General features: G+C 42.7%; 46 protein-coding genes and 1 tRNA gene. 26 read left to right on the top strand and 21 right to left on the bottom strand.

Going from position 1 to position 57671, the window contains the following annotated elements; all coding sequences use genetic code 11:
• Window positions 1-246 precede the first annotated feature (246 nt).
• From DK188_RS16620 to DK188_RS16590, 6 genes are all read right to left on the bottom strand, one after another.
• A complete protein-coding gene (locus DK188_RS16620) occupies window positions 247-1254 on the bottom strand; it encodes a hypothetical protein (RefSeq protein ID WP_111671967.1) in 1008 nt (335 codons plus the stop codon).
• Window positions 1255-1849: 595 nt separating this feature from the next.
• Complete coding sequence (locus DK188_RS21730) at window positions 1850-2137, bottom strand: transposase (protein WP_232825756.1); 288 nt, start codon at window positions 2135-2137, stop codon at window positions 1850-1852.
• A gap of 656 nt (window positions 2138-2793) precedes the next feature.
• Window positions 2794-3171, bottom strand: coding sequence for a hypothetical protein (locus DK188_RS16610; protein ID WP_111671966.1), 378 nt, complete (start codon window positions 3169-3171; stop codon window positions 2794-2796).
• A 152-nt stretch (window positions 3172-3323) separates the two neighbouring features.
• Window positions 3324-4334, bottom strand: a complete 1011-nt coding sequence (locus DK188_RS16605; RefSeq protein WP_157963263.1) for a leucine-rich repeat domain-containing protein — start codon at window positions 4332-4334, stop codon at window positions 3324-3326.
• A 74-nt stretch (window positions 4335-4408) separates the two neighbouring features.
• Window positions 4409-5056 carry a hypothetical protein gene (locus tag DK188_RS16600; RefSeq protein WP_157963262.1) on the bottom strand — a complete coding sequence of 216 codons (648 nt, stop codon included), beginning with the start codon at window positions 5054-5056 and terminating at the stop codon, window positions 4409-4411.
• A 176-nt stretch (window positions 5057-5232) separates the two neighbouring features.
• A complete protein-coding gene (locus DK188_RS16590) occupies window positions 5233-5787 on the bottom strand; it encodes a hypothetical protein (protein WP_111671963.1) in 555 nt (184 codons plus the stop codon).
• Between the two features lie 584 nt (window positions 5788-6371).
• On the opposite strand from DK188_RS16590, the gene DK188_RS16580 reads away from it, so the two are divergent.
• On the top strand, window positions 6372-7784 hold the full coding sequence (locus tag DK188_RS16580) for a DUF1593 domain-containing protein (protein ID WP_111671961.1): 1413 nt from the start codon (window positions 6372-6374) through the stop codon (window positions 7782-7784).
• 418 nt (window positions 7785-8202) lie between these two features.
• Here DK188_RS16580 and DK188_RS16575 read toward each other — a convergent pair whose 3' ends face one another.
• The 3 genes from DK188_RS16575 to DK188_RS16565 form a co-directional block, all read right to left on the bottom strand.
• Entirely contained in the window at window positions 8203-8559 is a 357-nt protein-coding gene (locus tag DK188_RS16575) for a DUF2200 domain-containing protein (protein ID WP_111671960.1), read from the bottom strand.
• Between the two features lie 82 nt (window positions 8560-8641).
• Complete coding sequence (locus DK188_RS16570) at window positions 8642-9715, bottom strand: serine hydrolase domain-containing protein (protein ID WP_198673036.1); 1074 nt, start codon at window positions 9713-9715, stop codon at window positions 8642-8644.
• A gap of 223 nt (window positions 9716-9938) precedes the next feature.
• A complete protein-coding gene (locus tag DK188_RS16565; RefSeq protein WP_111671959.1) occupies window positions 9939-11261 on the bottom strand; it encodes a DUF2254 domain-containing protein in 1323 nt (440 codons plus the stop codon).
• A gap of 244 nt (window positions 11262-11505) precedes the next feature.
• Here DK188_RS16565 and DK188_RS16560 point away from each other — a divergent pair, with 244 nt between their 5' ends.
• A complete protein-coding gene (locus tag DK188_RS16560; protein ID WP_111671958.1) occupies window positions 11506-12693 on the top strand; it encodes a hypothetical protein in 1188 nt (395 codons plus the stop codon).
• A 15-nt stretch (window positions 12694-12708) separates the two neighbouring features.
• Here DK188_RS16560 and DK188_RS16555 read toward each other — a convergent pair whose 3' ends face one another.
• The 7 genes from DK188_RS16555 to DK188_RS16525 form a co-directional block, all read right to left on the bottom strand.
• A complete protein-coding gene (locus tag DK188_RS16555) occupies window positions 12709-13680 on the bottom strand; it encodes a tetratricopeptide repeat protein (protein ID WP_111671957.1) in 972 nt (323 codons plus the stop codon).
• Window positions 13681-13731: 51 nt separating this feature from the next.
• Complete coding sequence (locus tag DK188_RS16550) at window positions 13732-14637, bottom strand: NAD-dependent epimerase/dehydratase family protein (RefSeq protein ID WP_111671956.1); 906 nt, start codon at window positions 14635-14637, stop codon at window positions 13732-13734.
• Window positions 14638-14729: 92 nt separating this feature from the next.
• A complete protein-coding gene (locus DK188_RS16545) occupies window positions 14730-15182 on the bottom strand; it encodes a nuclear transport factor 2 family protein (RefSeq protein ID WP_111671955.1) in 453 nt (150 codons plus the stop codon).
• A 182-nt stretch (window positions 15183-15364) separates the two neighbouring features.
• Window positions 15365-16306 carry a mechanosensitive ion channel family protein gene (locus DK188_RS16540; protein WP_111671954.1) on the bottom strand — a complete coding sequence of 314 codons (942 nt, stop codon included), beginning with the start codon at window positions 16304-16306 and terminating at the stop codon, window positions 15365-15367.
• 295 nt (window positions 16307-16601) lie between these two features.
• The gene (locus DK188_RS16535) at window positions 16602-17045 is read right to left on the bottom strand and encodes a hypothetical protein (RefSeq protein ID WP_198673035.1); all 444 of its coding nucleotides are present in this window, start codon (window positions 17043-17045) and stop codon (window positions 16602-16604) included.
• A gap of 70 nt (window positions 17046-17115) precedes the next feature.
• A complete protein-coding gene (locus DK188_RS16530) occupies window positions 17116-17643 on the bottom strand; it encodes a TetR/AcrR family transcriptional regulator (RefSeq protein WP_198673034.1) in 528 nt (175 codons plus the stop codon).
• Between the two features lie 38 nt (window positions 17644-17681).
• The gene (locus DK188_RS16525; RefSeq protein ID WP_111671953.1) at window positions 17682-18410 is read right to left on the bottom strand and encodes an RDD family protein; all 729 of its coding nucleotides are present in this window, start codon (window positions 18408-18410) and stop codon (window positions 17682-17684) included.
• Between the two features lie 104 nt (window positions 18411-18514).
• Here DK188_RS16525 and DK188_RS16520 point away from each other — a divergent pair, with 104 nt between their 5' ends.
• The 7 genes from DK188_RS16520 (at window position 18515) to DK188_RS16490 (ending at window position 25866) form a co-directional block, all read left to right on the top strand.
• A complete protein-coding gene (locus DK188_RS16520; RefSeq protein WP_111671952.1) occupies window positions 18515-19495 on the top strand; it encodes a stage II sporulation protein M in 981 nt (326 codons plus the stop codon).
• Entirely contained in the window at window positions 19471-20301 is an 831-nt protein-coding gene (locus DK188_RS16515; RefSeq protein WP_111671951.1) for a hypothetical protein, read from the top strand. The genes DK188_RS16520 and DK188_RS16515 overlap by 25 nt, the downstream gene beginning before the upstream one ends.
• Window positions 20294-21043, top strand: coding sequence for a DUF4129 domain-containing protein (locus tag DK188_RS16510; protein ID WP_111671950.1), 750 nt, complete (start codon window positions 20294-20296; stop codon window positions 21041-21043). Before DK188_RS16515 ends, DK188_RS16510 begins: the two co-directional genes overlap by 8 nt.
• On the top strand, window positions 21040-22266 hold the full coding sequence (locus DK188_RS16505) for a DUF4350 domain-containing protein (protein ID WP_111671949.1): 1227 nt from the start codon (window positions 21040-21042) through the stop codon (window positions 22264-22266). Before DK188_RS16510 ends, DK188_RS16505 begins: the two co-directional genes overlap by 4 nt.
• Entirely contained in the window at window positions 22238-23227 is a 990-nt protein-coding gene (locus DK188_RS16500; RefSeq protein ID WP_111671948.1) for an AAA family ATPase, read from the top strand. The genes DK188_RS16505 and DK188_RS16500 overlap by 29 nt, the downstream gene beginning before the upstream one ends.
• Before the next feature lies 1 nt (window position 23228).
• Complete coding sequence (locus DK188_RS16495; protein WP_111671947.1) at window positions 23229-24563, top strand: DUF58 domain-containing protein; 1335 nt, start codon at window positions 23229-23231, stop codon at window positions 24561-24563.
• Window positions 24564-24672: 109 nt separating this feature from the next.
• Entirely contained in the window at window positions 24673-25866 is a 1194-nt protein-coding gene (locus DK188_RS16490) for an ATP-binding protein (protein WP_111671946.1), read from the top strand.
• 132 nt (window positions 25867-25998) lie between these two features.
• Here DK188_RS16490 and leuS read toward each other — a convergent pair whose 3' ends face one another.
• The gene (gene leuS / locus DK188_RS16485; RefSeq protein WP_111671945.1) at window positions 25999-28773 is read right to left on the bottom strand and encodes a leucine--tRNA ligase; all 2775 of its coding nucleotides are present in this window, start codon (window positions 28771-28773) and stop codon (window positions 25999-26001) included.
• 316 nt (window positions 28774-29089) lie between these two features.
• Here leuS and DK188_RS16480 point away from each other — a divergent pair, with 316 nt between their 5' ends.
• From DK188_RS16480 to lpxB, 11 genes are all read left to right on the top strand, one after another.
• Complete coding sequence (locus DK188_RS16480) at window positions 29090-30679, top strand: amidohydrolase (protein WP_111671944.1); 1590 nt, start codon at window positions 29090-29092, stop codon at window positions 30677-30679.
• 159 nt (window positions 30680-30838) lie between these two features.
• Window positions 30839-31291 carry a GNAT family N-acetyltransferase gene (locus tag DK188_RS16475; protein WP_111671943.1) on the top strand — a complete coding sequence of 151 codons (453 nt, stop codon included), beginning with the start codon at window positions 30839-30841 and terminating at the stop codon, window positions 31289-31291.
• 185 nt (window positions 31292-31476) lie between these two features.
• Complete coding sequence (locus tag DK188_RS16470; protein ID WP_111672084.1) at window positions 31477-32127, top strand: 7-carboxy-7-deazaguanine synthase QueE; 651 nt, start codon at window positions 31477-31479, stop codon at window positions 32125-32127.
• Between the two features lie 4 nt (window positions 32128-32131).
• Entirely contained in the window at window positions 32132-34054 is a 1923-nt protein-coding gene (locus tag DK188_RS16465; RefSeq protein ID WP_111671942.1) for an OmpA family protein, read from the top strand.
• A 472-nt stretch (window positions 34055-34526) separates the two neighbouring features.
• Window positions 34527-37508: a SusC/RagA family TonB-linked outer membrane protein gene (locus DK188_RS16460; protein WP_111671941.1), complete on the top strand. Its 2982-nt coding sequence runs from the start codon at window positions 34527-34529 to the stop codon at window positions 37506-37508.
• Window positions 37509-37523: 15 nt separating this feature from the next.
• Complete coding sequence (locus DK188_RS16455; protein ID WP_111671940.1) at window positions 37524-38957, top strand: RagB/SusD family nutrient uptake outer membrane protein; 1434 nt, start codon at window positions 37524-37526, stop codon at window positions 38955-38957.
• 14 nt (window positions 38958-38971) lie between these two features.
• Window positions 38972-39793: a hypothetical protein gene (locus tag DK188_RS16450; protein ID WP_157963261.1), complete on the top strand. Its 822-nt coding sequence runs from the start codon at window positions 38972-38974 to the stop codon at window positions 39791-39793.
• Between the two features lie 154 nt (window positions 39794-39947).
• Complete coding sequence (locus DK188_RS16445) at window positions 39948-43415, top strand: S8 family serine peptidase (protein WP_198673033.1); 3468 nt, start codon at window positions 39948-39950, stop codon at window positions 43413-43415.
• Window positions 43416-44117 (top strand): hypothetical protein, encoded by a 702-nt coding sequence (locus DK188_RS16440; protein ID WP_111671937.1) that lies wholly within the window; start codon window positions 43416-43418, stop codon window positions 44115-44117. It abuts the gene before it with no gap.
• 106 nt (window positions 44118-44223) lie between these two features.
• On the top strand, window positions 44224-44649 hold the full coding sequence (locus DK188_RS16435) for a 6-pyruvoyl trahydropterin synthase family protein (protein ID WP_111671936.1): 426 nt from the start codon (window positions 44224-44226) through the stop codon (window positions 44647-44649).
• Between the two features lie 80 nt (window positions 44650-44729).
• A complete protein-coding gene (lpxB, locus tag DK188_RS16430; RefSeq protein ID WP_111671935.1) occupies window positions 44730-45839 on the top strand; it encodes a lipid-A-disaccharide synthase in 1110 nt (369 codons plus the stop codon).
• A 29-nt stretch (window positions 45840-45868) separates the two neighbouring features.
• Here lpxB and clpX read toward each other — a convergent pair whose 3' ends face one another.
• The 4 genes from clpX to DK188_RS16410 all read right to left on the bottom strand — a co-directional run bounded on the left by clpX (window position 45869) and on the right by DK188_RS16410 (window position 49350).
• On the bottom strand, window positions 45869-47098 hold the full coding sequence (gene clpX, locus DK188_RS16425; RefSeq protein ID WP_111671934.1) for an ATP-dependent Clp protease ATP-binding subunit ClpX: 1230 nt from the start codon (window positions 47096-47098) through the stop codon (window positions 45869-45871).
• Between the two features lie 4 nt (window positions 47099-47102).
• Window positions 47103-47771, bottom strand: a complete 669-nt coding sequence (locus DK188_RS16420) for a ClpP family protease (protein WP_111671933.1) — start codon at window positions 47769-47771, stop codon at window positions 47103-47105.
• Between the two features lie 77 nt (window positions 47772-47848).
• A complete protein-coding gene (gene tig, locus DK188_RS16415) occupies window positions 47849-49177 on the bottom strand; it encodes a trigger factor (protein ID WP_111671932.1) in 1329 nt (442 codons plus the stop codon).
• A gap of 91 nt (window positions 49178-49268) precedes the next feature.
• Window positions 49269-49350 (bottom strand) — tRNA-Leu (locus DK188_RS16410).
• Between the two features lie 166 nt (window positions 49351-49516).
• On the opposite strand from DK188_RS16410, the gene DK188_RS16405 reads away from it, so the two are divergent.
• From DK188_RS16405 to DK188_RS16380, 6 genes are all read left to right on the top strand, one after another.
• Complete coding sequence (locus DK188_RS16405; protein WP_111671931.1) at window positions 49517-51733, top strand: RelA/SpoT family protein; 2217 nt, start codon at window positions 49517-49519, stop codon at window positions 51731-51733.
• 50 nt (window positions 51734-51783) lie between these two features.
• Window positions 51784-52251, top strand: coding sequence for a Fur family transcriptional regulator (locus DK188_RS16400; RefSeq protein ID WP_111671930.1), 468 nt, complete (start codon window positions 51784-51786; stop codon window positions 52249-52251).
• Window positions 52252-52348: 97 nt separating this feature from the next.
• Window positions 52349-52690, top strand: coding sequence for an STAS domain-containing protein (locus tag DK188_RS16395; protein ID WP_111671929.1), 342 nt, complete (start codon window positions 52349-52351; stop codon window positions 52688-52690).
• A gap of 141 nt (window positions 52691-52831) precedes the next feature.
• Window positions 52832-54103, top strand: a complete 1272-nt coding sequence (locus DK188_RS16390) for an adenylosuccinate synthase (RefSeq protein ID WP_111671928.1) — start codon at window positions 52832-52834, stop codon at window positions 54101-54103.
• 91 nt (window positions 54104-54194) lie between these two features.
• Complete coding sequence (locus DK188_RS16385; protein ID WP_111671927.1) at window positions 54195-56537, top strand: PKD domain-containing protein; 2343 nt, start codon at window positions 54195-54197, stop codon at window positions 56535-56537.
• Window positions 56534-57553 carry a PorP/SprF family type IX secretion system membrane protein gene (locus tag DK188_RS16380; RefSeq protein WP_111671926.1) on the top strand — a complete coding sequence of 340 codons (1020 nt, stop codon included), beginning with the start codon at window positions 56534-56536 and terminating at the stop codon, window positions 57551-57553. The genes DK188_RS16385 and DK188_RS16380 overlap by 4 nt, the downstream gene beginning before the upstream one ends.
• The last annotated feature ends 118 nt before the right edge of the window (window positions 57554-57671 follow it).

Genomic DNA, 57671 nt, shown 5'->3' with positions numbered 1-57671 from the left:
GCAAAAAAGCCTCGTTTCGGAAGAGACGAGGCTTTTGGTTTTTTTGGGTATTTCTAGGCTCCTATAGCCCTGCACTGAGTTGGATAGATGGGTAAGGTTTAAATCCATCCCCCGACGCTGGGTGTTGTTTGCTGGATGTCCAAGGCGGTGCTCTTTTGTTTACAGATCGAGAAAACCTAGACTAAGCAGGTGGGGAATTAGATCAAAAGTTGGAAAAGCTGTATTTAGGATGAAAAAAGTATGGTGTTACCTATAGTATTTTCTTCCAAGCACTACCACGTCAAATAATCGTAAAAACATTGGAAAAGTAAAAAGTACTAACCATATCATAGTATGCCTTGGCAGAATTTCGTATTGGTAATTTAGTCCATAAAAAGTTCCGGTATAAAGAATACAGAGTATGGAATGCCCTGTGAAAACTTGTTCGTCGGAAAACCTATCGATGTGGACCTTATTATTTTCTTTTAGGTCATTTAAGTAATTGCCATTTTTACTGGGAATAAATGCGGCAAGAAGCATATAGTTTTGCATGATGTAGACCGCTGAAACCCCTAATAAGAAAAATTGAAGTCCTATATACAATCCGTCATAGAGGTATGTGCTTTCAATATCTGGATTGTTAAATACCATGATAATATTGTCAATGGCGAAGGCAAACAGTATAACGGTGCTCCATATACTCAAAGTCAACCGTGTTGTTCTTGATAAGTGTATGTCTGTCAATGCATTAATTGTTGAAAAAATGGTCAGTGCGAGTGCGATTGCCAGCAAGGTATATACCAACCAATTATGGTAGTTTGTAAAACCATAGTCGATAGTCCAGTACACCAATGAAAGTGACAGTAGGAGTGTAACACCTTCTGTAAGTTTTGCAGTTACTCTGTCTTTGTACGCAATTCCAAAAATTAAAGCGAAAAATATAATGAAGAAATAGGGCCACATCTCAATGTGGTTTTCAAAATTATAAACTTGTTCACTTTTTCCGGGCAGGAAGGCCATTAAACTGCATAGGTAGGATCCTGCAAAAATTCCTGCGACAGTTTTCCAACTGTTCGAAACCCTAATACTTTCAAAAAGTAATCCAGCAAAAAGTGCCACTAGACTTACAGAGAACAATCTCCTATCACTTATTGAAGCACGATAGCCAATGTAAAGTGTGATCAAAAGCCCGATTCCTCCGATCACTTGAACAAGTGGCGTAAGTCTAAATCCTGTAGATTTTTTTCTTGTCTTATTTTTTCTGTTAAAAGTCAATGAATTTTACTTTGTATGGATGTATTAAAATTACAGGCAACGCGATTCAGCTTGGAGACGGCGGGCATTCGGAGCTAGGTTTAATACCTCAAACTTGATTCAATGGAGTCAAACAGTGGTTTGAACTTCTCGAAATTCGCTGAAGTCTTCACTATTGTCAGAATAAATATCTCCGGTACGCTGAGAGTAGTTTGAAACTACACCCCTAATATCCTGACCAATTTTCAATTGGCTTTTGACTAAATATCACCAATAATCCACATCAATTAATCCTTTCAAACCCGAGTAATTCCTTGCGCTAGAATAAAGATAATCTTCAGGCTTTTCTACCATTTCAGCTCTAACTGGATTTTCATGAATATAAGTCATTCGACTTTCAATCATTTCTGTTTTGAATAGTTCTATTGCATGATTTTTATGAGTCCAAAACTGTAAATCACCTGATCGCTTATTGAATTCAGCATGATATTCAAAGATCATCTTTAGCCATTCTTTTCTGCTTTCATGTGTTTATATTTTTTCTTTAAGGCCACATGGAATCTCGCATGGATTATTATCATTTCTCGATTTGTTACAATGGGCCATGATCGATTTCCTATGGATTTTCTAGGATCAATTTCAACAAATTCTTGCTAGTAAACTTCTTGAAATCCCGTACCCAATCCGATAATTTTCCATCCTTTTGCTGAACTACCAAATGCATGTGGTTACTCATGATCACATAGCCATACAGATACAAACCTTTCTCTTTTCGGGAAAAAGTAAGGTTTTCAAGAATGAAATCACGATAGGTTTTTCTTGTAAAAACATCAGCCCAACCAACGACTTGAAAAGTCAAAAAATAAGGCATTTCTTGATCTCTGATCTGGTATGCTTCGCCCATAAAAGAAATTTACGTTTTGATCATCAAATTGCAAAGACCACTATTGGCTTTTACTTTGAAATTCCTCGAGACGCTGGGTGTAGTTTGCAACTACACCCAAATATTCTGACCAATTTGAAATTGGCTTAATTTTCTTTGATTATTGATTGTAGGCGAATTACAAATTCGTTTTGATAGTCGAGCGTAGTTGCAAACTACGCTCAGGCCGACGTCAAACTACACTCAGGTGGGGGGCACAAATCGAGAAAAGGTAGACTACGCTCAGTTGGGCAATTGCTTTGAAGGTCCTCGGGACGCTGGGTGTAGTTTGCAATTACACTCTAATATTCTAACCAATTTTCAATTGGCTAAATCTGATCCAATTGATTATTTTTCGCGAATTACAAATTCGTTTTGATATGAAGGCGTAGTTACAAACTACGCCTAGGCAAGCGCTCATTAGGTCACAGATCGAGAAAAGGTAAATTACGCTTAGTTGGGGGACTTTTTCAGCCATCAGGTCCTACAAATCCAACTGAAATTCCGATTCAATCCCCATAAGAACCTCACCGGTTCCGTGCAACAGCACTTTCATTGTTCGTGCTCCGCACGCAACGAAAGCTTAGTTGTTGTGTGTAGTTATTTTTGCTGTTAAATGAACTCTTCGATGTTAACCTTCAATCTACCATTGTTTTGTCAGTTTTAAGTTGTTCTTGTTTTTCTTTCTTTTTATTTGACCAGCTTAATAAAATTAATCCCCAACTTAATCCCAATAAAATCAACCAAAAATGCTCAGCAATTTTTAAATTCGGCTCCAACCTATCTATCATATATTCTTCGTACTCAATTTTCTGGTTTAGGTTTTCAAGTGTTTTCTGGTTTAATTCAATACCATATACTTCTAAAATGTCGTTTTTTAATTTTTTCAAATCTGTATAATTCTCTTTTTTCTGGATATAAAATTTAGTTATCTCATTGTATTGGATTAATATATAAACGAATCCAAAGATCATCACAATTAATAATGCTGATTTAATTATGTTCAAAACGTTCATTTATGTGGGTTTTTAAAATTACACACAAAGGCTCTGGCGATGGCAAGTGCGGGATTTGAAACCGAATCTTTGTCCCCTGACCGAATGTTATTTAGTTGCAATATCTTCATTTTTAAGCAATCAGCCTGCATTTGCTATAGCCGATGTTGGGCTTAGTATTTATGTTTTATTCCAGTTTCTTTTCTAATTTCTGATAATTTTTCTTTTTCTAATTTTCCATTTTTTAGATAGAAATGAGAAGTTTCCAAAAATTCGAACTCTCTTAATTCTTCCATTAATTCATTTACAGAATTGCTCTGTATCGAAAGGTGTTTCAAGTTCTTCATTTTTTTAAGGCAGTCTGGAAATTCATCTATTTGTCCACCAATTCTAAGCTCTTTCAAGTTTTTGCACTCGCAAATTGATACAGGTATTTCTGATATGTTATTGTTCAAAAGATTAAGGACTTCAAGATGTTCCAATTTACTTAATCCGTCTGGAATTTTTGAAATTCTCTGTTCATTTAGGTCAATTATCTTAACGTTTGGCAATTCCATTATTTCCAATGGAAAACTTGTTAGTATAGTCTGATATGGGTTGATTTTAATTATCTCTACTGACTCAGAATTCTTTAAAGCTCTACTGATTGAGCTAAATTCTCCTGTTGTTTCCAATTCTTTGGTTTTTTGAAGGTCTTTATTAGCATAGAGTACATAAATAAATACAATAGGCAGTATAAAAGACGCAATAGTCGAGGGAATGATATATTTTATGTTGTTTTCCGAAATCTTGTTCCTTTTTGCCTTTTTAACAATGAGAAATGAAATAACGATGAAAGAAATAATTGAAACACCAACAATCGGAAAACCAATGCTATCTAAGGTTTCACTTTCGACACCCAAAGTCTGACCTAAAACAGAATAGCTTCTTGAATCGTCAAAGTCAGATTGGAACAAGAAGATTCCGAGAAATGAAAGATGGGATAAAATAATCAGTAATAAACTCTTGTTCCCGCTTTTCGCCAAGGAGTTCATAGAGTAGAAATGAACTATTAAATGACTTATTCCGAAAATCAATGCACTCCCTATTCCTAGAAAGAAAAGCCAGCCCAAAATAGATAGTCTTGCACCGATTCCAATCGATACAACCAATGTCAATAATATGATCTGTGTCGTTTTATTCATATTAAGCCCAACGGTTAGGCTATGCGCAGTGTCCCGAAGGGCATTGCGTATATGTGTTGTTGTGGTGTTGTTTTTTATTTTTCTCCAAGCCAAACATCTCCCTTTCTAAATGAATATGATTCTGTGGCATCTCCAATCGGTTCTTTAAATTTTGTTTTCCTGTGTGGTTTTTTTAGCATTTTTTCAAACCACCTTTTATCTTCTTCATAGTCCGCTAATGTTGCATATAATTCTGGGTCGCCAGGTTCACTATTGTCAAAGTGGTCTTCGTCAAGGCTATATTCCCAATTAAAATTTTCAATTTCATCCTTTAACTGTCCATATTTCGCGGGGTTAAACTTCTTCGACTGGTCTGGTTTGAAAAATGTGCTTTCATAAAAGTCCAAATAGTCTCCAATTGCACATACAACTTGAGAACTCGCAAACCTTGGTTCAAACAGCCATATTTTCAAATAATAGTTTTCTCCAAGTTTGTCCAATTCCCTTTTCCAAGTATCATAAATTTCAATAAGTCCACTTAGAATTTTGGTCTTTGTTTGTCCTTTTGGTTCTGGTGTTTGGCTATTAGTCAAAGAAATTCCGCTCCAAGGATGAACTCGAATTTTCACATAATCTCTTTGGTATTCTTTTAAATAGTCTAAGTCGAGATTCTTATGAGTTTCAACCCATTGGTCAATGTCATTCCATCTTCTTCTATGTCCGCGGATTTTCTTTGTTTTCACGGTTTCTTTTTAATGCACCACAACGTTTTGCAGCTACCCGAAGGGCGGGACTTTTACCACAAAACTTGATTTGAAAAACTAATGCTTGATTACACACAAAACTGTCTTTGGAACACGAAAACTCCGCCTTTTGGGTAGGTGCTGTTACCACCAGTGCTTCTTATTTTCATAGTTTTTCAGTCTTTATAAATTGCAAGTCTTATTTGTCTGTATCCGTTGTTGTCGTCCCCAAACATAAATAAATACGCATTCATTCCGTCCGCTCGTTTAAATTTTAAGTCATCTCTGAATGTCTCGTCCTTGATTTTTCCCTGTTCAATATTTTTTGAGATAGGTTCTCCAAATTCTTTTGTCAGTTTAGAAGTCAAATTGTTAAACTTGGTCTGAAATGCTTTGAATTTTTTTGTATGGTTTTCTTCTTCAAAAAAGTCAGTGTCAGTTTTTTGCAAGTAGTCCCATTGATAAAGAATTACTTTTACTAAACTGTCATTTACGGCATAAAAATATTCGGTTTCAAGTTTGAAATTTGGTTTCTCTTTGATTTCAAAAGTTTTCGGTGTCGCTAAAATATAATTGTTCTTGTTGGGGTAAATCCCTTCTCCAATTCCAATTAAATGGTCAGGTGTAATGTCTTTTGACTGCTTTTGTCTTTCTAATTGTATTAACGTTTTAATGTCAAGTTTGCCAAATTCGTTAAACTCTTTGCTTTCAAAAATTAGTCTGTTTGTCACACAGGAACTTAATGCGAACAAGGTCAATATAACTATGTATTTTGTGTATTTCATTCTTTACGTTGTCGTCTTAGCATTGGTGGTAACTCATTTATAGTAGCCATTTTATGGCGCTTAGTACTCTAATCTGGGTAGATAGTCGCCATAAATGCTGGTATTTATGAGGGTTTATTTTTTCGATTTTCTTCCAAAGATTCACATTTTCCTTTCCTCTAGTTCTAAGCAAGCATTTCCCATGAGTTCTTATCGTTTCCTCGCCGCTTAGAATAGGAACGTACATGATTAGTTGACTTTGGTTTCGATTTCGGTGAAAATTTGGGCTATAAAAGCACTTTCTATTTCCTCGAAAAATCAGATTCTGAGCACCTTTCCCTTGAAAACTTTTTCAAAATACCTCCCTAATCACACTCCCGCAAGCCTAAGGGATCATTTTGAATAATTAATTTCTCCCTTTCTAAAACGGGCTTTGATGAGTGCTTTACCCAATGGGTTTCTAGCATTCATTTTCACTTGAATTTCCTCTCCGGATAGCTCCGATTTCGTCCGGAAATCCTATCTTAAATCCTGAAATAACCCAAAACCTTATGCGTAATCTCCTAACCTTTCTTTTTTGGATACCAACCTTTATCGCTGTAGCACAGACCTCCCTGACCTTTACCGAGCCAATCAAGCAGCGGGTTTTTGTACTGACAGATATGACCAATGAGCCCGACGATCAGCAGTCTATGGTGAGGTTTCTGGTCTATGCCAATGAATATGACATCGAAGGGATCGTGGCTACGACATCTACCCACCTCAGAAATCAGGTGAGGCAGGATAAAATCGAAGAACTCATCGGCAACTACGGCAAAGTAAAGTCTACCCTCGACATACATGCCCTTGGATTTCCCTCATCCGAGCAACTTCTCCGTGTGACTTCCCAGCATTTGCCCAGCTACAGCATGGAAGGTGTAGGTGAGGGCAAAGATTCTCCGGGTTCGGACTTGCTGATCAGGGCCGTGGATAAAGCTGATGATCGGCCGCTTTGGGTTTCTGTTTGGGGAGGGGCTAATTGTCTTGCGCAGGCACTTTGGAAAGTGAAAAATACCAGGTCAGAAGAGGAGGTCAGTAAGTTTGTGGCCAAACTCCGCATCTACTCGATTTCGGATCAGGATTTTGCAGGGGCATGGATTCGGCATACTTTCCCGGGAATCTTCTATATCGTAGATGCCAGCGCCGGAGACAACTGGCGGGAATACTACAAAGCCACTTGGACAGGAATCAGCGGAGATCGTTGGTACAAAAACGCACCGATGTATCAGTTTGAGCTGGTGGACAATCCTTGGCTGATGGCCAATATCCGAGACGGCCATGGTCCTTTGGGCGCCAATTACATTCCACTTGAATACATCATGGAAGGCGATACGCCTTCTTTTATCGGGTTGATCCAAAATGGACTCGCCTGGGACCAAAGCCCCGCTTGGGGAGGTTGGGCTGGGAGGTACGAGCTCTGGAAATCCTACGGTGAAGTGGACAAAATCTGGACTTCCTCGATCAATACCCAAGATGAAGTGACGCTTCCGGATGGGCGGAAAGAAGCCTCAAATCAAGCGACGATTTGGAGATTTCGGGATGCTTTTCAGTATGATTTCGCAGCAAGAATGGACTGGAACGTGGCGGATTCCTATGAAAAGGCCAATCATAATCCGATCGTTGTCCTGAATGGAAACGAAGGAAAAGCCTGGGCCAGCGCAGCAGTAAAGGAAGGGGAGGAAGTGGTGCTTTCGGCCAAAGGAAGTAAGGATCCCGATGGAGATCAGATTCAGGTGAAGTGGTGGGTGTATCGGGAAGCCGGAAGTTTTACCGGAAATCTGGAGCTTTTTAATCCCTATGGAGAAGAAGTCAAATTTCAGATGCCGAAGCTGGGAGAGGGACAATCCCTTCATGTGATTTTGGAGGTTCGGGATTCTGGTTCTCCCAACTTGACGAGTTACAGAAGGGTAGTGTTGACTAATTGAGATTGAGGAGTTTGTAATTTGATTTTGCAGGTATTTTTATGGCGCTGTCTCAAAAGTGGCGAATGTCACATTGAGTATTAAATATACTTTGAATAGACAAAATGGAAATGACAGGGTTTTGAATACCAAATAAGTCAATAAATGTAAAACCACGTTTGATTTATCCTGCGTAAACAAAACATCGATCGGAAGGGCGCGGTGGGAGGATTTGCCAGCGAGCCAGCGTTCGGCCTTGTGCGGTGGGAGCTTTGGCAAATCTTGACCTTTTGGTTCTTTTGGGTTAAGCCAAAAGAACGAAGAAAAAGAAAAACCTAACCTAAACTTAAAGCCAGAATTAACTGGTTCATAGCGAGAAATCACACTTTATGAAGTCGGGGAGAAATCTGTGCATCTGTGGCAATCTTAGTTTCAATCGAATTCAAGCAGATCTTATAATCTTCTCCATCTTTTTTCCTTTGGCCAGTTCATCGACGAGCTTATCCAAGTACCTTACTTTTTGTGTCAGCGGGTTTTCGATTTCTTTCACCCGGTAGCCGCAGATCAATCCTGTGATGAGATTTGCATTCGGGTTTAGGGTGGATTTTTGAAAAAATTCGGCAAAAGTTACTTTCTCCTGAATCAGCTTTTGCAGTTCAGCGTCGGAGAATCCTGTCAGCCAAGTGATCACTTCATGCAGTTCTTCGACTGTTCTGCCTTTTCGATTCACTTTGGTGACATAGTGTGGGTAAACTGAGGAAAAAGTCATGCTGGCAATCCGTTCGTGATGATCCTTCATGGGCTGGTCTTTTTGGGAATAAGATTTCTCGAATTTAAAGATTCTCTTGAAAATGATTCTTCAAAATCCCTCCAATTGTCCATCACTCGATCACGGCATTGATTTTTTCCCAAAGGGCCTGATCAAATCCCGAAAGAGCAAAGTTTGGATTGGATGGGTCGGAAGCATTGCCCATTCGCACGATGACCATGTTCTTGCTGGGGATCACATAGATTCGCTGGTCCTCAGCTCCCATAGCGGCGTACATGTCTGCAGGAGCTGCGGGTACCAGGGTGCCAGGATAAATCGTCTGTCCGCCCGGGAGCATATAGTTTGCTTTGCCATTGAGCCACCACAGGTAGCCGTAAGAAGGATTGAGAGACTGAGAGGTAGTGGTGCTTTCTTTGAAAAAATCGGCTTCCAAGATTTGCTCATTTTCCCATTTGCCGAGGTTCAGAGCTAGCAGTCCAAATCTAGCCATGCTGCGGGTGGTGCTGTGATAAATTGTGAAAATCACCCCTTCGTTCCAGAATCCTTCCATTCCTATTTTTGACTCCAGCCGCGCATCAAAATAGGATTCAAAATCCTGTCCACTGGCGGCAGCCACTACATCCATGAGTTTCTGGAAGACATTGTGATAGGACCAGCGCGTACCCGCGTCGGCGAGATAAGTAAGGTTGCGAGGGATCACGAGTTGGCTTTCGTCGTTGATTCCCGAGGTCATGGTCAGTAGGTGCCGAATGGTGATGAGGTTTTCTTTTGGCAGAGGTTCACTGGTCCATCCGATACCCAAGTGGTCCGAAACTTTGGAATTAATATCGATCAGGCCTTCCTCTTGGGCCAACCCTGTAGTGGCTGTTGCCAATGTTTTTCCGGCACTGTTCCATTGCCAGGTGTCAGCAGCAGTATGCCCGTCAAAATACTCCTCCATTACGATTCTTCCATTGACCAGGATCATGAAGGATTTGGAGTTTTTGGTTTCTAAAAAATCAAGAAGTGCAGGAACTTGGCTTTCATTCCAACCCAAGTTTGAAATTGAAGTTTTCTCCCAAGCTCCTCCAGTCAAAGGGGGAAAATACATGCTTCCATCAGTGGGATTCGGGATTTCCTCATCTTTTGGATCACAGGCAGTCCCGCCAAGGAGCACCAAAATCAGGAAGTAATAAAAGTTTTTCATAAGAGTGCACTTTGTTAACCAACAACTCAAAACCTGAAGTGAGACAGGCAGGACTCGGCAAGGTTTAATCACTGGTGAAAAATACATGGCTTAAAAGAAAAATCCTTCCAAAATGGAAAATCTGATGGAGAAAGTGAATTGCAGGAGCCACTTTACCGCTGTAAAATCATTAAAAAAATTGGGGTAACAGGATCACAGGTTTTTCTAAAACTTAAAATTGATTTTAGCCAAGTTGATCCGTTCCGAGGATTTTCTCTGCTCTTTTGCGGAGGTCTTCCAAGTCGTTTTTTTCTGTGATGGTCTCTTTCCCCAGCCTGAATATCATCTCTGCGTGCCGGACTAGGGCGTCGTGATGGTTTTGCTCTTTTGCGAAGGTTCGGATCGTAATCAACGCCTCCATCAAACGGATGATCACTGACGGACTGGCCCCGGCAAACTGCCTGATCTGGTTGAAAGCAGCATCCAGCACCCCTTTGAAGTCCAGCGTGTCAGCGACGATTCGAAGGTTTCCTTCAGCATCGTGGCGGAATTTGGAGGGGAATTTCGATTTGACGAGGTAGGACAGGGTCGCTGAGAGATTGTCAATGCAGGCAATCGCCGTAAATGGGTCATTGACTCCCGGTGAAAGCGCCCTAGCGGCTATTTCCACCATCTGATGGATGGAAAATTCCAAATCCTGCTGGGAGGTTTTTATCTCTCCGATGACAAATTGGTCGGCTATCTTTTCCACTAGCTCATCTTCAAGCTCTTGGTTGGAGTAGATCCAGCCGATTTCCATTCCTTTGACTAGAAAGGCTCCCGGTCTGAATTGAAGATCAAACAATACCTTGGCCTCAGCTACGACATGCATCAGTGATGCTCCATCAATGTACTGAAGGTAGCCTCCCTTTGGGGATCGGAAAGAAGTGCGCTTGGTGTATTGAGAAGCTTCACTGGTGAAATCCACCTCACCCTCACTCTCTTTTTCTTCTCCAATACGCTCAGGAAATAGATTTTCTGCCTGATTTGAGATAAAGTTGGAAATGTCCGCCACCACCTTGTCTGCCTGTATACTGATCGCAATCTGATGAATGAATACTATCAACAGGATGATATTGACAATGGCTGCAAAAATGGCAACAAGAATCGATACAGAAGGAATAAAAGTGTAATCCTCACTTCCTTTGATCGCTATCAAAACGATCAGACAATAGAGGTAGGTTGAGATATAAGAACCCAGCACGATTTGATTGAGCCGGACGTACATGAATTTCTTGATGAGTCTGGGGCCGAATTGGGAGGAAGCCAGAGTCAGTGCGACTAGGGTTACCGAGAAGACTGTGCCCGCTACACCGATCATAGCCCCAGAAATCGTGGAAAGGATAGTCCGGGCTGAATCGGCACTGTTTACAATGAAAAATCGGAACCAGCCCTCCTGCGATATACTCATGGTGTTGTCGATATAGACAGTTCCCATCGCCAGAGCAACAGAGGCAACCAGGATCGATACAGGCAAAAACCAAAAGGTAGCGAGCAGTTCTTTCCAGAAAAATAGCAGCTTTTTCATTCGTTGGATAGTTGATCGAATAGATAGGAAAAGAATGAAGAGTAAAGAGAATTACCCGAGGATCAGTTGAAGGTACTTGCTATATACCGAAAAGCCAATTCCAAAGGGGATAGGATCAGGTCAATTGGTGATTTTTAGGCAGGGAGAATTACTATTTTTAAGGAATCCGAAACACTTATTCTGATTTTTAGGATAAAAATCTATCTTTAACGATTAATTCGTAGTATAATCTAATAAATAGACAATGCTTTTAAAATATCGTATCAATAGTTCATTTGCCTTACTTTGTCTCCTCATAGGAGCCCTGTCTTGTAATCCCGCTGAAGAGAAGCTTTCAGGAAATGCAGCCGAAGATTTTTCTTTGGTCAAAGTGGATTCTTTCCAAGTCGAAAATTTTACCCGGGTGGTGATCCGGGATTATTCACCCGTGGAAAGACGTTTTTTGGGGTATTCGGTCAGCCAGGATGATCTATTGGAAATTTCAGAGCAAGGGGAGATTCTCAGCAGGGTCAATAAAAAAGGTGACGGTCCGGAGTCATATGGCACTTGGAACCCAGTGGGGATGGCTTTTGGTCCGGATAGCCTGAGGATTTTGGAGTTTCCGTTCAATGTGATCGCCTACGATCCAAATTATACCAAGAAATACGAGTACCGCTACCTCTCTCCACTTCCCATTCGAGCCAATATGCCGCTGGGTCGACCTGCGTATTACAGCAAGGGGGATTCTACCTTTCTCCTGATTGGCCCGAGCAATTACCTATCAGCCAACTATCTCACTCGTACGAAGGAGGGAAAGGACACGCTCCAGAATTTTTACCAAATGCACCTGGAATCAGGCTCTGTTGCATCTATCATTCCCTACGAAGCCAACTCAATTTACTCCTCGACTGACTTGATTTACTTTGAGCGAATGGGAAAAACATTCTTTCTCGACCAAGCAGACAATGAATTGTATGTCCTGCATGACATTGAAGCCAAAATCCGGGTCTATGGACTGGAAGATTTGGCGTTGAAAAGAGAAATTCCGATTACCCATTCTGAATTTAAGGAATATAGTCCGCTTCCGATGGATACTGAGTTTTCGGATCCCCGGATAGGGCTACTTCGAAACAATTCAGGCAAAAACCTGAACCTGATTCCACTCGACGATGAGATCCTTTTGGTTCGGTACTTCACCGGTCTAACTGAGGCCGAATTCGAATCCAGAAATTCTGAAGAAGAACCTTATGCTCCGCTTTCGGATGCCTCAGAGCAGCGTTTTTTGATTCTGAAAGGCGGGACTCAGCTGGTTGGTGAATTGCCGGGCATACCGGGATCGATAGTTCTTTCTTTACCGGGGAATCGAATTTTGGTTCAGGAACCCGAAAATCAGGAGGAGGAAGAGGAACTGACCCGATTCAGTATCTACGAACTAAAAGTCAAAACAGAATAGGGCATTTGAAAACCCCTATTCGCTTAAATCAGTGCTATTTCTCAGGTTATTTTTTTTTCCAAAATAGTGGATCAAATCACTCTCCGCTGCTACATAGCCAAAGGATGAAAAGGCCTTGGTAGTGATCAGTTCTTCCATCAGCTGTTTAGCTTTGGCCGTGTCTCCATGATACAGGTACCAATTTGCCACGCCGTAACGGACTGCATCATTGGAGGGACTTCCCTCTCCGCTGGGCATCACAGAATCTACCGGGAGCCAGCCTTTATACAATTTGCAGAGATCAGCATAGCTTTGATTTTCGATCACGGTGGAGTCGGCATGGATAGGAGCGAGGAGCGAATCGGCCTTGCTTGGATTGCCCAAGCGCTGCTGAATCATGTACAGCCAATGCGTGCTGGAGACGATGTTGTCGTAATGATTGCCACTTTCTCGGCACTTGAGGTAGGCTTCGTATGCTTTTTCGTACTGGTGAGTCAGGTAATAGGCCAGTCCGAGATGGTAATAGATATTGCCATGCAGTGAGCTCACGGGAATATTCATTGCATTGGGCATGCCGTCCGGTTCGATTTCGTTGGCTGTTCCTTGGATCAATTCAGCAGCTTTTTCCAAGTCAGCAATGGCTTTGTCGTATTCCCGGATGCTGATGTAGCGATGCCCCCGATGGCGATAGAGTCGGGCTTCATTGGGGAATTTTTCTATTCCTTCGGAAAAAATCCCGATAGCCTGATTGTATTGACCTAAATAGGCCGTGCGGCGACCATACCAAATCAGTGCCTCGACATCTTCCGGATTTGCCTCATAAGTAGCTTTTGCTTCTTCGTATTGGGCGAGGAGTTTTTCAGAGGGCGTGGAGATTGGATAGGTTTTTCCAAGTGGAGTGACAAATACGGTGTCTTGTTGGGTAAAAACAGCGCTTTGATCCTCTGCAGTTTGTTTGGAATTGCAGGCTAGGAGAAAAGCTAAAATGATGCAGGAATAATAGTTCATAGATTAGAGAAATGTTAAAAGTGGCAATTGATCCCGTTGGTCCAAGGTATTTCAAATTTCCCCATCCACATACTTTCGCCAATGGTGTTGCTCTTGGAATCCCAGCACTTCTTTGATTTTCCGGTTGGAAAATAAGGCCTCATGCTCTTCCAGCTCTCTGGTAATTGGAACTCCAGGGAAAAACCGCTCAGCCAATTCCTTGCTAGGAATGATTGCCCCATTGTGGTCATTGCCTGCATTGAAGACTTGGTAGCCCAAACCGTCCTTTTTCAAACACAAATCCACGATTTGACCCAAGTCCCGGGCATCGATGTAGCAGAAGGCATTTCTGCGTCGCACTTCCGGATTTTTGAAATAGTGAGGGAAAAGCGTGGCGTATTCATGGGGTTCGATCACATTTCCGATACGGAGCGCATAGATGTCTACACCAGATCTCCGCTGAAAAGCCCGGGCGGTTTTTTCATTGACAACTTTAGAGAGACCATAGCTATCCATCGGATCCACGTCGTATTCTTCATCCAGCGGGAGATAGTTTGGGTTTGTTTTTCCATCGGAAAAGCAAATGCCATAAGTGGTCTCTGAGGAGGCGATAATGATCTTCTTGATGTCGAGTTTGACGGCAGCCTCGATGACATTGTAGGTGCCGATTGTATTGACACGAAAGGTTTCATTGTCAGGATTGATCAGGATTCGCGCCACGGCAGCAAAATGCACCACAGCATCAAATTTTGGCACGCCAGTACCGGGTTCCAACTCATCAAAACCAGCATACGAACTCATCGCATTGAACATCTGTCCGGAGTCTGTGATATCGGCGATCAGGTTGTCCACTCCTGGATGGTTCAAAGGAGTCAAGTCCACATTCATTACCCGGTGGCCTTGATCAAGGAGGTAAGGAATAACATGTTTCCCTGCCTTGCCAGATCCACCCGTGAAAAGTATTCTTTTCGTATTCATTGGTTGGGTATACTTTGTTTTTTAAGAATCGGTTTTTTCAACTACAAATCCCCGACCGTTCAACTTTGTTTCAACAAATCCCGGTCGGGGGGTTATTCGACCTGCGATACATTGGCATGTCTGGCTTGGACGAGCCATTTTCCATCGATTTCTCGCCATACATTGGTGTACCTGCGTGTGACTTTTTTGCCTGCCATAGGAGCAGTACCGACAGGTACCACTAGTTCCTCGCCCATGACAATGACCATTCCATCTTGTACAAGGATTCCTTCGATTTGGCGGGTATATTCGGAGTAGCGGATGATTCCTTTATCCATGCGCTGAAAAACTTCCGCTCTGCTCTTCAAAACTGTATTTGCGGGATTGTTTACCATAAAATCCGGCGCCCAAATCGTGCTCAGAGCCTTCTTGTCGCCCGCAAGTATAGCGCTAACTTCTTCCAGTTCCCTGCTTTTGATTTCCGCCTCTAGGGTTTCCTTGGACTGGGCGAAAGCCAGAGCGTGAATCAGGCAGAAGCCGATCAGGAGGAAAATTCGTTTTTTCATCTATGAAAGATCCGGGAAAAGTGGCTAGTTGAAATCAAAGATAAACTTCGATTTCAAAAAGGAGCTAAAAAGAGGAGGATTTTGAAGCTTCATCCAAAGCTAGGGGTAGATTTTCTTGAGCTCAAGATTTCGCTTCGGCTTTCCTATATTTTAGGAAAGTCGAAGCGAAGCCTGATAAAGTGTCAATCCGTATGCCTTCCATTCGCTTGGCCATTTTTATTGATTTCTAAAACTCCGGATTCCTGCACCTCTTCCTTGAAAGTCACTCCTCCTTTGATTCCGAAATCCAATGTGCGGATAGGGAATGGGATCATGATGTCATTTGCGTCAAATGCCTTTTTCAGCGCTTTGATTGCGTAGTTCTTTGCGCCAACGAAAGCCTTGTTTTCTTTGGAATAGTCCAACCAGATGTTGGCGGTGAAATTTATCGAGCTATCGCCAAATTCCTCCCAAAAGATGGTGATGTCTTCTCCGCTGATTCTCCCGGGGGTATTTTCCAGCGCTTCAAAGACTATTCGCTCTACTTTGTCCAGATCATCTCCATAACTCACCCCAACTGCTACTCGCAACCTTCGTTGACCGGCTTCAGTCAAGTTGGTAAAATCATCCTCAAAAAGGAACCGATTTGGGACATATATCACCGGTCCATCGAAGGTCTTGACTTTCGTCACCCGCAGACTGATGTCGATTACGTTGCCCATGATTCCGTTTTTAGCCTTGATGACATCACCGATGGCGAAGGGATGATTAAACGTGATGTAAATACCCGACATAAAGTTGGCCGCCGTATCCTGAAAGGCAAAACCCAAAGCTAAACCAATGATACCGAGTCCGGCCAAAATGGAAGCTACCGTCCCGGATAGATTCAGAATGGATAAGCCTACCATCACTCCGAGCACCAATACACCAATAAAAAGAATTCGACCTAGAAAGCCAGATATCGTCTTATCCACATGGTATTTGATCATTTGCTTCTTCGCAAAATTACTCAGCACTCGGGCTGCAAAGAACCCTAGAACGAAGATCAGAATTGCCAAAGCAATGTTTGGAAGCATTCTGGCAAATGCAATGGCCCAACCTTCAAGCTTTTCAAAAAGCTGATTTAATAATTCTCCTGTACTCATGATTTTTGTGATTTTAGAATGAAAAAAACATCCCACATTGGGGACGAAGCAGACTAAGAAAATGTCCTGCTGTGTTTAGAAAGCCTGTCAAGGCTGTCTAAAAAGTCCAATGATCATGCCAGAGGAGGCTTTCGAGATGGTTTATTCTCGATTATGGGGATTCTTGAAAAGTCAAATGGTATAGACTACTCCCATCGGAGGTGTTGAAACAGGTTTTAACAGGAAATGCCTCCCACTTTTCCAAGCACAAAATTTTCGTTTACCTGATTTGGGAGAAGAGACTTTAACCGAAAGTTTATTTCGAAACAGAGGCCTGTGCTGGCCACCAAAGCGGTCCAACAGCAAGCAAGAGCACCACCACATTAAAAAAGACATTGGAGATAGTACCAGAAAAGTAGGATCCCAAGCTGTCCAATAAAAACCAGGCAATGACACCAAAGAGCGCGGACTTGCGGACACCCTCTGGTGCAAGTGGATACACCCATTTTTGTAGGCACCAGATCGTGACTCCCCAGCCAAAAAGAAATCCCCCAGTCAGTGCAGAGAGGAATCGGGTAGTGGGTTCGCCATAGGTTTGGACTCCGTCGATCGGCCAACTCAGAAAATCCAGTGTCCAGCGTGCCGGTTCGGAGGTGGATAGCATAGTTCCCAAAAAGAAAATTGGACCAAAAGAGCCGATGACCAATGCGGTGAATTTGAGGTAGGATCTGTGAAATTCAGGAGTGTTTGACATTTTCATGGGAATTGGATTGAATTGATTCCCCTAGTTAAAACCCGATTCTTTCAGATTTTAGTCGCTTCCGTACAATTCAGGCAAGAGCTGCGGTAATTTTTTTGAGCTGGGAAAAATAATCCCTGAGCCAACGGTGACTGAGATTTTCTGGGTGAATCTGAAGGAAAAAGTTTTCCATGGCCATACCAAAAACTCCTCGCAACTGGTCTTTGGAAAAAGGAAGTTGAAGGTCTTTGACCCAAAGTTCCAGCAACGCATCACCAATGAGTGATTCTGCCTTCTGGACTGCTTGATCAAAGGCGGGTTGGTTTCTATGGAAGCGAAGCTGTCTGTGAAAAAGCAGGTCTATTTGATGCTCAAGGATTATATCTACAAGTTCGGGATCAATGCTTTTTGCATTTTTTTCCTTTACTGCCATGACTTCAGCCCGATCCAGATGAAGTGCGAGTAGTTGCTCCTGAAATACTTCCAAATCTGCAAAATGGTGGTAGAAGGAGGATTTGCTGATCCCAACCAGCTGGGCCAGCGGTTCTATTTTCAGCTGTTGAAATCCCGATTCGGCTACCAGTTCATAGCCTTTTTTCAGCCACTTGAGTTTACTCATTTCGATTTTTGTCAAAGAAACCTCTTTGGAATACGTAGTCACCCTTCCCCATGCTCTTTTTGAGCATAGTATTCGTAATCCAAGATGACCTGATCGATAAACTCCAGCGGTATTGACTCGTGAGTGATTTGAAGCATGGTCGCCGTTTTGGCAGCCAGCTTATTGATCAGGTCAAAGTCATAGGATTGGAGTGCCTCTATTCGGATTTTTTTGATCTGATGGAGCTGGGAATCACTGAGGTTGACCACCTGAGGGTATTTGGGCTCATGATTGGCAGGGACAGCGGTCAGTAGTTCCTCACGTCTGACGGCCTGTTGCTTGAGCGAAATTACCGTAGTACCTGCCGCGATATCGCCGAGACGCTGTCCCTTACCTCCTAGCAGAATGGTGAGCACGGCGATCCCTCCCGAACTGATCGTGATATCTATCGGGCGAAGCAGCCAGCGAATTAAATAGCTGCCCACAGAGGCTTTGCTGCCATCAAGTTGGACGACTCGTATATCAAGAGCCCGTTTGCCAATCGTTTGGCCATTCATGAAGATCTCAAAGAGAAGATGGTAAACCAGAAATGGAAGGAACAAAAGAGTCATGATGGCAATCGAATTGTCTTCGAGTTTCAAGATCCCAAATGCCGTAATGGACACCAAGAGCATATACAAACCCATAATGAAGCTATCAATTACCTGAGCCAAAATCCGGTCACCCAAGCCAGCCGGACGCTGCCGGATCTGGATGTGTTGTGCCGTTTCGATATAAAATCCTTCCATCTTAAAACTGAGCCTGAACTCCTAAATTAATTTTCATGAAAACTACCGATCTCTTGCCGAAAAATAAAATAATTCAATAGTTTTAGGCGAGTCTAGTCACTTTTATGCGGGAATCACTTTTCATCAAAAAAAACCAAACCAAGTGGAGCACTTTTGAGCAGCATCTGTCCAAAAATGCCACCTTACCGCCTTCTCAGCTATCTGATTTGTATTTGGAGATTTCGGATGACCTGAACTATGCACGAACATTTTTCCCGGAGGGAAAGGTAATCTCCTACCTCAATCACCTCGCTTCCCAGTACCATCGTGAAGTCTATCATGACAAGAAGTTGGGAGTCAAAGGAGTGATTGATTTTTACTTCAAGGACTTCCCGTTGATGTTCTACCGCTATCTACCTCAGCTGGGGATTTCTGTACTGGTGTTTGGGATTTTTGTGGCGATGGGGGCATATTCGGCCAGCACTGAGATTTCTTTTGTCCGCTCGATCTTAGGCGATGCCTATGTCAATCAGACCATGTCCAACATCGAATCCGGTGATCCGATGGCGGTGTACAAAAAGATGAATCAGCTGGACATGTTTCTCGGCATCACGGTCAATAACATCCGTGTGGCTGTCGTGGCCTTCGTGGCTGGGGTATTTCTAGGAGTAGGCACCTTGCTGGTCCTGATGTACAATGGTGTGATGTTGGGTTCTTTCCAATATTTCTTCCATGCGCAGGGGCTTCTTTGGGAGTCGGCCCGGACAATCTGGATTCATGGTACGATTGAGATTTCGGTGATCGTTATTGCCGGATGTGCCGGCTTGGTCTTGGGAAATGGCATTCTATTCCCTGGGACCTATTCTCGCCTGCATTCTTTTCAGCGAGGGATGAGGGACGGCCTTAAAATTCTCCTGAGTACGGTGCCATTCTTTATTTTGGCAGGTTTTCTGGAGGGTTTTGTCACCCGAATGACTCAAATGCCCGATTTCCTCAGCATCTTAATCATAGCCAGTTCCTTGGCTTTGATTCTTTATTATTATGTGTATTTACCTATCAAAATGTATAAAAAGTCCAATTTATGGAGCAGCACTATCTTGAATTAAGAACCCGTAGAGAGTTGGGAACGATTTTGTCCGATTCATTCGCATTCGTAAGAATAAATCTCAAGCCACTTCTTCATGTGCTGTTAAAGACAGCAGGAGTCTATTTTCTGATCACGGTCTTGTTTTCTGGAATTTATCAATATGGCAGTGCTGCGCAATGGGTTCTAAATGAGCCCTTGTATTTTGGTATTTCTTTGTTGCTGCTGGCCTTAGGAGGCTTGTTGTTTTTTGCTTCTTCGGCTGCTTCGATTTTTGCATTCATGGAAAATTACACGCTCACCAAGGGTCAGGTAGATGAGGAATCCATCATTCAGACCGCAAAAAGCTACATCGGTGAATATGTCCTGCTTTCACTTATGTGTTATCCTTTGCTCATTTTGGGTTTTCTGTTTTTCCTTATCCCTGGAGTTTATTTCATGATTCCTTTTGCGCTGGCTTTTCCCTTGTGTTTTTTTAGAAAAACCGGAAAAATTGAAAGCCTCAAAGCAGCCTTTAAGTTGACATCAGGATATTGGTGGGTGACTTTTGGGACTATTTTGGTGGTAGGGATCGTGATTGGGATCATATCCTTTGTATTTCAGTTGCCAGGCGTCATCTATCTAGGGGGTAAAACCTTCGTAGCCGTGCAGGACGGGGGTGAAGCCTTTGGAGGGGATTTCATCTACCTTATTTTGACTACTATTAGTTCAGCAGCAAGTAATCTGCTTTCCATTATTTTTACCGTATCCCTTGGTCTGATTTACTTTGATTTGGATGAAGAGAAAAACAGAACAGGACTAAAAGCGAAACTGGACGACCTTGGCTAAGACCGCTCTCATTGCCGTAATATTTCTTTTCATTTCTTGGCAAAGTCCAGCCAAACAGGAAATGCCCATAGCACAAGACAGTGTGAGTGCATCTCAAGATTCGCTGGAGTTTGTTTACCACAAAGCTTGGTCATTTGAAGATGGCTATGCAGACGAATACCTTTCTCAACCAGAATATTCCTATGAAGAGCTCCTTCGTGAAAAAAACTGGTTTGAGCAAATCAAAGAGCGAATCGGAAATGTCTGGAACCGCTTTTGGAGCAAATTCTGGGAAGGAGTGGAGGTCTCTGGCTTCTGGGAAGTTTTCTTCCAGCTTGCGCCTTACTTGTTGATTTTCGTTTTGATGGGCTTGTTAGTTTGGTTGGGGATGAAGTACAGTGGAGGAGGGAGTGCGGATCGCAAGATCGGTTTTTCCAATCTGAGTACGGATGAGGTTTTGCTAAGAAGTGACAACCTAAAATCCCTGGCAGAAGAGGCCTTGAAAAATCAGGATTTCCGTCTCGCACTCCGGTATCGCTACCTGTTAGTGCTACAGCAGCTTATTCAGCGTAAGTTGATCGTTTGGAAATCTTCCAAAACCAATTACGATTACCAGCGGGAGCTACGCGAAACGCCGTTTTTTGGTCCGTTTACTGAAGTCACCCGCATCTATAATTTCGTCTGGTATGGGCATTTTGATCTGGATCAAAAGGCCTATGGTGATTTGGAGGGAGCTTTTAACCAGTTAGATCAGCTGCCATGAGTCGAGGACAGAAAATACTCCTAGGATCACTCACTTTCCTGATTTTGGTCGTGTTGCTCTTGATTTTTTCCAGTCCGCCTCCCGTAGATTGGAGCCCAAGCTATGTGCAGGATGATTCTCGACCTCTTGGAGCAAAAGTGTTTTACGACCAGGTCAAAAAAGTAGATGCCGACTTCCGTGAGGTAAACTCACCTCCATATGAAGCGATCGAAGAGGCACCGCAAGAGGCCACCTATGTTTTTGTCAATTCCATCTTTGAAACAGATCCCGAAGAAACGGAAGTACTTTTGAATTGGGTGCGGGGAGGAGGTCATTTATTTATTTCGGCATCTACGATCCCAACTAATTTTCTGGATAGTCTGGGAATCATCGAAGATGTTCATCCTGAGAATTTTGAGATTGAGCGTCGGTTTGCGCTGAGTCTGGAGAAGCCCATGATTTTGGCAGATCCTGTCACCTATGACAAATTTCACTACGGGGAATTTTACGAATGGGCAGATTCGGTGGAGGTACAGGTTTTGGGGAAAATCTCCGATACGTCTGACCCGGATTCCATTGGCGCCAAACCCAATTTCATTCAGCTGAAGGCTGGGAATGGAATGGTCACCTTGCATGCTTTTCCGGAAGCATTTACGAATTATTTCCTGCTGGATTCCACTTCTAAATTCTACACCGAGCAGGTTTTGGGTACTTGGGATTTGGACCGGCCGATACTTTTGGATCAGTACATCAAAGCTGGGAAAGTCATCAACACCTCTCCACTATATTTGGTATTGAACAATCCCTATCTGAAAGCTGCCTATTTTACCTGCTTGGTGTTGTTGGTGCTTTGGGTGGTATTTGAGGGCAAGCGAAGGCAAAAAGCCATCAAGATCATCACGCCGCCAAAAAATCAATCGCTGGAATTTGCTAAGACTATTTCCTCGATCTATCTCGGCCGAAAGGATATGACCGAACTTGGACAACTCCAGATCAAGCTTTTCTGGGACTATTGCAGGACCAAATTCAATTTTCAGATCGAAGAAAGCAAAGAAGAAATTGCAATTTCCCTTTCCAATAAAAGCGGCGTAGCACTGGATCTTTCAGAGAATCTGGTCAAAAAACTCCGGCTTTATGAAGCAAAACCACAACTGAATGCTGAAGATATTCTTCAGATTCATCAACTAATTGAAGACTTTAAATCAAAACAAATCCATGGAAGAGATCTCCAGCCCGCAGGATAGCGGAGCCCCATTCGGCAGCCGACTACCGGTGGAAAAAATTGCCGAAGGAATCGCCAAAGTCCGTCAGGAAATCAAGAAAACAATCGTTGGTCAGGACGAAATGATCGAGCTCATGCTCGTGGGATTGCTCAGCAAAGGACATATTTTGCTGGAAGGAGTCCCGGGTATCGCCAAAACTTTAACCAGTAAGTTGTTTGCCAAGTCTATCCATACCGGTTTCAGCAGGATTCAATTTACACCTGATTTGATGCCAGCCGACGTCTTGGGTACTTCGGTCTTTAAATCTGGGGAATTTGAATTCAAAAAAGGCCCCATTTTCTCCAATGTCATCCTGATTGATGAGATTAACAGGGCTCCGGCCAAAACGCAATCGGCCATGTTTGAAGTGATGGAAGAACGACAGGTGACCATGGATGGCGTGACCTATCCGATGGAAGCTCCATTTATGGTGCTTGCTACGCAAAATCCGATCGATTCAGAAGGGACTTATCGCTTACCTGAAGCGCAGATGGACCGTTTTCTTTTCAAAATTCACCTAGGCTTACCCAATCTGGAAGAGGAGATCCTGATCCTTCAAAATCGCGGTTCAGAGACAGAATCCGAGCCAAAAGTCACTCCAGTGCTTTCAGGTGAAGAAGTGATCCAATTTCAGAATTGGACCTCGGAGATCAGGGTAGAGGAAAAGTTGCTTCAATACATTGCAACCATCGTAGTAAAAACCCGAAGTCATGCCAGCATTTATGCCGGGGCATCACCAAGGGCTTCTTTGGCGATTTTCCGGGCTTCCCAAGCAATGGCAGCGATGGATGGACGGGATTTTGTCCTTCCGGATGACATCAAAAGAGCAGCCATTCCGGCGATGCGTCACCGAATAATCCTCAACCCCGAAAAGGAAATGGAAGGCGTTTCCGCAGATTTGATCTTGGAAGGAATCATTCAATCCATCGAAATTCCACGCTGATTTGTTCAAGGTAATTAGACAGCTGTATCTCGGGAAAAGAAGTTATGCTGCACTTGCGGTCATTGCCTTGGTCTTTTTCCTTTCCTACTGGTTTTGGGTTTTATATCCCATTGCCCTCTTTCTTGTGGCCATGTTGGTGGTCCTTTTTGTCGTTGATTTTTTGTTGATTTTTGGAAAAAAGGAAGGCATTGTCGGAGGCAGAAGGCTGCCGGAGAAGTTTTCCAACAGCGATGAAAATGAGGTGGAGATTTCCATCGAAAACACGTATCGCTTTGCCGTAAAGTTGTTTGTCCTGGATGAAATCCCTGAGCAGTTTCAAAAGCGGGATTTCGGATATTTTACCACATTAAGATCGGGTGAGATCCAGTTGAGTTCCTATTCCCTTACCCCCAAGCAGCGGGGTGAATACCATTTTGGAAGCCTTCATTTATATACCTATGGACCTTTGGGACTGGCTGCCAAGCGATACAGTTTCAATAAAAACGCAGTGGTGAAGGTGTATCCGTCTTTTTTGCAGATGCGACGCTATGAGTTTTTTGCATTTCATTCAATAAAGCGGGAGCATGGACTGAAAAAGCTCCGTAAGTTTGGTCAAAGCCGGGAGTTTGAGCAGATCAAGCCCTATGTGGCAGGCGATGATCTCAGGAATCTCAATTGGAAAGCTGCCGCGAAGTCAGGCAAGCTGATGACCAATCACTTCCAGGAGGAAAAGTCCCAGCCGGTCTATTCGATCATCGATTTGGGCAGGGTGATGAAGATGCCCTTTGACGGCTTGAGTCTGTTGGATTACTCGATCAATAGCAGCCTTGCCTTTACGAATATCGCGCTGAAAAATGGGGATAAAGCAGGACTTGCAACTTTCTCAGATCACATCGGCTCCACTTGTGAAGCCAATCACCGTCCGACTCAGCTCCAGACGGTGATGGAATTGCTGTATAACATTAAGACGGGATTTCCGGAGTCTGACTTTGGTGAATTGTACAGTTGGGCGCGAAAAAGACTGGGCCAGAAAAGTCTCTTGATGATCTACACCAACTTTGAACATGCAGGTGCGATGCGCAGGCAATTGCCATTTCTCAAAGCGCTGTCCAAGCATCATCTTGTGCTGGTGGTTATTTTTGAAAACTACCTATTGGAGGATTTTGCCGAGGAGTCCGCAACTACCCTTTCTGAAATTGTCGAAAAAACGATCGCTTCCAAGTTTGTCTATGACAAGCGTCTGATCGCCAAAGAACTAAATCGACATGGGATTCAGACGATCCTCTGTCCTCCGCAGCAACTCAGTATTCAGACGATCAATAAGTACATGGAAATCAAAGCGAAGGGGTTGTTTTAGGAAAAATGAAATTTTAGTATTTGCTTGTTTTATTAAGCAATTTATTTTTTTTATAGCTTTTTTGATTAAGCATCATTTCTTATTTTTGCTTAATATAATAAGCATTATTATGGAGTCCATAGATGAAAAATTTTTAAAGAAGATTGATGCCACTTCATTGGACTTTGTCCGAAGTATAATCGATAAAATCCGCTGGGAGGCACGATTGATCGGTATTAAAGGGCCAAGGGGAGTAGGGAAAACCACCCTGTTGCTTCAATATATCAAGAAAAACCTGCCTTTAGACCATAAAACGTTATACGTGAGTTTGGACAATATTTGGTTTGCTCAGAATAGCTTGGTGGACATGGTGGATAATTTTGTCAAAAGAGGAGGAAAATACTTGTTCTTGGACGAGGTACACAAATACCCCAATTGGTCCATTGAAATCAAAAACATCTACGATGATTTCCCTGAGTTGAAAATTGTGTTTACCGGTTCTTCTATGCTGGAAATCCTGAATGCACGAGCTGACCTCAGTCGAAGGGCAGTGATATACCACATGCAGGGTTTGTCTTTCAGGGAGTTTCTAGCCATCAGGACAGGAAATGAATTTCCAATGCACAGCTTGGATGAGCTGATTGAAAACCATGTTTCCATTGCAAGGGATGTCTTGCAAAAGGTAAAACCACTTGCCTATTTTGGTGCTTATCTGAACCATGGCTACTTCCCCTTCTTTCAGGAAGTGCCGGATTTATATCATCAGCGGTTGGAGGAAGTAGTGAACATGACTTTGGAGATCGAGTTGCCACTGCTGCGAGGTGTGGACATTTCCTACATCCCTAAGTTGAAGCATTTGCTGCAAATCATATCGGAGTCGGTTCCCTTTATTCCGAATGTGACTAAGCTCAGCGAGCGTATTGGGATCAATAGGAATACTTTGGTAAGCTACCTCTTTTTCCTGCAAGAGGCCCATTTGACAAAAAACCTCTACAAGGACATCAAAGGAATCACCCAAATGCAAAAGCCGGAAAAAATCTACCTTGAAAACAGCAACTTTCAGTTTGCCTTTACTCCTAAAAATGCTGATCTCGGTAACTTGAGAGAAACATTTTTAATCAATCAGCTTTCCCATGGACATAGCGTGGAGTACGTAAAGGATGGTGATTTTAGGATCAATGAAAAGTACACCTTTGAAGTAGGTGGGAAAAATAAAACTTCCGAACAGATTCAGGGAGTAAAAAACAGCTTTATCGCTGCCGATGACATCGAATACGGCAATCCCAAGAAAATACCGCTGTGGCTGTTTGGGTTTTTGAATTGATTTGATCAATTGTTAAATAATTCCAATTGTAAAATCATCAAGGGTTTGAAAGTGATTTCAAATACTGGTGACTCCAAAAAAATGGGCCAAAAAATAACTCTTGGCCCATTTGAAATTTCTGCTTTTTGATGCTTACACCACCAAATTCACAATTTTACCCGGTACGATAATCACCTTTTTTGGAGCCTTGCCTTCTAGCCATTTTTGGACTTGGGCATCTTCCAATGCGGCTTTTTCGATTTCCGGAACTGCAAGCGAAAGGGAGAGATTTAGCTTTGCCCGCATCTTACCATTGATCATCACCGGATATTCGAAGTTGCTCTCGACCAAGTATTCTTCCTTGAATTCTGGGAAAGCCGCGGTTGTGATCGAAGTGCTGTGACCCAAAAGCGCCCAAAGTTCCTCAGCGATATGCGGGGCATAGGGCGAAACCAAAACTGCCAAAGGTTCCAATACTTCCCGCTTGTTGCACTTCAAGGCCGTCAGCTCATTCACGCAGATCATAAAGCTGGAAACAGAAGTATTGAATGAGAAATTGGCCATGTCTTCCTCTAGCTTTTTGATCGCTTTGTGCAGGGCTTTCATTTCTTCTTTGCTCGCAGGAGCATCGGAAACCGAGAAGTCTCCTGATCCGGGATGATAGAGGTTCCAGAGTTTTTTCAGGAACTTGAATACGCCGTCAATTCCATTGGTATTCCAAGGTTTGAATTGCTCCAAAGGACCCAGGAACATCTCGTACAATCGCAGCGTATCGGCGCCGTAGCGCTCGATGATATCGTCAGGATTGACCACATTGTACTTGGACTTGGACATTTTTTCCACTTCTGAACCACAGACATATTTGCCGTCTTCCAGGATAAATTCCGCATTAGCCAAGTCAGGTCTCCAAGCTTTGAATTTGTCTAGATTCAACTGATCGTTGTGGACGATATTCACATCGACATGCATTTCAGAGGTGTCGTGCTGATCCTTTAATCCATAGGAAACGAAGGTGTTTGTTCCTTTTAATCTGTAGACAAAATTGGATCTTCCTTGGATCATCCCTTGATTGATCATTTTTTGAAATGGTTCGTCGATGCTCACCACGCCCAAATCATACAAAAACTTGGTCCAGAATCGGGAATACAACAAGTGACCAGTTGCGTGTTCGGAACCTCCGATATACAAGTCCACCGCACCCCAATAGTCTGTTTTGGCTTTGTCAGCAAAAATGCTGTCGTTTTTCGGATCCATATAGCGGAAAAAGTACCAGCTTGATCCCGCCCAACCCGGCATGGTGGACATTTCGAGAGGATATTCTCCATCCGCTGTTTTGTAAGTCCAGTCTTTTGCCCGACCAAGTGGTGGTTCGCCGTCTTCGGTTGGCAGGTATTTATCTACCTCTGGCAAAACCAAAGGCAAGTCTTTCTCTTCGATCAAGTAAGGTAAGCCATCTTTGAAATACACCGGTAACGGTTCGCCCCAATAGCGCTGTCGGGTGAAGATCGCATCCCGCATTCTGAACTGGATTTTGCCTTTTCCGATGCCTTTTTCTTCCAAAAATTCAATCGCTTTCGTCATCGCATCTTTCATGTAAAGATTGGAGATAAAGCCTGAATTGATGATCAAACCCCCTTTTCCGGGGAAAGAGCCGTTTTCCATCGAGCCTTCGATCACCTGGCGGATTTCCAGACCAAAGTGCTTCGCAAAGTTGTAATCCCGCTCGTCATGTGCAGGTACAGCCATGACAGCGCCTGTGCCATAACCAGCCAAGACATAGTCCGCAACCCAGATTTGGATCTCTTCTCCGTTGAATGGATTGATGGCATAAGAACCCGTGAAGGCTCCTGAGATGGTTTTCACATCACTCATTCGCTCTCGCTCGGAGCGGTTTTTGGCGACTTGGATATAGGCTTCGGCGGTTTCGCGCTGATCTTCGGTGATCAAGGCGGCAGCGAGTTCGCTTTCCGGCGCCAAAGCCAAATAGGTCACCCCATAAATGGTGTCGACTCGGGTGGTGAATACTTTGATAGTCTCGGCGGAATCTTTCACTTGAAAGACTACCTCGGCGCCGATCGATTTCCCGATCCAGTTGCGCTGCATTTCTTTGATCGGTTCGGACCAATCTACTTTTTCCAAACCCTGAAGCAAGCGATCCGCATACGCCGTGATCCGCATGGACCACTGCATCATTTTCTTTCGCTCCACAGGATGACCACCTCGCTCAGAGAATCCGTCCTTCACCTCGTCATTTGATAGTACGGTTCCTAGAGCCGCACACCAGTTTACTGTGGTTTCTGCTAGAAAGGTCAAGCGGTATTTCAGGAGCATTTCCTGCTTTTCTTTTTCTGAAAATGCATTCCATTGCACTGCGCTAAAAGTTGGGATATCGTCATCGCAGACAGCTTTTACGGTTGCATTTCCTTCTTTTTCAAATCGAGAGATCAAGGAATCGATGGACAACGCCTTATCAGCATCCAAGTCATAGTAGCTATTGAACAGCTGCATAAAGATCCACTGGGTCCACTTGTAGTAGGACGGATCCGAGGTACGGACTTCACGATCCCAATCGAAAGCGAAACCGATATTCTTCAATTGCTCCGTGTAGCGAGTGATATTTTGCTCAGTGGTGATGGCGGGATGCTGCCCGGTTTGGATAGCATACTGTTCAGCAGGCAAGCCAAAAGAATCATAACCCATTGGATGCAAGACATTGAAGCCCTTGAGCATCTTGAACCGAGAGACGATATCGGAAGCGATGTAACCAAGCGGGTGACCGACATGGAGTCCTGCACCAGAAGGATAAGGGAACATGTCAAGGGAATAGAACTTAGGCCGATTGGGATCTACCTCGGCTTTGAATGTTTCATTTTCTTTCCAGAAGCCTTGCCACTTTTGCTCGATTTCCCTGAAGTTGTACTCCGCCATGATTTGATTTTTTATTCTATTGAGTTAAATCTTTTGTTTGCTGGATAAATGGAGATAAGAGCAGAACCAAACGTGAATTTGGTTTCAAGCCTCGTGACTTTCCCGAATTCCAACCCATATCTTCAAAGAAACAGGGAGAAGGATGAATTGCCAATTTTAAAGTTTTTTCAACAAACGCCTGCAAAAATAGAAAAATCAGGCGGCTTTGGTAGTCAAATTTCCAATTCCTCCCAAAAGGGGATTTTGTCCACTGATCAATTTTGTTTCAGGGACTTGGCTCTTTTTTGTATTTTCCGAAACCTAACCAATCAACCTTATGCAAAAGAAATTACTAGTAAGTTTAGCTTTAGCCGGAAGCTTGGGCTTTTCAGCTTTGGCACAAAAGAAATACACTCCCAAACAAATCGAGGCGCTAAAAGCGGAAGTTGGCCAAATCGTCCAAGCCAATCACAAGCAAAGCCAAGTGATGGTGGACAAGATTTTCAGCTTTGCGGAGCTGGGTTTTCAGGAAATCGAATCTTCTAAATACTTGACTGGAATCTTGGAGCAAAATGGCTTTACCATCGAGCGAGGTGTATCCGGAATTCCGACGGCTTGGTTTGCTACCTGGAAAAATGGGGATGGCCCAGTCATCGCCTTGGGTTCGGACGTGGACAATATTCCCAAAGCCTCCCAATATCCTGGAGTAGCCTATCACAAACCTATGGTGGAAGGTGCGCCGGGACACGGAGAAGGTCACAATGCAGGAATTCCACTGAATATCACGGCCGCGTTAGCGGTGAAGCAGATCATGGAGCGGGAAAATATCGGTGGAACATTGGTTCTTTGGCCGGGGATCGCCGAGGAATTGGTTGCTGCTAAGGCTTGGTTTACCAGAGATGGAAAGTTTGACGGTGTCGATATCTGTATTTTTACCCACGTGGCCAATAACCTTGGAGTGAGTTGGGGACAGGCTAGTGGTACAGGTTTGATTTCGGTGGAATACACCTTCTCAGGAGATGCTGCCCACTCAGCCGGTGCTCCATGGCGGGGCAAAAGTGCAGCAGATGCCGTAGAGCTGATGAATATCGGTTGGAATTACAAGCGGGAGCATTTGCATCCATTGAAAAGATCCCACTCAGTCATTACTGATGGAGGAGATCAGCCAAATGTGGTGCCGTCCAAAGCCTCGATTTGGTACTATTTTAGAGATGTGAAGTACGACGGCATCATGGAAATGTATGCGCAGGCGAATGATATTGCAAAAGGAGCAGCCTTGATGACCGGGACGACGATGACTTCAAAAGTCTTGGGTACGGCATGGCCGAGACACTTTAATAAGGTGATTGCAGAAAAGATGTATCAGAATATTCTCAAAGTAGGTTTGCCAGCTTGGGATGAAAATGATCAGACTTTGGCAAAAGCGGTTCAGAAGGAACTGGGCTCGAAAGAAGAAGGTATGCCGACTAAATTGGATACCCTGGGTTTGCCTGTGACAGTTCCTGTTTCCGGAGGTTCAGATGATATCGGCGATGTGTCTTGGGTAGTGCCGACTGTGACCTTGAGATTTCCGTCAAATATTCCGGGTTTGCCAGGTCACCACTGGAGCAATGCGATAGCGATGGCAACTCCAATTGCGCACAAGGGTGTAACTGCTGGCGCAAAAGCTGAGGCGATGACCATCCTGGACTTTTTGCTGCAACCTGAACTCGTCGATCAAGCTTGGGATTACTTCAAAAACGTGCAAACGAAAGAAGAGCAATACAAGCCGATGATCACCAAAGACGATGCCCCTCCGATTTACCTAAATGAAGGGATCATGAAGCAGTTCCGTCCGCAATTGGAGAAATTCTACTACGACGAGACGAAGTATGACACGTATTTGGAGCAGTTGGGAGTGACATATCCGACGGTGAAAAAAGATTAAAAGAGATTTTAGATTTACGACGTTCAAAGTGACCTTTGAGGTTTTCAAAACCTCGAAGGTCTTTTATTATCAAATAAATATTTACAAAGGCCTGAATTAGAAATTCGGATTGAGGTTCAAATAGACCTCGTAAATCGTAATTCGTAGATCAAAAATCTAATGGCACAGAACCACCCAGATTTCACTATCAGACAGGCTTCACCTGCCGAACTCCTCTGGGTTCATGATCGGATTCCGGAATTTTCGGGAAAGGTCACTTTGGAGTTTTACACGGATCGATTGAAAGAAAGGGTCTATTTGGCTTTGGTGGCGGAAAAAGATGGAGAATTACTCGGGTTTAAAGTCGGATATCAGGATGATGAGCCTGACACGTTTTATTCTTGGATGGGAGGAGTGAGGCCCGAGTTTAGGAAATATGGAATTGCGGATTCTTTGGCTGAAAACCAAGAAACTTGGGCTAGGGAAAGAGGATTCAAGCGTATATACTTCAAAACCCGAAATCGCTTTCCTGCAATGATTTCTTTTGGATTGAAAAGAGGCTTTAAAATCGTCCAAGTCATTCGAAAAGGTGATGTGGAGGATTATCGGGTGGTGATGAGGAAGGAGATGTGATGGATTATTTACGATTTCAGATTTACGAAGCTTTTTTGCTCCTCAAGCCTGATTTCCAAAGGGTAACTTCCAAGAATCAGGATTGAGGTCTTCAGCAATGTCGTAAATCGTCATTCGTAAATCGTAATTTCCTCCTACCTTTGCATCTCATTCAGCGGTGGAATCTCCCGCTTTACCAAAAATTCATGCATACACTCGATCAGGTAGCACAGACTACCCAAGAATTCGTAGCCTCAGGGCTGCAGCTTCCAATCATGGAGGCATTCTACACGATCCAAGGAGAAGGCAGGTTTACCGGACATCCCGCATATTTTATCCGGCTGGGAGGCTGTGATGTGGGTTGCGTCTGGTGCGATGTAAAAGAAAGCTGGGAAGCAGGAAAATGGCCTGTATTGTCCATTGAGCAAATTGTGGAGGATGCTTTGGCCTTTCCGGGAAGACTTGTTGTGATCACCGGAGGCGAACCTTTGCTATATAATCTGAATCCGCTGACGAAGCTTTTGAAAGAAAAAGGCTTTACCACCAATATCGAAACTTCGGGCGCGTATCCCTTCTCAGGTGACTTTGACTGGGTTTGCTTTTCCCCGAAGAAATTCAAAAAACCGCATCCTTCGATCTACTCGGTGGCGAGTGAGTTGAAAGTGGTAGTATTTCATTCCAGTGATTTTGATTTTGCGGAGCAGCATGCAGCATTGGTCAAGCCGAGCTGCGAATTGAGGCTTCAGCCTGAATGGAGCAAGGCTGCAAAGTTTACCCGGGAAACCATAGACTATGTAAAAAGTCATCCAAAATGGAATATTTCGCTTCAAACTCATAAATTTATGGACATCCCCTAGCTAGATGCGCCCTGTTTTTCTTTTTTTCATTGGTTTTTTTCTGATTCTCCAGACGGAGGGGCAGACTTATTCCATTATAGATAGCAGGGCCATTAAGCTTTATCAAGAAGGGGAAGAATTGACCCTTACCAGACAGTATGATGAGGCATTGGCCAAATATCAATCTGCAATCGCGAGGGAGGGGTCCTTTTTGGAGGCTTATGTCAAAGCAACCCAAATCCTGATTACCCAAGGCAAATTAGATGAAGCTGAGAAAATGGCTTTGTCGGGAAAATCAAGACTAAGTGGCAAGAACGCCAATGCTCGCAATGTGGCTGAATATGGATGGCTATTGGCGAATCTTTTTTTGAAGCAGGGGAGGTTTGAGGAGGCATACAAGCAATTCCAAGAGGCGGATCCGCTATTTAATGAAGCTTTTAAAAAGTCACTCAACTATCGGCAAATCAAAGCGCAGATGGAGTTTTTGGGCGAGGCGCTTGGCGATACCATGTCCATCGAAAAAGAGATGCTGAAATCTCCGCTTAATGAATTCAAGCTGCAGTATTTCCCAGTTTTGACTGCTGATGGGGAGCAGATTTTATTTACAAAGCGAGATGGAACGGGCAATTTTGACAAGGAGGATATTTTCACTGCATTTGCAGATGGAGAGGGAAGTTGGACCAAGCCACATAGTTTGGCTCAAAGTATCAATTCTCCATTCAATGAAGGGACTTGTACCGTCACCGCCGATGGGAAAATATTGATCTATACCTCCTGCGATGCGCCTGATTCTCAAGGTAGCTGTGATTTGTATATTGCCTACAAAGTGAATGGGGAATGGCAACGGCCTACCAATATGGGAACGAAGGTGAATTCCCGATCCTGGGATTCTCAACCTTCACTTTCAGCTGACGGGAGAATCCTGTTTTTCTCCTCCAACAGGAGAGGGGGATATGGTGGTAATGATATTTGGTATACGGTCCGGCAGAATGATGGCTCTTGGTCTGAGGCCAAGAACCTAGGGGATGTGGTCAATACTTCCAAAGATGAGATTTCACCCTTCATGTTTTTTAATAATGAAATTCTATTTTTTGCCTCAGATGGACATCAGGGCTTTGGCGGGATGGATATTTTCCTTTCCCGAGTGAAAAACAGTGAATTCCAAGCGCCTGAGAATCTAGGTCTCCCCATCAACGATCAACTGGAGCAGGTAGCACTGTTTATTACTGCTAAGAAGGATTATGCTTACTTCACAGAGCTGACGAAGGAGGAAGAAGAAAATGACCGCTCCCTGCTGTACCGATTTAAGTTTCCTGAGGAGATCTATCTTGGAGAAAATCTTACTGTGACCGAAGGCAAAGTTTATAATGCCAAAACCGGACAACCTGTAGATGCTACCCTTTCGTTAGTCTCCTTGACAAATGACAGCACCTTGTATCAGTTTCAATCGGACGGTAAAACAGGGGATTTTATGATGCTTTATCCTGAGAATGCAGTCTCCGGACTTTATGTAGAGAAAAAGGGATTTCTTCCAAAGATCTACAATGTGGAGCGGGACAAAATTCAAAACGTCAAAGATCTGAAAGTTGAGCTTGTACCAGTAGCCTCAGGAGAAGCGTTTGTTTTCGAGAATGTATTTTTTGATTTTGACAAATTCGATCTTAAAGCAGAATCCCTGACTTCACTGAAGCGGCTGGAAAAGTTTCTTCAGGAAAACCCGAATGTGAATATTTTGATCTCAGGGCATACAGACAACATAGGGAATGAAGGATACAACCAGACGCTCAGTTTACAGCGGGCCAAAAGTGTTCAGCAATTTTTAGTAAAAGCAGGTTTACATCCCGGTAGGGTAATGGTGGAAGGTAAAGGAGACAAAGAGCCATTAGTGCCAAATACTTCTGCAGAGAACCAAGCTTTAAACAGACGAATTACTATTAAAATTCTCTAAGATTCGGAATTTAATTTCGGAATAAATCACTTTTATATATATAAATATCTAGTGTTAATTATTTTAATTATATGTCTTTTGTCTATACATTAAATACAAAATATAATTCTAAATCTTAAAATAAGTGCCCAGTTTTAGTCTTTAAAAACTGTGGAGGAAGGGACTCCGAAATCTAAAAAATTGGACTATAATTATTTTTATTGAGTTATTTCTTTCGTTTGAATTGTAATTTTTCAAGAATGTTAAATTATTTTTATGCAAATTAACTTTTGTTAACATTTGGTTTTCAAAACAATTTACTGTTTTTGATGTGATAATTGACTTTTTAAGAATAATATTCTGAATTTATCTTTTTTCAGAGATTTTTCAATTGAAATTCGGCATAAACTTTTATGGTTAATTCTTTGTAATCACTTGAGATATTCAAGATTTAGAAATATCATTGAGTTTATTAAACCAAAATCTAACCAATATGAGGAAAGTTTTACTTCTAGGACTCATGCTTTTCTTGTCCAGCGCAGTAGCGTTTGCACAGGATCGTGTGATCACTGGTACCGTGACATCCGTCGAGGATAACATGGGAGTACCAGGAGCGACAGTTCTGGTAAAAGGAACCACCATTGGTACTGCCACAGACTTGGATGGTAAGTACTCAATCAGTGTTCCTGCCGGAAGCAATGTTTTGGTCTTCACTTTTGTGGGTTTGACCTCACAGGAAGTGACGATCGGTAACCAGACTACCATCAATGTTGCGCTGCAGCCCGATGTTCAGTCTCTCTCTGAATTTGTGATTACCTCTTACGGTGATCAATCCAAGCGGGAGATTACTGGTGCGATTTCATCTGTGAAAGGTGAAGTATTTGCAAACCTGCCTATGCAATCATTTGACCGTGCGATGCAGGGTAGAATTGCCGGTGTGCAGGTGACTTCTACTACTGGACAGCCTGGTGGTGCACTCAATGTGCGGATTCGTGGTGTAGGTTCAGTAAACGCCGGTAACGATCCACTGTATATTGTGGATGGTGTACAGCTTGGTGGTGGTGGATCTACTTCTACTCAAGGTTCCCAGAACCCACTTGCATCCATCAACCCAAATGACATCGAATCAATTGAGGTATTGAAGGATGCTGCAGCTGCTTCTATTTATGGTGCTCAGGCTGCCAATGGGGTAGTATTGATCACTACTAAAAAAGGAAAAAAAGGAGCTACGCAAACCAAAGTCTCCATTCAGGAGGGTATTGTTCAGCCTTTGAATTTATATGAGGTAATGAATGCAACGCAGCTTGCAGGTATCAAAAGAGATGCATTTATCAATGCTGGTCTCAATCCTGCAAATGCCATTGCCGCATATGGTGACCCTGAAAATCCTTCATTGGAATCCTATGACTGGGTAGACGAACTTTATCGCGATGCGCGATTGAGCGTTTACGATTTGAGTATGTCTGGTGGTGATGAGAAAACCAGTTTTTACGTTTCAGGTGCATATACCAGACAAGAAGGACAAATCATCCAGTCTCAATACGAAAGACTTACCGGTAGATTGAATATTACTCATAGACCAAGCACCAAATTCACAATTGCTGCGAATTTATCCTTGGCAACTCAGGTAACGAATGGAACGATCGCGGACGGAAACTTCGTGAACGGACCTTTCTCAGCAGGTTTTACAATGAGACCAAATCAACCTATTTACAATGAAGACGGTACTTTTGCCCCTTATCCTTCTGCTCACAACTTCGGATACAACATCGTACAAGGTGTTTATCAAGAAATCAGAAAAGGGGTAGCAGTTCAGACGGTTTCCAATTTGCAGTTGAATTATCAGATTACTCCATGGTTAAGCTGGACCTCTTACTTCGGCGTAGATTTCTCTGATACCCGAGATCAAAACAACCGTCCAAGCACAATTCCTGCATTCTCTTCTTACGGAGGCTCGTCCTTTTTCCAAGATGACAGAAGATTAAACTACAATACCAACCACAACTTCAATTTCAGCAAGAAATTCAATGATGTGCATACAGTTTCTGGTATTGCGGGATTTGAATACAAAGGTTTTCAGGCAGAAATCATCAATGCAACAGGTCGAGGTTTTGCTGACCCAAGCTTAGTCTACTTGCAGAACGCAGCTACCCCATTTGCCATTGGTGGTTCTTTCACTGAGTATAAAAGAGCAGGTTTCTTCGGTCAAGTAAAATACGATTATGACGATCGCTATACTGCTGACTTCACTGTCAGAAGAGACGGTCACTCCAGATTCGGAGAGCAAAACAAGTGGGGGACTTTTGGTGCAGCATCTGTTGGATGGAGAATCTCCTCCGAAGGCTTCATGCAGGATATAACTTGGCTTGACAACTTGAGACTAAGAGCTTCTTATGGTATCACAGGTAACTCTGAGATTGCAAACTTTGCGTCTAGAACTCTTGTAGGTAATACTGGACAGTACTTAGGTTCAGGAGCCCTTTCTCTTTCTCAATTAGGTAATGACTTGTTGACTTGGGAAGAAGCAGAGACTATTAATATTGGTTTAGATGCGACCGTTTTCAATGGTCGAATTATTGCAACAGTTGATTTCTGGAGAAAAAATTCATCTTCACTCCTTTTCGATACGCCATTGCCAACTGATTCAGGTTTTGGATCAATTACGAGAAACACAGGTCTAGTCCGAAATCAAGGTGTAGATATCGATTTGCAGACGGTAAATATTGTAGCTGGAAAATTCCAGTGGAGCACTGGCTTCAACATCACATTCCTTGAGAATGAACTATTGGAATTGTATGATGGACTTGACCGAATCGGCAATACGCTGATCGTTGGAAAGCCGATCCAGTTCTGGTACACGCATCAATATTTGGGAGTTAACCCTGCAAATGGACGGGCATTGTACGCCGATGCAGATAATAACCCAACTTACATCGTTGGAGAATCTACCTTGAGATACATAGGAAGTGGTCTTCCAACTAGCTATGGTGGACTTTCAAATTCATTTAGCTATGGTCCAGTTTCTTTGGAGGTATTCTTCCAAGGTCAATTTGGTAACTTGGCAGGAAACCAAGATCAATTCAACTTGGAAAACTGGGGATCAGGTACTGGTAACCTACGAACTAACCAATTGAATTATTGGAAAGCCCCAGGTGATATTACCACAGTGGGTATGCCTTACGAAGGTGGTCAAGCTCCGGGTACCTCAGCAATCAATACATTCTCTACTCGATTCTTGAGCGATGGTGGATATATCAGATTGAAGCAAGTGACTTTGAATTATACCCTGCCTAGTGCTGCTGCTTCAAAAATCGGCATGAAAGGACTTACAGCGTTTGTTCAAGGTCTGAATTTGGCAACATTCACAAACTATGTAGGTCAGGATCCTGAAGTTGTTGGTATTTCCAACTTAGTGTCTATTGGACGATATCCAAATCCAAGACAATTCTCTGCTGGTGTTAACCTAACCTTCTAATCCAGTAAATACGATATGAAAAATATAATCAGAACATTCATACTTGGCAGTGCATTGATCGCAGGATCTTGTACTGATCTTGATGTAACACCGAGACAAAGTTTGACTCCTGAGGTTACATTCTCCACAGCTACAGGTTACCAGTCTCTTGCATTTTCAACATATGGAGTTGCACGAGGATTTAACCAATACGGTCAGCAGTTTATGATTGCTCCAGAGGTAATGGCTGATAACCTTAGAATTATCGCCAATACAGGTCGATATATTGGACAAGAAGCCAATGCAGATAGAGCTCATATGGGTATGTGGACCACCCAATATTGGGCTGCAATCAATAATACGAATATCATTATTGAAGGTATCGACGAATCTGAAGGAGATGATGCATTGAAGGCTAGAGTTAAAGCTGAAGCATACTTCTTGAGAGCACTTCATTACTTCGATCTGGCTCGTGTATATGGTTATGAGCCTGGTAAAGAGGTAGGTGGATTTAATAAGTCTGTTATTATCAGAACCGAGCCGACTTTGGGTTTCTCTAATGCTGATTTTAGAGCTAGAGCGACCAACAGAGAAGTCTATGACCTCATGATTTCAGATCTACAGGCAGCTATCAACGGACTTCCAAATGCTGCTTTAGGATCTGCAAATATTTATCGTGCGAGCAAAGGTTCAGCTCAAGCCCTACTTGCAAGAGTTTATTTGTATGATTCCAAATTTGCTGAGGCAGAGTCTATGGCGACTCAAGCGATGGCTTCATTTGGCCTTACTGATTCCGGTACTGGATTATTAACCCCAGAAAATTATGTTTCTGCTTTCTCTACCTTCCCAAATCCTGAATCATTATTCGAGATTGAAATCAGATCAAATGACTGGAGTGGTGTAGATGGAGTAAATAACTCAGTATGTTCCCTAACTGCCAATGTTTTCCCAAGTGCCCAGTTCATTTTGACTGTAACTGATGAGTTATACAACTCTTATGAAGATGGGGATATCCGAAAAGAAGCATGGACTGCTACAACACGTACTGGTTCATCAGGAACAGTTTACAGATCAAATAAATGGTTGGGTGCGAAAGGGGATTTCCTTCAAAATCTTCCAATCATCAGAGCTTCTGAACTGTACATGATCCGTGCTGAGGCTCGATTTAGAACTGGTAATGCGGGTGGCGCAAGAGCAGATTTGAATGCGCTTCGAACAAACAGAGGCCTTTCAGCAGTTGCTGCAGACTTGTCAGGAGATGCGTTATTTGAACAAATCATGAACGAGCGAAGAAAAGAGTTTGTATTGGAAGGTCACAGATGGTTCGATTTGAAGCGTAACGGAATGGACATCACTAAAGCAGGAAGATTTGAAAACGTTCCTTACAGTGATTACAGACTACTTGCACCACTTCCGACTGATCAATTACAATTGAACGAGCTTTTGGAACAAAATCCTGGCTATAACTAAAATTAGAAGTTAAAATGAAAAAGTTATATATCTATTTCGCAGTCGTATTTGCCGCTATGGCAATGACTTCTTGCTTTGATGATCCAGGAACTGATGTCTTTATTGAAGTAAATCAGGTTGAATTCAATGCTGGAAATCTTCCTAATGGTCTGACTACTACTCAAACGAGAACAAGTGATACGCAGACAGATCAGTTGCAGGTTCAAGTTAACCGTGTTTCCACAGATGGTTCTGCTCCCATTACCCTCACAATTGGAGTTGATCCTACATCTACTGCGGTCAATGGAGTGCATTATTCCTTGGCATCCAATTCGGTCACAATTCCTGCTGGTGAATTCGTAGCTAATTTCCCAGTTACTATTTTGACTGGAAACATTGAGCCGAGTGAAACACCACAGCTAAAACTGGTCATCGAATCTGCTACAGGCGCGGAGCTTTCTCCAAATTATTCTGATCTATCGATCAACATTCGTGTCGTATGTCCTTCTGCTATTTCTGTGGATGCTGACGTATGGGCAGCAACAGGCGTATCAAGATTTGGAACCTTCACTGCTGATGTAAAAGTAAGTCCACTTGGAAATGGCCGCTATGTTATTTCTGATGTGTCTGCTGGTCTTTACGCAGCGTTTGGTTTTGGTACAACTCAAGAGGCTATCTATTCAGACAATTGTAATGCCTTGACATTCGTTCAAGCAAGACAAACTGAATTTGCGATCTCAGCACCTGCTGTCGATCCTAAAGTGGGTAGCTATGATGCTGCGACAAAAACCATGGTTGTCTATTGGAGTGATCCTAATAACGCAATTAACGGTACCACTACTTTGGTTAAAAAGTAATTGAATTCTGAATTTTAAAAGGAGGGATATTTCCCTCCTTTTTTTTTGCAATTGTTAACGAATAAAGCTTTAGGAGTGTTAAATAGTGTGATATTTTTGATCCAACTTGGATTGGTGATAAATGAGTGGGATTGAAAAGTAAGTAATGGACTATATGAGACGTATTCTAAAAAATGGCAACCCCATTTTCTTGATCATGATTTCTTTCCTTCTATTAGGAGAAGTTCATGGGCAAGACAATGGATCGCTCAGCAAAAAATGGGAAGAGGCAAAAAACCAGTCTGAGCAAAGCCTTAAAGGCAAACTTGGATTATTTCAACTTTCTGGTCCCATCAACTCATATAATTTTCCTTTTTTAAAAGAGCAGGGAGGGTTGAGGTTAGCAGACGGATATTTTTCAAAAATTCAATACTTGGATGAATCTGGATATCCGGTGATTTTTGCCCCGCACAATGTCAATGCAGCCATTACCACCGGAGTTAATCACCTCCAGCCCGGCGGATCTTTGGGTGTAAACCTTACGGGAAAGGGCTTGGTAGTTGGGATATTTGACCAAACCAGACCTAAACGAGATCATCCTGAATTCGGGTCAAGACTCACGCAAGTAGATGGTTCTACAGAGACTTTAAGTGAACATTCAACCCACGTGAGTGGGACTATACTTGCTGCGGGTGTCAATGCAGCAGCACGCGGTATGGCATATGAAGCTACGGGGTGGGCTTTCAATTGGGAGTCAGACATTTCTAAAATGCTGGCCAATGCCTATGAACCAGTTTCCAAACCTTCTGGAATGTTGATTTCAAACCATTCGTATGGAGTGGTCTTGGGCTGGAGACAAGATGGAGCCAACTGGACCTGGTTTGGTAATCCCGCAATCAGCACTCAAGAAGACTGGAGATTTGGATTTTATTCGGCCAAGTCTCAAGCTATTGATGAATTGATTTATTCTAGACCGTACTATTCAGTGGTATGGTCTGCCGGAAATGATCGCGACGATCGCGGGGATGGCACCCGCCCTCCAGATGGTCCAGATGATACCATCGGTCCAGAAGGTGTGGCAAAAAATAATATTACGGTGGGAGCTGTATCTCAAGTCTTAAACTACACCGGCCCCAATTCTGTAGCTGTCAGTGGGTTTTCTGCTTGGGGCCCTACAGATGACGGGAGAATTAAGCCTGATTTGGTAGGCATGGGGGTGAATGTGTTTAGCTCATCCATTAACGCTTCAGACCAAAATTCTTACGCTAGCTTGAGTGGAACATCCATGTCTGCACCAAATGTAACAGGTTCACTCTTTCTGTTACAACAGCTTTATAGCCAAAGGAATCCTGGCAAATTTATGCTTGCAGCTACATTGAAATCTTTGGCCATTCATACCGCTAAAGAAGCAGGTCCTGCACCTGGACCAGATTACATGTATGGCTGGGGACTTTTGGATGCCAGAGCATCGGCCGAGTTGATACTAAATGAAGATGGTAGTAGTAATTTGATCCGGGAACTGATTTTGGATCAAGGGAGTACCTACGAATATGAAATTGTATCAGACGGCATTACCCCGATCAGAGCAACAATCGCATGGACGGATCCAGCAGGGACACCTGTAGGTACCGCATTGGATCCATCAAATTTGATGTTGGTCAATGATCTGGATCTTCGCATTTTTGATGAAGACGGCGTTGAGTATTTCCCATGGACGCTTGACCCAGCATTGGGAGCTGCTGCACGTGGAGTACAAACTACAGACAACTTTAGAGATAATGTTGAGCAAGTTTTCATCGCCGCTCCGCAAGCCAAAAAATATACGGTAAGAATAACCCATAAAGGAGAATTGTCATTTGGTATGCAGCCTTTTTCTCTGGTGTTTTCTGCCGGAGCAGTAGATGGAGCTGCCGAAACTCTCTACTGGATCGGCGGGGCTTCCGGAGATTGGAGTGATCCGAGTAAATGGTCTCTCACAGCAAATGGCCCTGCTGCGGGTAAGGTTCCAAATGCAGGGACGAGAGTTGTTTTTGACGGTCCTGCAGGGCAGAATAAAACTGTAAACCTAAGCGGAGGCTCTACGGCATTCAGTGTGAACGTGTTTGGAGATCAGGTATTGTCATTGGATCTGAAATCACAGAATCTTACGGTTTCAAATGGATTCAGGATCAGCAATCAAATCACTGAAATCAAAAATGGATCAATCATTTTTGATTCAGAAAGTACCAATGAGCTATTGTTGGAATTTGGCCAAACTTTGTTTGAAAACCTTACTTTAAAATTCACCAAAGGAAATTGGAGTGTCATCTCAGGTGCCAAATTTGATAAACTCGAAGTTGGGACTTCCAATGTCAATTTCAATATGGCGGAATTGGAGGCGAATCAAATCCGACTTCTTTCAGGTGGAATTGTGTCCGGCGATGTTGAATCGATGAAATTCTCCCAATCGCTCACTTTCGATCCTACCAGCCAATTCAAAGAAGGCCTAACGGCCAAATTCGAGGGTAGTTCTGGGCAATATGCCAATTCATCTCCAACTCAGATTTCAAGACTCGAGGTGATGAGTGGGACTTTGGCACTATCGACTGATGGGTTAGAAAATCTTGCTATTTCCAATGGAAAGGCAGTATTGGGCAGTGCTTCCCTCGATGTTCAGGAGTTGGCACTAGGCCCAGGGGGTACGCTGGAATTTGCACAGGTTAGTTCTTTTACCGTATTGGGTCAAATAACTTCCTCTGCCACTCAGCAGACCAAAGCATCTATTTCGGCTTTAGCGGCTGGAAGTACTTTGATTTTTGATGTATACAAGAAACTATGCTTTGACCACCTCAATGTTTCAAATGTCAATAAAAGTGGACAGGGGATTATCAATTTGGGCACAACTGCAACCATTCAAAACGCTACAGGATGGCTTAGTCAGCCTTGTGACGAGGTTTTATTTGCCAAATTTGAGTCAACCTATCCTTGCGTGGGAGCGGCGGTTACCTTCGAAAATCAAAGTGAAGGTGCAGTTTCCTCTTACCTTTGGGAATTTGGTTCAGGTATCACATCGACATTGGAAAACCCGATTTTTGTATTTGATTCCCCTGGAAGATACCCTGTCAAGTTGACCATTTCCAACAGTTTGGGCTCTACCTCTTTTACTGAGGAAATAGAAATCAGTTCCAATGAACTGAGTAAGCCGGTGATTGTAATTAACGGAAGCCAGCTGACCTCTCAGCAGCCAGGTAGCTCGTACCAATGGTATCTCAATGGCGAAGCTATTGCAGGAGCAACTGGGAGAAGTTTTGTAGCAGAAGGAGACGGTTCCTACCAAGTAGCCATCTTCAATGAGCTTTGCAACAGGATTTCTGATCCAGTGATTATTTCCGCATTGCCCGAGCCGGATTTAGGTAGATTTGGGGTTTTTGTAGGTCCAGTGCCGAGTGAAGACGTCATTACACTTCAGATCTCCAATGAATATAGAGGTCCAATCCATTATTCAATTATCGATCTGGCTGGACGAGTTTATTTGACCAAGGTAGCTGGGAAAAATTCCGAGGAATGGACTGAGGTGATTACACTGCCTAACCCTTCAGGATTATACATTTTAAAAATTGAAACCAACAAATTAATTTTCCACAAAAAAATAATTAAAAATTAAATGAAGTTTCTTCCAATAGCTATTGCATTACTTATTTCTTCCAGTGCTTACTCCCAGATCTCTAATATCGACCTGAACGGGGCTCCAGCACGCATTACTCCCTATAGTGAAATTGATGGTTCGCCCTACCTATTTGCAGATTGGGCCAAGGCAGACATCGGAACAACCAATGCAGGTCTGAAAGAAGATGTCGCCTACCGATTTAACATTCATGACAATGAATTGGAAGTGGTCAATGAAGCAGGCAATACCATCTACTTGAATAAAGATTACCTCGAATATGCAGTACTTCAGCGACCATCTATTCTAATCGCTCAAAGTACAGTTCAAGGCCTCTTGCCAAACCTGCTTTTCAAAAAGGGATTTGAATACATAAAGGGGGTAGGCCCCAAGGATTTGGTAAATGTCCTTGCCGAAGGTAAAAAGTATACGCTTGTCCGAAAATTTTATTCTGACTTAGTCACCCCACCAAAGAATAGCTATGCTCCTACAGCAGGCAGAATGTTTGTGTTCGAGGAGTCTTTCTATCTAATCAATTCCAATTTTGATGTTGCCAATGTGAAAAACAGGACAAATGTCATCATCAAAGCACTTGATCCCGCTGATCAAGAAAGAGCCAAGCAGATCATCAAAGAGGGCAAGTTTGACCTGGGAAGAGAAGATCATCTGGTCTTGTTTTTCAACGAATTGAATAAAAGTTAATTTCAAAACGCTCGGTTGCTCCGGGCGTTTTTCATTTACTGGGTAGGTATAGGATTTCTTATCCCGTTTACTTTTGCCTAACTTTGCAGCGAATTTGAATAAGTAGATGATCCACGTTTGCAGAAAAGAGCATTTCAATGCCGCCCATAAGCTTTGGAATCCAAATTGGTCTGATGAAAAGAATTTCGAAGTCTATGGTCCATGTGCCAATGTCAATTGGCATGGTCATAATTTCGAGTTGATCGTAACCGTAAAAGGACTTCCGGATCCAGAAACAGGTTTTGTTGTAGATCTGAAACAACTAAGTACGCTGATCAGAAAGCTTGTGATTGACAAAGTGGATCACAAAAATCTCAATGTGGACGTTGATTTTATGCTAGGTAAAATGGCCAGCTGTGAGATTTTGGTCATGGAGTTTTGGAAAATTTTGGAGCCAGCTGTAAAGAAAATCACTCCCCATGGAGGACTATACAAGCTTACCCTTTATGAGACACCGAGAAATTTTGTGGAGTTTTATGGGGAAGGAATTTAAAACTGAGAATGTAATAAGATGAATAAAAAGTAGGTCGAAAAGCCTACTTTTATTTTTAGTAGAAAAATTACCAAACCAAATTGAAACGAATCTACATTATTTCAGGCGAGCGCTCCGGCGACTTACACGCTTCAAACTTAGTTTTGGCTTTGCAAAAACTGGAGGGAAACGTGAGATTTCGCGGAATGGGGGGGAGCTATTCTCAAGCCGCAGGTGTAGCGCTTGCTGTTGATTATTCAGAGGTCGCAGTGATGGGCTTTTTGGAAGTTGTTCTAGGATTTAGAAAAGTTCTCAAATACCTCAATCTTGTTAAAAAAGATCTTTTAGCCTACCGTCCCGATGCATTGATTTTGGTGGATTACGGTGGATTCAACATGAAAATTGCAGCCTTTGCCAAAGCAAATGGTATCCCCGTTCATTACTACATTCCTCCCAAAGTCTGGGCATGGAACCAGAAACGAGCTCTGAAGCTAAAGGAATTCACAGATCAGATTTATTCCATTCTTCCCTTCGAGCCAGCGTTTTTTGAAAAGTTTGAGATGAATGTCAAGTATGTCGGAAATCCACTTTTGGATGAGATCAGGAAGTTTAAGCCGCATGATTTTTTCTTTCAGAAAAACGAATTGAGCTATCAGCCTATCGTAGCCCTGCTTCCAGGAAGTCGAAAGCAAGAGATCCATGCCATGCTTGATCGGATGATTTCTTTGGTTAAGGAATTCCCTAATACACAATTTGTAATCGCTGGAGTTGGGAGTCTACCTTCAGTTGCTTACGATACTGCAAGAGCAGCAGGAATTAAGGTGGTTTTTGATCAAACTTATGATCTTTTGAGTCATGCTACAGCTGCTGTCGTGACCTCTGGAACGGCCACCTTGGAGACCGCCTTGTTTCGAGTTCCCCAGATAGTGGTTTATAAAACTTCAGCCATCACCTATGGGATTGCGAAGCACCTCATCCGTGTTCCGTACATTTCTTTGGTGAATATAATTGCAGATAAGGAAGTGGTCAAAGAACTGATTCAGGATGATTTTTCTATAGCTAATCTCAAAAACGAATTGAATCGAATTTTTACCAATGTGGTCTACAAAGGAGAAATGCTACAAGGGTATGATCTGGTTCAGGAAAAAATAGGGGAAGGCTCTGCTTCAGAGATTACTGCTGGATTTATTCTGGATTCGCTTAAAAAGTAAAACCCCGATTTTCACCGGGGTTTTTAATCTTAAGCAACCTGCAGTCGCTTGAATTTTGATTTGTCAAATTGGGATCGTGCATATTCCTCATCGATCACCAATTCTTTGACTGATTCATCTGAAGGCAACTCATACATCGCGTCTGTAACGATCGCTTCGCAAATGGACCGAAGTCCCCTCGCGCCAAGCTTGTATTCGTCAGCTTTGTCTACGATGAAGTCCAAAGCACCCTCTTCGAAAGTAACTTTGACTCCTTCCATAGCCAAAAGTTTGGTATACTGCTTTACCAAAGCATTTTTTGGCTCAGTGAGAATTCGTTTCAGTGCGTCTTTGTGAAGTGGATCCAAATGTGTCAAAACTGGAAGTCGTCCGATAAGTTCCGGAATCAATCCAAATGCTTTTAAATCCTGTGCAGTGACATATTGAAGCAGATTCTCTCGGTCTGCCTGAGGAGTATTGCTGGTTTTGGCAAAACCCATTGGCTGTGTATTCAATCGCTTGCCGATATGCCTTGCAATTCCGTCAAATGCACCTCCGCAAATAAATAGGATGTTTTCTGTATTCACAGCGATCATTTTCTGATCTGGGTGCTTTCTGCCGCCCTGAGGAGGTACGTTTACCATCGTTCCCTCGAGGAGTTTCAGCATTGCCTGCTGGACACCTTCACCACTGACATCACGGGTGATGGAAGGGTTATCCGACTTACGGGCAATTTTATCCAACTCATCAATATATACGATTCCTCGCTCTGCCGCTTCGACATTGTAATCCGCAGACTGGAGAAGTCTGGTGAGGATGCTTTCTACATCTTCACCCACATAACCCGCCTCAGTCAAAACTGTGGCATCAGCTATACAAAAAGGGACCTCGAGGATTTTTGCCAAGGTTTTGGCCAGGTAAGTTTTTCCTGTGCCTGTGTCACCTACCATGATGACATTTGATTTTTCAATCTTGATATCATCATGATCATCTTTTTGCTGGAGACGCTTGTAGTGATTGTAAACTGCTACGGTCAATACCTTTTTGGCCTCTTCCTGACCAATTACATATTGGTCGAGATAGGAGGTAAGCTCTTTTGGCTTCTTAAGTTTGAACTTGGGTTTTGAGGCTCCTGCCGACTTTTTGGTTTTGTCTTCTTCACCAAGAATCAGATGAGCTTGCTCGATGCAAAAATTACAGATATGGGCCGAAATGCCCGATACCATCAGATCTACATCTTTCTTGTTTCTGCCACAAAAGGAGCAGGTTACTTGCGCCATTTTTTTATTTTTTAACTAAAACTTCGTCAATCAGACCATATTCTTTGGCCTCCTGAGCTTTCAACCAGTAATCACGATCGGAATCCCGCTCGATTTCTTCAAATGTTTTGCCGGTATGATTGGCAAGGATTTGATACAATTCTTCGCGCATGGACAAGATCAGTTTCAGTGAAATTTCCATATCTCTGGATTGTCCTTGCATTCCGCCCGAAGGCTGGTGAATCATCACTCTGGAATGTTGCAAAGCGGATCTCTTGTTTTTTGCTCCACCGGCCAATAATACTGCACCCATAGAAGCGGCAATGCCAGTACATATCGTAGCTACATCCGGACCGATATACTGCATGGTGTCATATATTCCCAAACCAGCCGTCACGGATCCTCCTGGACTATTGACATAGAGCAAGACGTCTTTCTTGGCATCTACTGATTCGAGGAAGAGCAACTGAGCTACTATAATATTGGCAATGTGATCATCGATGCCTGTTCCAAGGAAAATGATTCGGTCCATGATCAATCGGGAGAATACGTCGATTTCTCTGAAATTCTGAGGCCTTTCCTCGATCACCGAACGAGTCATATTTTCAATGTGCTGGGTATATTGGTCAAATGCCGTCCCGCTTACGCCTTGATTGTGAATCGCGTACTTTCTGAATTCTTCTTTGTTAATCATTTTTGAGTTTGTTGTGGTAGACAAAAATAAAAAAGTCCTTTAAAAAAGGACTTTTGAATATAACTCTCTAAATCGATTTACTTCTCTAAAAGTTCCTTGAATTCATCGATTGAAATCTCCTTTTCTGTTAGGTTGATTTTCTCCTGAACGAAAGCAAGTACCTTTTCATTTTGAACGGAGGTCATCATGTTCATGTAGTTTTGACCTTCGTTTCCTTTGAGGTAATTGTCAACAAACATATCCATGCTTGCTTCCAGTTGTGAACCAAGTCCTGAGGAAGCAAACTGCTCACGTACCATTTCTTTGGTTTTTTCGATGACGTCCGTGTGTTCTGCTTGGATGCCATTATCTTTTGCAATTTGATTGGAAATCAATGACCAGGTTAATTGCTTCGCGTAGATCGGGTATTCGTTCTCTACGTCAGCTTCTGACACTTTACCTTCATTGGCACGAATCAGCCATTCCTTTAGGAATGCATCTGGGAGATCCAAGTTGGCTTTCTCTACCAATACTTTTTTCAGTTCTTCTTCCGTGAATACTTTGGATTCACGGTCATAGCTTGCCTGTAGTGTCTTCCTTACTTTAGCGATAAATTCTTCCTCTGAAGAAACTGCATCTGGACCGAAGATTTTATCGAAAAACTCCTGATTCAACTCGGCGATTTCTGTTCTATTGATATTTTTCACAGTGAATGTGAAGGCTCCTTTTGCTTCGGCAGTTTCCGCTTCAGTCAAACCAAAAGCCTCAGACCATTCGCTGTTTTTTACCTCTTTGGCATCAAACTCAACTACTGCTTCTTTTTCCATACCTGTGAATTTGGCTGCAAGCTTCTTGGAAAGTTTAGCCACGGGAAGAGACAGTGTCTTTGAAAACTCACCCTCGACGGCATTAAGGTCTCCGTAGATATTGTCGTTTGCCTCGCTTACCTCAGGATTTGTGCTGTTTCCGTATTGAGACTTCAGGTTGTCAATAGTTTCATTGATCAACTTATCGTCCACTTTGATGGTGTATTTGGTGCCTTTGGTGGAGCTATCAAGCGGTACATTGACGGAATCGACAAATCCGATTTTATATTCAAAGTCAAAACCTTTTTGCGTTTTCCAGTCGATTGAATTGTCTTCTTTCTCTACCGGTAGCGGTTCGCCTAAGATTCTAAAAGTTTGTTCTTTCAGATAGCTGTTCAGCGATTCACCTAGGATTGCATTGATTTCGTCCACCAAAATCGAAACTCCGTACATTCCTTTTACCATGGAAATCGGCGCTTTTCCGGGACGGAAACCTTTAATGACTGCTTTTTTTGCGTAATCCTTTAGTTTGGCATCAACCTTTGGTTGATAATCTGCTTCGTTTAGTGTAATTTTAATAGAAGCTTGATTTGCTGAATGCTTGTCTAATGTAATTTCCAAGGTGTATAAAATTAAACAGATGATGAACTAAAAACCCCCAACCGCTTTCCTGTCTGATCAAAAACAGTGGAGTGATTGAGGGCTTGTGCTGTGCGGATAGAGGGACTCGAACCCCCATGCCTCGCGGCGCTAGATCCTAAGTCTAGTGCGTCTACCAATTTCGCCACATCCGCATTGGATTCAATCAGACCGAGATTATTTGATCAATGATCTCGTTTTCTAATTGTGGATGCAAAGGTAAAAACATTATCTTATTTTTCACAAGTGTCTGAAAAAAAAAATCCAAAAATATGGAATGATCAATCTCCTGTCCCTTATTTTGAATAAAAATCCACCCATATGATCCCTGTGGACATAGAAGAAGAGCGTAAAGAAATTCTAAAACGGTATCGCAAACTGCTGAAACAGGCTAAACCCTTTTTGAAGCCAGGGGATACCAAACTGATTAAGAAGGCATTCAATATTTCTCTGGAAGCGCATAAAGAAATGCGAAGAAAGTCCGGAGAGCCCTACATCTATCATCCGCTTGAAGTGGCTTTGGTCTGTGTGGAAGAGATAGGATTGGGTACGACCTCTATTATCGCCGCTCTGCTTCATGACGTGGTGGAGGATACGGATCTTGAGCTGGAAGATATCGAGCGGGAATTTGGCCATAAGGTAATGACCATTATTGATGGACTGACCAAAATCTCAGGAGTATTTGACTACGGAAGTTCGCAGCAGGCAGAAAATTTCCGCAAAATGCTCCTCACGCTCTCTGATGATGTCCGTGTAATTCTGATCAAATTAGCCGATCGGCTGAACAACATGCGGACCTTATCCAGCATGCCCCGACACAAGCAGCTGAAGATCGCTTCTGAGACCATGTATCTCTATGCACCCCTTGCACATCGATTGGGCCTGTACGCGATCAAATCAGAGCTGGAGGATCTTTACCTCAAATACACTGATACCGATACCTATAAGGATATCGTCCAGAAAATCAACGAATCCAAGAGCTACAGGAATAAGTTTATCAAATCCTTTATTCAACCGATTGAGGATGAATTAGGCAAGCAGGACTTCAAATTCACCATCAAGGGAAGACCCAAGTCTGTCTATTCCATCTACAATAAGATGAAAAAGCAAGGAATTCCCTTTGAGGAGGTCTATGACCTGTTTGCGATCAGGATAATTATAGAAAGTCAGTTGGAGAATGAAAAGGCCGACTGCTGGCAGGTTTATTCCATCGTGACGGATTTTTACAGACCAAATCCCGACCGTCTCAGAGACTGGATCAGTACACCCAGGTCAAATGGGTATGAGTCACTTCATACGACGGTAATGAGCAATACAGGCCAATGGGTGGAAGTTCAGATTCGCACTGACCGAATGGATGAAATCGCAGAACGAGGCTATGCGGCCCATTGGAAGTACAAGGAAAAGGACAGTCAGGGAAGAACCGGGTCTGGACTTGATGATTGGATCGGTCAGGTGAGGAGTATTCTTGAATCCAATGACGGCAATGCCATTGAATTCATGGATGATTTCAGGGGGAATCTATTCCATGATGAGGTATTTGTATTTACTCCCAAAGGAGATCTGAAAGTACTTCCTATCGGAGCAACAGCACTTGATTTTGCATTTGAAATACACACTGAAATCGGGGCCAAGTGCATCGGAGCAAAAGTAAACCAGCGGCTCGTACCGATCAGCCATGTTCTCAAAAATGGCGATCAGGTGGAAATCCTGACGTCAAATAAGCAAAAACCCACCGAGGATTGGCTAAATAACGTAGTCACATCCAGAGCCAAAGCAAAAATCAAAGATGCGCTTCGAGAGGAGAAAAAATCGGCGATTTTGGATGGGAAAGAGATCGTTCAGCGAAAGTTAAAAGCCATGAAAATGGACTTTAATTCTGAAACAGTCGAACAACTGCGCGCCTACTATGAGCTAAAAACAGCAAACGAATTTTATTACCGAGTAGGAAAAGGGACAATAGATCCCACATCAATCAAGTCCTTCAAAGATTTTAAAGAAAATCAAAAAGGGAAAAGTAAAGTCGGAGAAAAGGTCAAAGACGAATCCTCTTTCACCAAAGAAATCAAAAGCATCAAAGGTTCGGAACACGATCAGTTGCTGATTGGTGAGGATATGGATGTGGTGGATTACATCTTGGCCAAATGCTGTAATCCAATCCCCGGGGATGACGTCTTTGGTTTCGTTACCATCAACGAGGGCATCAAAATCCACCGAACTTCCTGCCCAAATGCCCTAGAGCTTCTTTCCAATCATGGCAATCGGGTAATCAAGGCGCGCTGGACCAGCCAAAAGGAAATTGCGTTTTTGGCAGGATTAAGAATTTTGGGAACAGATCGGGTAGGGCTCATCAACGATGTCACCAAGGTCATTTCCAATGAACTAAAGGTAAATATGCGTTCTATCACAGTGGATTCCGACGCTGGAATTTTTGAAGGTACGATCAAACTCTACGTCCATAGCACAGAGCATTTGGATCATTTGATCAAAAACCTCCAGCAAGTGGACGGCATTATCAAAATTTCCCGGTTTGATTGATTGAATCTTTATTGGGTTACAAAAGTTATATTTGAAAAAAAACGCAGAAAATGCCTTTGAATACAACTCATTTCGAAGAGGTCAAGAAGATATTTACCGCCTATCTGGAAAATAAAAAGCTCCGCAAAACTCCCGAACGGTATGCCATTTTGGAGGAAATTTATAGCCGAACAGGCCATTTTGATGTAGAAGGCCTCTACATCAGTATGAAAAATAAAAACTATCGGGTCAGTCGAGCGACAGTCTACAATACCTTGGATTTATTGGTAGAGTGTGATCTGGTGACGAAGCATCAGTTTGGAAAAAACCTTGCCCAATTCGAAAAATCCTACGGATACAAACAACACGATCACCTGATTTGTGTGGAGTGTAATCAAGTGATGGAATTTTGCGATCCTCGTATCCAAAACATCCAAAATACCGTTGGAGAGATTTTGAATTTCCAAGTCTTGCATCACTCATTGATTCTCTACGGAAACTGTACCAAGGTAAAGTGCGAAAACAGAAAAGATAGCTAATTAAATCGAGCAGGACCCTTTCGGAGTCACTCAGAGAAATGATGAACTGTCTCATTCGAAGATTTCATCTGACCGCTAAAAAACTAATTATAAACTGATGAAACTCACCTACACTACCCAAAAAGACCAAAAAGCTGATTACCTATTTATCCAAGGTGACCTGATTGGCGACGAAGTCGGCCCCAAACTGGTCGAAGTTGTATCCGATGCGATTCAGGATGGAGCAAAAATTTTTGTGATTGACCTCAGTGAAGTGAGATACATCAGTTCGAGTGGAATAGGGCTTCTGATTACCATGCTGACCAAAATGAGGAATTCGGGTGGCGAAGTTTATTTGACAGCTCCCTCCGATCACGTGAAAAAATTGCTGATAATCACCAAATTGAATAATATTTTCACGGTCTTCGATTCAGTGGAAGATTTCAAATCGAAAAATTGAGATAAAGCCCTAACGTAGGGCTTTTTTTTATTTTGTCTGGTTGCGGTATAATAATTCCCTCGTTTCCCTTGGTTTTCTATACCCTTATCGCAAATTTCGCCCTTTAAAAAAATTTGAATAACAGATAAGACCACACATCAAATGAAGATGGATGTATTGCTGGGTCTCCAGTGGGGAGATGAAGGAAAAGGAAAAATCGTGGATGTGCTTGCCCCTCAATACGAGGTGGTGGCCAGATTCCAAGGAGGGCCAAATGCTGGCCATACATTGGAATTTGACGGAATTAAGCACGTGTTGCATCAGATTCCTTCAGGGATTTTCAGATCCCAAATCCTGAATATCATCGGAAACGGTGTGGTGCTCGATCCCATTATCCTCAAAAAAGAGATTGATGGTTTGGGTAAATTTTCTATTGATTACCAGAAGAACCTAGTGGTTTCCAAAAAGGCAACCATCATCATACCTACACATAAGCTCCTCGATGCTGCTCTTGAAACAGCCAAAGGAGACAAAAAAATCGGTTCGACGCTGAAGGGAATCGGACCAACCTATCAAGATAAAATCGGTAGAGCAGCCTTACGGGTAGGAGATATCTTAAGTCCTGATTTCGGGGAAAAATACGATGCGCTTGTAGAGAAACACAAGACTATTTTATCCTTCTATAATCATCCGCTTGATGCATTGGCCGAAATGGAAGCCCAGTTTTTTGCGGCTGTGGAATTTTTCAAGACGCTCAATTTGATCGATAGTGAATATGTGGTCAATGATGCCTTGGCTTCAAATAAAAAAATACTGGCAGAAGGAGCACAAGGTTCTTTACTTGATGTGGATTTTGGAAGTTATCCATTTGTGACCAGTAGCACCACGATGACCGCTGGAGCCTGTACAGGCCTTGGAGTGGCTCCGTCCAAAATCGGCGAGGTTTTCGGGATTTTCAAAGCATACTGTACTCGCGTAGGCAGTGGACCATTCCCAACAGAACTCTTCGATGCAGTAGGTGAAGCCATGCGGAAAGAAGGTAACGAATTTGGAAGTACTACAGGTAGACCTAGACGATGCGGTTGGCTGGATCTGCCAGCGTTGCGCTATTCAATTATGATCAACGGCGTAACTCAGTTATTCATGATGAAGGCTGACGTGTTGAATATTTTTGAAGAAATCAATGTCTGTACGCACTATGAGCTTCCAACTGGGGAGCGAATCGATCGCCTGAGTTTTGAGATTTCAGAATTGGATGTGAGACCAGTATATAAAGTCTTTAAAGGCTGGCACTCCTCTCTTGCTGAGGTAAGGTCCTATGATGAATTTCCAGCTGAATTAAAAGAATACGTGTCCTATTTAGAAGAGGAACTACAGGTTCCCATCAAATTGGTGTCCGTAGGACCGGATCGAGTTCAGACTATTCTGAGATAAAACAAGGCAAAAAAAAAATAAAGCTTCGAAGAGATTCTTCGGAGCTTTTGTTTTATACACCTAATGTCATTTTATTTAGGATTCTAAAAAAATGGGATTGAAGGGGAAATTGAGAAACTGGATACTGGTATTTTTTGCATTGCTTGGATTGGAAGCGAATGCTCAGATCGGATTTCCTTATTGCGAAACTTTCCAGACTCCAAGTACCCAAGCCAACACTATATTTGGAGGAGATGCACGGTTAATTGATGGGGTTTTACGTCTCACTAGTAACCAGCTCAATCAACGAGGGCACATCTATGTAGATGTTCCGTTTCCTTCTTCTTATGGATTGAAAGTGGAATTTGAGTATTTTAGTTATGGAGGTGTTGGACAATTTCTTGCGGATGGATTAAGCCTTTTCCTTTTTGATGCAGATACCCAAGTATTTAACGCCGGTGGCTTTGGTGGATCGCTGGGGTATGCGCAAAGAAGCGGAGAGCCAGGTCTATCCAATGCCTATTTGGGAATAGGTTTTGATGAATTTGGAAATTTTGGAAATCGCTCTGAGGGGAAAAATGGTGGTTTTGCAGGTGTGCAAGATGAACTTGTCCCTGACGCTATTGTAATTCGTGGCCCAGGAAATGGGAATATCGGTTATCCCTTTGTGGTAGGAAGAAGGACCATGACCACGGGAAATGATGGGCTGACTCCTGGAGGTCAATTCCCCATTAGTTCTGGTGGTGCGGGGACATCACGGGTGACAGATCCCATGCAGGTAGGTTACCGTAGAGTAAATCTGGAATTGCAACCCGATCCTGATGGAGTAGGTTTCTTTTTGACACTTACCATGATTGTGACGACTGAGCCTGGTCTTCCCCGTCAGCTTACGATTTTTGACCGCCCATATGATTTCCCTGCCCCTAAGAATCTTAAGATAGGCTTTGCAGCCTCGACCGGTGGCTTTTCAAACTTTCACGAAATAAGAAATCTCATCGTCGAGGTATCAGCAGATGATCAACTTCAAGATCCCCAAGGAGTTGATTTTTCAGATATCGCATCTTGTGCTGGTCAAGAAAATCAATTCAATATTTCGGATGAAGAGGTGGTGTTGCCCAATGAAAACAGTGTCATTAGATGTCTTCAGTTTTATCAATCCCTTGAGGACATTCAGGCTGAGTCAGAAGATGTTTGTTCGCAGGCACGCTGTCTGGAGCAAAACCGGGTCTTGATTTTGCCACAGGGCACGTTCAGAGCAAGCGATCAAGCTGGAGGATTCACTTTTTTTCCAAATGATGAATTTATCGATCAAGAGGTAACGGTTTATTACACAATCACCGATAGCTATGGCAAAACTTCCAAAGGAAACTCGATGACTCTTGCTATTCAAGAATCCCCCGAACCAATTTCTTTGAGGATTTCAGGGGAAAGTGAATTAGCCAATGAAATTGATATTTGCGAAGGGGAGCTAGTTTCCCTGGAGGGGACAGGAAATGAAGTGTACGATCGATTTGAATGGTACAAAGATGGAGAACTGATAGAGGGAGCTACGCAAAGCACGTTTAGTACTGGTGAAGCTGGTGAGTATGAGGTTTTTGGGTATAATCGGAAAAATTGCCCTGCCAAAAGCAATAAGATTGTCATCGTCCTACCAGATTTACCAATTGCTCTAGTTGATTTAGAAATTGTAGGATGTCTGGTAGGGCAAACCGTAGACGTCACCAGCCAGATCCTGGATTACAATCCTTCCACCTTTGATTACCAACTTTCAGGCAATGGATTGATTTTGCTAAATGATGAAATGAAATCAGTTGGTCAATCCGGGATGTTTGAATTGAGAATCAAACAAAAAAACCTTGATTGTTACTCAGAAGGTATTCCTCTTGAGATTTTCATTCAACCCTTCGAACTGACAGTGGATTATGATTTTGGAGTTCAAGGTACTGGAGTCAAAGATGAAGCAGGGGGCGGGGTTTTTCCAAGTGATGTCATCCAGTTTACTGATCTGTCGGATAATCGGGCAGTCAGTTGGGATTGGGATTTCGGAGATGGAAATAGGGCTACTGAAAAAAATCCAACTCATGTATTTGGTAAAAAAGGTGATTTCAATGTAGTTCTGATAATTACTGATCGATATGGCTGTCAGCAATCTATCTCTAAGACAGTATCCATTACTCGAAGTTATCGACTGATGATCCCTACCGGCTTTACTCCCAATGAAGAGCAAAACAACACTTTTCTACCAAAGCAAAAGGGTTTAGTGAGTTTTGAATTGTTGATATTTAACACTTGGGGGGAATTGATCTTTCAAACAGAGGATTTGAATACCTTGGGCTGGGATGGTACATTAAATGGCAAATTGCTGGACGCTGGTATTTTTGTTTATCGAGTAAACGGTGAAACGACAGATGCTGAAATGGTGAAGGAGAGTGGAAAATTCAGATTGATCCGATGAAAAAAATACTTCTTTTTTTAAGCCTTTTTTATCTGTGTACCAGCCTTTCGGCCCAGGATATTCAATATAGTCAGTATTATGCCAATCCTATTTATTTAAATCCTGCTTTTACAGGAAGTACGAGTATGAGTAGGGTTGGAGTCAATTTCAGAAACCAATGGCCTGCTTTGGATCAGAGTTTTGTTGCCTATACCGCCTATTTTGATCACTTTGAAGAACGAATAAACTCGGGGTTTGGCTTGATTTTTCACGGAGCTCAGGAATCTTTCACCCAAACCAATGTCAATGAAATAGGCCTAGTCTACTCGTATCGGTTAAAAATTAGTGAATCGAGCTACATTCAAGCTGGCTTTCAGGGCTCTTTTGTGGCACGAGACGCATTTTTTGACAGGGTCATTTTGGGTACTCAGTTAAATATAGACACGGGACTGATCAATGGCTCACCTGGAGAAGCTTTTGAAGGCGATAGTCGGATAAGATCTGCAGATGCACACGCTGGTTTATTGTATTATGGGAAAAAGTCTTGGTTTGGTTTTTCTGCTGCTCACTTACTTAGTCCGGAAATAAGTTATTTGGCTGATAATACCAATCAGCTACCGGTCAAGTACTCGATTCATGGTGGGCATCGATTTGACCTTGCTCCCGGTGATATCAATGAATATTTTAATAATACAAACCAGAAGCGATCAGTGGCTGTAGGGTTTAATTACAAACAGCAGGGGCAATTCTCTCAATTGGATCTAGGTGCTGAATTTTTCTTTGAACCCTTGGTCTTGGGTTTTTGGTATCGCGGACTTCCTACCAAGTATGAGTTGCCAAATAATGAATCCCTAATTTTTTTATTAGGTGTAAATCTTCCTTCAGGATTGGAGCTTGGGTATAGCTTTGATTATGCGATTTCGAAATTGGGTTTCTTATCTTCGGGTGGAGCGCATGAATTATCAGTGAGGTATATTTTTTCATCAAAGGACCCTAGAAAAAGGTATTATCCAGAATTGCCATCATTTAGATATTGAATATTGCTCTATTTTTAGAATATAATTTTGCTTTCACTTGTTTTATTTCCTTTAAGCTAGGCTTGAAAGAGTGATTTTATAAAAATTCAGATGAAAATTTTCCTGATCATTTCCAGTG

Source organism: Algoriphagus litoralis (assembly GCF_003259255.1).
Lineage (GTDB): Bacteria > Bacteroidota > Bacteroidia > Cytophagales > Cyclobacteriaceae > Algoriphagus > Algoriphagus litoralis.
This window is presented reverse-complemented; position numbering and strand designations above follow the sequence as displayed.

Coding starts and splice junctions, on each gene's coding strand:
- DK188_RS16555 (WP_111671957.1), bottom strand. CDS start 13,680: ATGAACTATTATTCCTGCATCATTTTAGCTTTTCTCCTAGCCTGCAAT.
- clpX (WP_111671934.1), bottom strand. CDS start 47,098: ATGGCGCAAGTAACCTGCTCCTTTTGTGGCAGAAACAAGAAAGATGTA.
- DK188_RS16575 (WP_111671960.1), bottom strand. CDS start 8,559: ATGAAGGATCATCACGAACGGATTGCCAGCATGACTTTTTCCTCAGTT.
- DK188_RS16440 (WP_111671937.1), top strand. CDS start 43,416: ATGAAGTTTCTTCCAATAGCTATTGCATTACTTATTTCTTCCAGTGCT.
- DK188_RS16535 (WP_198673035.1), bottom strand. CDS start 17,045: ATGAAAATGTCAAACACTCCTGAATTTCACAGATCCTACCTCAAATTC.
- DK188_RS16580 (WP_111671961.1), top strand. CDS start 6,372: ATGCGTAATCTCCTAACCTTTCTTTTTTGGATACCAACCTTTATCGCT.
- DK188_RS16570 (WP_198673036.1), bottom strand. CDS start 9,715: ATGAAAAACTTTTATTACTTCCTGATTTTGGTGCTCCTTGGCGGGACT.
- DK188_RS16565 (WP_111671959.1), bottom strand. CDS start 11,261: ATGAAAAAGCTGCTATTTTTCTGGAAAGAACTGCTCGCTACCTTTTGG.
- DK188_RS16380 (WP_111671926.1), top strand. CDS start 56,534: ATGAAAAAAATACTTCTTTTTTTAAGCCTTTTTTATCTGTGTACCAGC.
- DK188_RS16470 (WP_111672084.1), top strand. CDS start 31,477: ATGCATACACTCGATCAGGTAGCACAGACTACCCAAGAATTCGTAGCC.
- DK188_RS16475 (WP_111671943.1), top strand. CDS start 30,839: ATGGCACAGAACCACCCAGATTTCACTATCAGACAGGCTTCACCTGCC.
- DK188_RS16460 (WP_111671941.1), top strand. CDS start 34,527: ATGAGGAAAGTTTTACTTCTAGGACTCATGCTTTTCTTGTCCAGCGCA.
- DK188_RS16605 (WP_157963263.1), bottom strand. CDS start 4,334: ATGAATAAAACGACACAGATCATATTATTGACATTGGTTGTATCGATT.
- DK188_RS16480 (WP_111671944.1), top strand. CDS start 29,090: ATGCAAAAGAAATTACTAGTAAGTTTAGCTTTAGCCGGAAGCTTGGGC.
- DK188_RS16525 (WP_111671953.1), bottom strand. CDS start 18,410: ATGGAAGGATTTTATATCGAAACGGCACAACACATCCAGATCCGGCAG.
- DK188_RS16530 (WP_198673034.1), bottom strand. CDS start 17,643: ATGAGTAAACTCAAGTGGCTGAAAAAAGGCTATGAACTGGTAGCCGAA.
- DK188_RS16515 (WP_111671951.1), top strand. CDS start 19,471: ATGGAGCAGCACTATCTTGAATTAAGAACCCGTAGAGAGTTGGGAACG.
- DK188_RS16420 (WP_111671933.1), bottom strand. CDS start 47,771: ATGATTAACAAAGAAGAATTCAGAAAGTACGCGATTCACAATCAAGGC.
- DK188_RS16405 (WP_111671931.1), top strand. CDS start 49,517: ATGATCCCTGTGGACATAGAAGAAGAGCGTAAAGAAATTCTAAAACGG.
- DK188_RS16450 (WP_157963261.1), top strand. CDS start 38,972: ATGAAAAAGTTATATATCTATTTCGCAGTCGTATTTGCCGCTATGGCA.
- leuS (WP_111671945.1), bottom strand. CDS start 28,773: ATGGCGGAGTACAACTTCAGGGAAATCGAGCAAAAGTGGCAAGGCTTC.
- DK188_RS21730 (WP_232825756.1), bottom strand. CDS start 2,137: ATGGGCGAAGCATACCAGATCAGAGATCAAGAAATGCCTTATTTTTTG.
- DK188_RS16550 (WP_111671956.1), bottom strand. CDS start 14,637: ATGAATACGAAAAGAATACTTTTCACGGGTGGATCTGGCAAGGCAGGG.
- DK188_RS16540 (WP_111671954.1), bottom strand. CDS start 16,306: ATGAGTACAGGAGAATTATTAAATCAGCTTTTTGAAAAGCTTGAAGGT.
- DK188_RS16385 (WP_111671927.1), top strand. CDS start 54,195: ATGGGATTGAAGGGGAAATTGAGAAACTGGATACTGGTATTTTTTGCA.
- DK188_RS16435 (WP_111671936.1), top strand. CDS start 44,224: ATGATCCACGTTTGCAGAAAAGAGCATTTCAATGCCGCCCATAAGCTT.
- DK188_RS16390 (WP_111671928.1), top strand. CDS start 52,832: ATGAAGATGGATGTATTGCTGGGTCTCCAGTGGGGAGATGAAGGAAAA.
- DK188_RS16505 (WP_111671949.1), top strand. CDS start 21,040: ATGAGTCGAGGACAGAAAATACTCCTAGGATCACTCACTTTCCTGATT.
- DK188_RS16560 (WP_111671958.1), top strand. CDS start 11,506: ATGCTTTTAAAATATCGTATCAATAGTTCATTTGCCTTACTTTGTCTC.
- DK188_RS16395 (WP_111671929.1), top strand. CDS start 52,349: ATGAAACTCACCTACACTACCCAAAAAGACCAAAAAGCTGATTACCTA.
- DK188_RS16445 (WP_198673033.1), top strand. CDS start 39,948: ATGAGACGTATTCTAAAAAATGGCAACCCCATTTTCTTGATCATGATT.
- DK188_RS16490 (WP_111671946.1), top strand. CDS start 24,673: ATGGAGTCCATAGATGAAAAATTTTTAAAGAAGATTGATGCCACTTCA.
- DK188_RS16545 (WP_111671955.1), bottom strand. CDS start 15,182: ATGAAAAAACGAATTTTCCTCCTGATCGGCTTCTGCCTGATTCACGCT.
- DK188_RS16465 (WP_111671942.1), top strand. CDS start 32,132: ATGCGCCCTGTTTTTCTTTTTTTCATTGGTTTTTTTCTGATTCTCCAG.
- DK188_RS16400 (WP_111671930.1), top strand. CDS start 51,784: ATGCCTTTGAATACAACTCATTTCGAAGAGGTCAAGAAGATATTTACC.
- DK188_RS16610 (WP_111671966.1), bottom strand. CDS start 3,171: ATGAACGTTTTGAACATAATTAAATCAGCATTATTAATTGTGATGATC.
- DK188_RS16455 (WP_111671940.1), top strand. CDS start 37,524: ATGAAAAATATAATCAGAACATTCATACTTGGCAGTGCATTGATCGCA.
- DK188_RS16520 (WP_111671952.1), top strand. CDS start 18,515: ATGCGGGAATCACTTTTCATCAAAAAAAACCAAACCAAGTGGAGCACT.
- DK188_RS16500 (WP_111671948.1), top strand. CDS start 22,238: ATGGAAGAGATCTCCAGCCCGCAGGATAGCGGAGCCCCATTCGGCAGC.